We start from the raw sequence: 57671 nt of genomic DNA, 5'->3' as shown, positions 1-57671 counted from the left end.
AATGTTCCAGTAAAATCAATTTCAGAATTAACACAATTTGAAGAAATTATGGATGGAAGAGTTAAAACATTACATCCATCTGTTCATGGTGGTATACTAGCTGATCGTGATAAGCCAGAGCATTTGCAACAATTAAAAGAGCAACATATTGATCTTATAGATATGGTTGTAGTTAATCTATATCCATTTAAAGAAACTGTAGCGAATCCTGACGTTACAGAAGGCGATGCAATTGAAAACATCGATATCGGTGGACCAACTATGTTACGTGCTGCAGCTAAAAACTTTAAGCACGTGACGACAGTCGTACATCCAGCAGATTATAATGAAGTTATCGAAAAATTGAAAAATGACGATTTGGATGAAGCGTACCGTAAGTCACTTATGATTAAAGTGTTTGATCACTCAAATCAATATGATGCAGCAATTGTTGAATTCTTTAAAAATAATAAAGAAAGTTTACGTTATGGCGAAAATCCACAACAATCAGCACAGTTTGTTCGTACATCTACTGCAGCGCACACACTTGGAGGCGCTAAACAGTTACATGGTAAACAATTAAGCTATAACAATATTAAAGATGCAGATGCAGCTTTATCACTTGTTAAGCAATTTGAACAACCAGCGGCAGTAGCGGTAAAACATATGAATCCTTGTGGTGTAGGTGTTGGCGAAACAATTAATGATGCTTATCAACATGCCTTTGAAGCGGATAGTCAATCTATTTTCGGTGGAATCGTTGCTTTAAATAGATCTGTAGATAGTACGTTGGCAGAAACTTTACATGAAATATTCTTAGAAGTTATCATTGCTCCAAAATTCACACAAGAAGCATTAGACATTTTAAGTAAAAAGAAAAATATAAGACTTTTAGAAATTGATATGACGATTGATAATAGTGAACAAGAAGTCGTGTCTGTTTCAGGTGGTTATTTAGTACAAGATAAAGATAATGTGAAATTAACACGTGACGATATGAAAGTGGTTACGGAAGTTGAGCCTACTGAAGCACAATGGGATGCAATGTTATTAGGATGGAAAGTGGTTGCATCTGTGAAAAGTAACGCTGTCATTCTAAGTAATGCAAAACAAACAGTCGGTATTGGCGCAGGGCAAATGAACCGTGTTGGGTCAGCAGAAATCGCCATAGATCGTGCGATAGAAATGAATGATCAAGTTGCAATGGTATCAGATGGTTTCTTCCCAATGGATGATACAGTTGAATTAGCAGCTAAGTCAGGAATCAAAGCTATTATTCAACCAGGTGGATCAATTAAAGATCAAGCATCTATTGATATGGCGAACAAATATGGTATTGCAATGGTAACTACAGGCGTTCGACACTTTAAACATTAAGGGAATTGGAGGCAATATACTTTATGAAAGTACTTGTAATTGGTGCAGGTGGTAGAGAGCACGTAATAGCGCACAAACTAAAGCAATCACCACTTGTTAATGAAATATTTGCAATCCCAGGTAATGACGCAATGTCGAAAGTTGCACAGGTACATAGTGAAATAGCAGAAACAGAACATGAACAAATTGTAGCATTTGCACAACAACACGGTATTACATGGGCAATCATTGGCCCTGAGCAACCTTTAACAGAAGGGTTAACTGACAAATTAGAAGCTGCACAAATAAAAGTATTTGGACCTAATCGAGCAGCAGCACAAATAGAAGGTTCTAAATTATTTGCGAAAGAATTAATGAAAAAATATGATATTCCAACTGCTGAATATACTCAAATTACAAATAAGCAAGATGCATTAACTTATATTCAATCATGTGAATATCCAGTTGTATTGAAAAAAGATGGATTAGCAGCAGGTAAAGGGGTTATCATTGCGGAAAGTTATGAGGAAGCATTATCAGGTGTAGAAGAACTATACCAGGAAGAAGAAGGTATTGTGGTTTTTGAGCAATTTCTTGAGGGTGAAGAATTCTCGTTAATGACTTTCGTAAATAATGACTATGCTGTTCCGTTTGATTGCATAGCTCAAGACCATAAACGTGCGTTTGATGGTGACTTAGGCCCGAACACTGGAGGTATGGGTGCGTATTGTCCTGTGCCTCATATTGAGGATTCTATTATCAAACGAACAAATGATGAAATTGCACAGCCTATTGCAAAAGCATTGGTTAATGAAGGCTACTCATTTTTTGGTGTACTTTACATTGGAGCCATTATTACAGATGAAGGACCAAAAGTGATTGAGTTTAATGCACGTTTTGGCGATCCCGAAGCTCAAGTGCTTTTAACTCGTATGGAAAGTGATTTGATGCAGCATATTTTAGATTTAGAAGCTAAAAAACCAATCCAATTTCAATGGAAAGTAGATTCCGTAGTAGGTGTTATGCTTGCATCTAAAGGTTATCCAGCAAATTATGAAAAGGGTAAAACTGTTTCTGGCTTCGATTTAGATGGTCAATACTTTGTAAGTGGATTAAAAAAAGAACAAGATATATATGTGACATCTGGTGGCCGTGTCATTCTAGCTTTAGGTGAGGGAAAAGATATTGCAAGTGCAAAAGCTAAAGCGTATGAAGCAGTCGATAAAATTAAAAGCAATGCATTGTTTTATCGAAAGGATATTAGTGATAAAGCACTTAAATAGCAATTAAAGTAATTTACAAATGATTATTTTGAATTATATAAATGTAATCAAGAAAATTGAATTAGCTATCAAAAAAACGTTAAGACAAAATGGTTTAAGTTTTATCTTAACGCTTTTTTATTTAAATTATATGGATAGTAAAGTGATTCAGTAAATACTTGAAATACGCACATCATTAATTCCTGTGATTGGAATATATTGTGCTAGGAAATATGCAACGATTAAAATAGAACTTACAACTACGATTAATAAAAGATCTTTATACGAGAAAGGTGCATAATAATAGTATGTTCTAGGTCCGTCTTTAAATCCTTTTTTCTCCATAGCAACTGACAATTGATGTGCTTTTCTAATGTTTTGACTTAGTAGCGGTATTACAAGGTGTTTTAAACGTTGAAACCCTCTATAATTACGTGAATCAATCATTTGATAGCGCATTTTCAATGATTTTCTGAGTTCGAACAATGAAGTGAACATCAAAGGTACCATTCTAATTGCTGCCATAAAGGCATAAGCTACTTTAGGTTTAACTTTGAGATGTTGCATAAGACTATAGAAAATCATGACGATTTGTGATGTGAAGGCAATTAAAATTCCAAAAAGAGAAACTGTTGTCGTACGCATTGCTAAATGTAGACCACGATATAAACTTTCGGTAGTAATTTGAATAAAGCCTAGCTTAAATATCGTGTGTGTCCCATCACCATAAAAAATCATGAATAAAGCAGATATCAAACTAAAAGTGACAGTAAAGAGTATGAAAACAAAAGTGACCTTGAATTTCAATCCATTAAATAAAAGTAGAAATATCAACATTAATAACGTTATATAGAGCATATAATCAAATTGATGTACAAAGATTACAAAGAAAAACAAAATGACTGCAATTGCTAATTTAGTAATAATGTTGACGTCATCAACAAATGAATAGTGTTTTTTCCACATCTCAAACATAAGTATCACCCTTTAATTCAGTTAATTGATGTTGATCGACATGGAGTCTACGGGTCGGATACCGTGCAATAATTTCTGAATCATGCGTCACCATTACAATCGTTTGTCCATTTTGTATACGGTTTTGGAATAATTTAATAAGGTTAAATGTATTATGACTATCGAGACCAAAGGTAGGTTCATCAAGTAAAATAAAGTCAGAAGATGAACTTAGTGCAATAGCAACGCTTAGACGTCTTTTTTGGCCTGTAGACAGTTCAAATGGATGCTGTGTTTTAACGGCTTGTAAATTTAGTATTTCAAGCATGTTTTGAGTCTCTCGCTCAGCTTCAACAGTTGAACGGTTTTTATTCTTATATTGAATGTAAATTTCATCATATACAGAATGTGTAATAAATTGTAATTCTGGGTTTTGGTAAACTAAATACATATGCTTTGCGGCGGTTTTAATTTTTGATAGAGTATGATTGTTAAAATACATTTTTCCGTCATATTTAATTAGTTGCATCATCGATTCTAATAAGGACGTTTTGCCACTACCATTTGAGCCAGTAATGGTAATCCATTCGCCAGCATAAATGTTTAATTCTGATATGTTGATCAGTTGCTGTTTACCTCGTTTAATCAAACCGTTTTTAAATTTAAAGCTATCATCTGATTGTTGTGTAGTTGCATCATTTTGTGTTTTTGATGATGGTGGGGCGTATTGCCAAGCATTAGGATGCCAGACACCATATTCTGTTAATAGATGCTCATAGTCATGCAATATCTTATTAGGAGGTGCATCGGCTATTATGGCACCATCATAATTTAATAGAATGACACGATCAACATGTTGCCAAATATGTTCTACTTTGTGTTCTACAATTAACACAGTTTGGTCATGCCAGAATGATTTTATTTTTTGCCATAAATCCGCAGTTGCATCCACATCTAGCATTGCTGTTGGTTCATCTAAGAATAGGGTGTTTGCTTGTTGTAACAAAGTTTCTGCAATTGCTAATTTTTGCTTCATTCCACCACTCAATTGATTAATATGTTGATTTTCATCGACATTTAAATCTACTGCTGACAAGGCAGATTGAATTCGGCTTTCCATTTCATCACGTGGTACGCGCAAATTTTCTAAAACAAAAGCCAGTTCCTCATATACTTTAGGCATACAAAATTGAGTGTCTGGATCTTGAAAAATAACGCCACAATCTTCTTCAATTTGTAATTCATCATATTTCATAGGTAAATCAATTAGATTAGGAACGATACCACTTAAAACGTTTAATAACGTACTTTTACCTGAACCAGAAGGACCTAAGAGCAACACTTTTTCTTTGTTTTTTATATGAAGTGTTAAATTATCAAATATTTTATTATTACTGTTAGGGTATTTTAAGCGTAAATTTTTTGTGACTATCAACTTTATTGCTCCTTATAAATTGTCATAATCGCTCTGAGTTGCAGGTCTGAATAATTTAGTGACACCGGTTTGATCTAAGGCTTTTACAATATAGTAAGATAAAAGTCCAGCCACAACAATTCCACTTATAAGTCGAAATACGATATATAGCATAAGGTTCCAACCAGCTATTTCACCGAGATAACCGTAAGCAAAATCCAAGGGTAAAGTAGATACTGAGGCTAAGAAACCGGCCAACATTGCAACCATTGCTGAGCGAGATTTATATCTGAAAAGTGCAAAGATAAGTTCACATGCTAAACCTTGTATTAAAGCATAAATCATTGTAGCGATATCAAAACGGCCCATAACGATGGTTTCGCCGGCACCTGCAGCAAATTCAGCTAAAATAGCAATGCCTGCTTTAGGAATAATAAGATAAGCTACTATAGCTGCCATAAACCAAGCGCCGTAAGTTAGTTCTTCAAAATGTAGACCTGTAACTTGTAACGCTTTATAGACAAAATTCCAAATATTATAAATGACAGCGAAAACTACTGCTATTAATACAGTTACCAGTATCTCAGAAAGTTTTAATCCTTTGGACATATATATACTCCTCCTATATAAAAAAACGCACAACCTTCTAGAAAGGTGCGCGTTAAATACAGGCATACGGATACCATTTTTTTATAAAAGTATCGCAGTACACTTTCCTACGCTAGTTTAATCTAGATCAGGTTCAAAGGGTTTGAGGGTATACCTCATCTCAGTCACTAAACACCCCTAGTGCGAATGATTATTTAATTTAACTCTAATGTATGATTTTTAATCACTTCTGTCAAGGTTGTAAATGAAATTAATCAAAAATATTATGTATTCAAAATATATTGAGCCTTTCACTATATAAAACACTGTAAATGATTTAAGTTAGACGAAAGGTGAGGGAAGATGACATAAAACTAAAAAAGAGAGCGAAACAGTAATCAAAAATTGACTCTGTAATCTCGCTCCCACAAAGTAGAATAGCTATCAGATAACTACTACTAGTATAATAATTAAGTCTGATACGTTTATATACGTCTAATTTACGCTTTAATTAATCAAATGTATCTTGAATATTTTTTTGCGTTTCTTCGCTATTTTCTTCAGACGAATCTTTTTCATCTTTTAATTTATCTTCAGTTTCTTTAGCTTTTTCAGCTGCTTTTTTATTTAATTCTTCTTTACTCATAAACAAAACACTCCTTCATGTTTTAATCATCTATACAATATAAATACCACGAAGAAAAAGAGGTAAACAAAAGTACTTAAAAAAATGAAGGATAAAACTGTAAAATTAAAAGTAATATTAAATAAATTGTTTAGAGTAAAGGTATATGTGGAAATTTGACTATACAACTAATTTATATCATACTATAGACTTATTTATTGAAATTATTAAAGACAAGAGCTAAATGTTAATATATAATAACTTTGAGGTGAATGGTATGTCTTTTATGAAGAAACACGCTGAGATATTATATAGTTATATTATAGGCATCGTTTCGCTTTTCACAGGTCTCATCATTTTAATTAATTTACCAATGATCCATAAATTAAATGGCAAAGGTAAAATTGATTTACACATTCATAATGTATGGGATTTTATAAACGCATTTTTTGCTGAAATAATTAGGGTAATGAGCAATTACATAGGGGATTTTCCAGTAGTTAGCGCCATTTTAATAATTATATTTGGCATTGGATTAATTATGCTAGGAATTACTTTATTTAGAACAACACGATATGACTACGATATTTCAATATTCTTTTTAGTTATTGGTATTCTATTCTTTATCATAACGCTAATTTTAATGACCCAAGTTTATAGTTTTTTCGCTATTATTTTCGTAATACCATTTGTAATTCACATTGGTTATATCGTTTATAAAGATGAGTTAAATATAGAGCATAGAAAATATCATTATTTATGGATTATTTTCAGTTATGGGTTTAGTTATTTGATAACACAATTGGTGTTATATGGAAGAATCGAAAGTGATGAAATTATACCAATCGACATCTTAAGTGTTAACACATTTTTCATAATTATGTGGCTACTGGGACAAATGTCAATTTGGAATTTCTTATTCTTAAGAAGATCATTGCCATTAACAAAACAGGAATTAGGCGAAGAAGAACCAGAATTATCAAGAACGAGTAAGGACACTGTAACGAACCAAACGATAGAACGTTGGAAGACTTTACAAGACAAAACGACAGAATTCACACGTAAAACTCGCAGAAGTGTAGATATTCAGAAAGTAAGAGATAAGAAAGATAAATTTATTGAAAAATGGAAGAACATTATTGATATACAAGAAGATGATGTTCCAAATTGGATGAAGAAACCGAAATGGATTAAACCGAGTTATGTAGAATTATTTTGTGGTGCTGTTTTATTATTCTTCACATTAATTGAATTTAATAATAGAAATTCATTATTCGTTTCTGGTAATTGGGAGATTGGCCAAACACAATATGTTATTGAATGGATAACGTTGTTCATCTTAATGATCATCATCATTATTTATATTTTAACGACATTGACGAATTATTTGAAAGGCCGATTTTATTATTTACAATTATTTATGGTAAGTTTATTGTTCTTTAAATTATTCACTGAATTTATGAATATAATGGTTCATGGGCTATTACTTTCAATTTTCATTACACCGATTCTAGTTATGATGTTAATTGCAATTGTGGTAGCGTTTATAATTAAATTGCGAGAACCTTCTAGAGATTAAGAACTTAATACTGTTGTTTGACGAACCTATCTTCCAATTGGTTGGAAGATAGGTTTTTTTATTAAAAAAGATAAATACTTAGTCAAAACGTTTGAGCTAAATGAATATTAATGATGTTACGATGTACTTGAAATGATAAAATAAGTAAGCGACAGATAAATATAAAAAAATAGTAGAAAGGCTGACATAATTTTATGAAAACTGCCACATTAAATAGAGGTAAAGAAACAAAATATTTAAATGAATATCCATTGGTAAGCGAAGATGATATTTACGCACACGATCACTTACACGAAGGAGATTTATTTCAATTATTAAATGATAAAGACCAGTATATTGCAACAGCATATGTTGGACGTCAGCATAAAGGCATCGGTTGGGTATTGAGTTACTCGCGTGATGAAATTGTTAACACACAATTTTTTGAAAGATTATTTGATATTGCGAAAAAAGAACGTGAATATTTTTATAATGTAGAGGGCACAAATGCATTTAGAGTATTTAACGGAGAAGGTGATGGTGTTGGTGGTCTTACAATCGACAATTACAACGGTCATTACTTAGTTCAATGGTATTCTAAAGGTATTTATAAGTTCCGTTATAATATTTTGAGTGCGCTGAAAGCAATATTTGGTTATACGTCAATTTTTGAAAAGTTACGTTTTAAAGATGCTAATGTAGAAGGTGGCTTCGTTGACGGAGATGCACCGGAATTCCCAATTGTCATCGAAGAAAACTTTACATTTTATAATGTGCATTTAAATGATGGGCCAATGACGGGCATCTTTTTAGATCAAAGAGAAGTAAGAAAGAAATTAAAAGACCAATACGCGCAAGATAAAAATTTATTGAATTTATTCAGTTATACAGGGGCATTCTCAGTTGTAGCTGCAGAAAATGCAGAGATGACAACAAGCGTTGATTTAGCTAACCGTTCTCGAGCGCTTACTGAAAGTAATTTCGGTTTAAATTCTATTGACCCAGCGTCACAATACATTTATGTTATGGATACTTTTAATTTCTATAATTATGCTCGTCGTCATGATTTCTTCTACGATACGATTGTTATCGATCCGCCAAGTTTTGCGAGAAATAAGAAAAAAACATTTTCTGTATTAAAAGACTACGATAAATTAATTGTTGGTGCACTCGATATACTTGGACCTGAAGGTACATTGCTATTATGTACAAATAATAGTACGTTTTCACTAAAAGCTTTTAAAAATGTAGTTACAGAAACATTAACTAAAGAAGAAGTGGACTTTGAAATTATTGATGTCATGGGCTTGCCAAAAGATTTTAAGACGCATGCACACTATAAACCTTCAAAATATTTAAAAGCGATTTTTGTAAAAATACAGTAAAGTGTGAAAAAACGGGTATTATTCTTAGTGTATAGAATTTACTAAGGAGTGAACATAATGAGTTTTAAAAATAAAATCACAAATAACGTTACACAAAAAGTAGGAAATAAAGTCTTAAATATAGAAGATATAAATAATAAAGGTAGCATACCAACAACACATAGTGAAATTGAAGAACGTCGCCAACGTGCAGAGGCTTTAGTAAGAAAAAAATCAATGCTATCATCTGGGGTAAGTGTAGTACCTATTCCTGGTTTAGGCTTCAGTGTAGATATTAAACTTATGAAAGATATAATTGAGGACGTAAATAAAATTTATGGTCTTGATCATAAACAAGTTAATACCATGGGAGATGACATGAAAGAGCGTGTGCTAACTACTGCGGCAATTCAAGGCAGCCAATTTATTGGTAAAAAAGTATCAAGTGCTATTCTCAAAGTAGTTATTCGTGATGTAGCGAAACGTACTGCAGCAAAACAAACGAAATGGTTCCCGGTAGTAGGTCAAGCAATCACTGCTTCTATAAGTTATTATTTCATGAAAAAAATAGGTAATGATCATATTCAAAAATGTGAAAAAGTTGCTAAATCACTTGTGTAAAACTACAGCGTTTTCACAAATTGTTAAATAAACGCTGAATATTGTCATGTCATGGGTGCAAGGAATTGAATTTATATATATAATTTGGTAATCTTATTATATAAAACTTTGTTAGGTTTTATAAAAAACTAACGATTCTAACTATACGAAGGAGAAATAAATTATGGAACAAAAATCATATGTAATTATCGATGAAACAGGTATTCACGCTCGTCCAGCGACAATGCTTGTTCAAACTGCCTCAAAATTTGATTCAGATATTCAATTAGAATATAACGGTAAAAAAGTTAACTTGAAATCAATCATGGGTGTTATGAGTTTAGGTGTAGGTAAAGATGCTGAAATCACTATCTACGCTGATGGTAGCGACGAAACAGACGCAATCGAAGCAATCACTGAGATTTTATCTAAAGAAGGATTAACTAAATAATATGACTAACTATATAAATGGCATTGCTGCATCTGATGGTGTAGCTATTGCTAAAGCATATTTATTAGTTGAACCAGATCTTTCATATAATAGTGAAAAGATTACAGATATCGACGCTGAAATTGCTAAGTTCAATGACGCCATCGAAACATCTAAAGTTGAGTTAACAAAAATAAGAAATAATGCTGAAAAAAATCTAGGTGCTGATAAAGCAGCGATTTTTGATGCTCATTTATTAGTTTTAGATGATCCAGAGTTAATTCAACCGATTGAAGACAAGATTAAAAATGACCAAGTTAACGCACCAACTGCATTATCTGAAGTAACTGGACAATTCATTACTATATTTGAAAATATGGATAATGAATACATGAAAGAACGTGCTGCTGATATCCGTGACGTTTCTAAACGTGTGTTAGCACATATTTTAGGTGTAGAGTTACCAAATCCTAGTATCATTGATGAAAGCGTTGTTATAATTGGAAACGATTTAACGCCTTCAGATACTGCTCAGTTAAATAAAGAATTCGTACAAGGCTTTGTAACAAATATTGGTGGAAGAACATCACACTCAGCAATTATGAGCCGTTCTTTAGAAATACCTGCGGTTGTAGGTACAAAATCTATTACTGAAGACGTTAAACAAGGCGATATGATTATCGTTGACGGATTAACAGGCGAAGTAATTATTGATCCTACAGATGATGAAGTAATCGCTTATGAAAATAAGCGTGAACGTTTCTTCGAAGATAAAAAGGAATTACAAAAATTACGCAATGAAGAAACAAAAACAATTGATGGTAAACATGCTGAATTAGCTGCAAACATCGGTACACCTAATGATTTAACAGGTGTTATTGAAAATGGTGCAGAAGGTATTGGTTTATATCGTACGGAATTTTTATATATGGGTAGAGATGAAATGCCTACTGAGGATGAACAATTCGAAGCTTATAAAAAAGTTCTAGAAACGATGGAAGATAAACGTGTTGTTGTACGTACATTAGATATCGGTGGCGATAAAGAGTTACCATATCTAAATTTACCTGAAGAAATGAATCCATTCTTAGGTTATCGTGCGATTCGTTTATGTTTAGACCAACCTGATATTTTTAGACCACAACTTCGTGCATTATTACGTGCATCTGTTTACGGTAAATTAAATATCATGTTCCCAATGGTTGCAACAATCAATGAGTTCCGTGATGCTAAAGCATTATTACTTGAAGAAAAAGAAAACTTAAAACAAGAAGGTACAGATGTTTCTGATGATATTGAATTAGGTATCATGGTTGAAATTCCTTCAACTGCTGCATTAGCAGATGTCTTCGCAAAAGAAGTTGATTTCTTCAGTATAGGAACAAATGATTTAATTCAATATACAATGGCGGCTGACCGCATGTCTGAACGCGTTTCTTACTTGTATCAACCATACAATCCTTCAATTTTACGTTTAGTAAAACAAGTGATCGAAGCATCACATAAAGAAGGTAAATGGACTGGTATGTGTGGCGAAATGGCAGGCGACGAAATCGCTATTCCATTATTATTAGGCTTAGGATTAGATGAATTTTCAATGAGTGCTACATCAGTGCTTAAAGCCCGTCGTCAAATCAAAGGTTTAAGCCAAAATGAAATGGAAGAATTGTCACAAAGAGCAATTAATTGTGCAACTTCTGAAGAAGTACAAGAACTAGTTGAGCAATATGCTAAATAATAATTGAACATTTGAGTTCGAAAAAAGCTGATAGACCATTTATAGTGGGGCTATCAGCTTTTTTATTTTGCTATAAATTCAAAAAAATTAGAATTAACGTAATAAGTCATTTCATGTTGTTAAACAGTAACTTTGTAATAACACTAAAAATCATATAGTTTAGAAAGTGAAAGATTTACTAATTCAAATGTAGAATGGCTACATTGCTTGATAACTATTCTATATTTAAAGTGTGGTTGATTTTATCAATGTCAATTTGGTACATTGGCTCATTATTCAACAAGATAAAAGGTGTAGCGAAAGCATCATAGTCTATCATTTCATTTCTATATTGGGAATTTGAGATGTTTTTTTCGCTATATGAGACGCCTTTATCTGACAAATAGTTTTTTATGAAAGTACAAGGTGGGCATTCATTTTGCGTATAAATTATTATTTTATCCATTAAAACTCGTCCTTCCTATTTTAAATTCGATATACTTTAATATAAGAAACTTTTTAAATTATTACAAATCTTTGACTTACATGCAAGTGGTCATTAATTTGTCACTATATTTTGAACGCAACTTATTTCAATACAACGTAAAGCAGTTTATAATGAATGAACGTTGTGATTTTTGTCACAAATAAATAAAAAAGGTGATATTATGGATTCAGTTGAATTAGCCCGTTTTTTAACTGCGATGACACTCGCGGTTCATATCATATTCGCAACGATTGGTGTGGGCGTGCCATTAATGTTTGCTGTTGCTGAATTTTTAGGTATAAAAAGAAATGATCCAAAATATATAACATTAGCCAAAAGATGGTCTAAAGGATATACCATTACGGTAGCTGTTGGTGTTGTGACAGGAACAATTATTGGACTGCAATTATCACTATTATGGCCAACCTTTATGCAAATGGGCGGTCATGTTATTGCATTACCATTATTTATGGAAACATTTGCTTTCTTCTTTGAAGCAATTTTCTTAAGTATTTATTTATATACATGGGATAGATTTAAGAGTAAATGGACTCATTTCCTTATTAGTATTCCTGTCATTATAGGTGGTACATTCTCAGCATTCTTCATTACAGCGGTCAATTCATTTATGAATACACCAGCTGGCTTTGAAATGAAGGATGGGAAAATGGTTAACGTCCAACCTTGGGCAGCAATGTTTAACGAATCATTCTTAATTAGATCATTCCACGTTGTTGCTACAGCACTTATGACGATGGCATTTGTACTTGCTGCAATTGCTGCATTTAAATTATTGAAAAATAAATTCAAAAAAGACACAGAATATCATAAAAAAGCATTGAAACTAACGATGATTCTTGGCGTAGTATTTACTTTAGGTTCTATGTTAGCTGGAGATTTATCAGCTAAGTTTCTACATCAAGAGCAACCAGAAAAACTTGCTGCTTATGAATGGCACTTTGAAACAGAGTCCAATGCAGATTTAATATTCTTTGGTAGTTTAGATGAAGAAACACAAGAAGTATCCGGTGCCATAAAAATACCTGGCATACTCAGTTTCTTGGCTGATAATAATACAGACACAGAAGTAAAAGGATTAAATGAGTTTCCAGAAGAACTGCATCCACCGATGATTGTACACTATTACTTTGATATTATGGTTTCTATGGGTGTATTCTGCTTGATTATATCAGGTGCGTTTATATTAACACTTATATTTAAGAAGTTACGCAAATTCACTTATTCAAAACCAATGTTGTATGGTGCATTGTTAACTGGACCAGCAGCAATGATTGCAATAGAAGCTGGGTGGTTCTTAACTGAACAAGGTCGTCAACCATGGTTGGTTCGTGGCTACCTTAAAGTAGCTGATGCTGCAACTCAAGCAGGTGGTTTAACACTCGTGACAATATTATTCGGTATCTTATATATAATATTAATCGTGACTACCGCATATGTATTAATTCGGATGTTCAGTAATAAACCAGCATATAAAGATGTAGAAGAAAATACACCAGAAAGAGGTGATGAGTAATGATATTTGCTTATATAGGTATTACAGTACTTGGAATATTCTTATTCTCTTATATTATTATCGCCTCTATTGATTTTGGTGCTGGGTTCTTTACACTTCACGCAAAAGTGACTAAACAAGATAAACAAATTAACCATTTAATAGGTCGTTATTTAAATCCTGTGTGGGAAGTAACAAACGTATTCTTTGTATTCTTTTTCGTTGGCATCGTAGGTTTTTTCCCTGATGCAGCGAAATACTTTGGTACCGTACTACTCGTACCAGCTTCAATTGCATTAATATTACTAACAATTAGAGGTAGTTTTTACGCATTTGAAAATTATGGACCTGATTCAAAACTCATTTGGTTAGCAATGTACGGCTTGTCAGGATTGTTTATTCCAGCTGCGCTTGCTACAACGCTAACAATATCAGAAGGGGGCTTTATTACAGGTTCAGGTGATAATATAGATTTGAACTGGCTTGAATTAGCCTTGAGTCCTTATTCATGGTCTGTCGTATTCTTAGCCGTTATATCAGTGCTATATATTTCTTCAGGCTTCCTTACGTACTATGCTTCAAAAGCTAAAGATAAACCAGCATATGATTTATTAAGATATTGGTTCTTGTTCTGGGGACCGCCGATGATCGCAATTTCATTATTCGTATTTGTATCGTTAAGACTACAAAACGAAGCGCATTTCTTAAGCGCAGTAACTGATTATTGGTGGATGTTCCTACTAAGCTTTATAAGCTTTATAGGTGTCATGGTACTTACATTAATAAAAAAATGGCACGGATTTGCATTCATCCTTGTTATACTACAAATGGCATTTGCATTTTTCGGATATGGCGCCAGCAAAATGCCATACATCTTATACCCATATGTTCGTATAGATGAAGGTGTCGTTAATAGTAACATGGCCATTGCTTTAATTATTGCATTTGTTTTAGGTTTACTTTTACTCATTCCATCGTTAATATTATTATTAAGATTATTTGTTTTCGACAAAGATTATGTTGAAGGAAAAAAATAAATAAATTTTTTAAAATGAGGTAATGATAGTTATTCATTCGCTTGCTTAGGCTGATGAGTAGCTATCTTATCCGTGATTTTTTAAATTGGAGGACGCATATGGACAAAGAGTATGTGGTTATCGGCTTAGGTCGATTCGGTGGCAGTATAGTAAGAGAACTTAATGCATTAGATATGGATGTTATGGCAATTGATATGAATGAAGCACGTGTAAATGAATATAGTGATATTGCCACACATGCTGTCATTGCTGATACAACAGATGAAGCTGTTATGAAAAGTTTAGGCATCAGAAATTTTGATCACGTTATCGTAGCAATAGGTGAGAATATACAATCAAGTACATTAACAACGCTAATTTTAAAAGAGTTAGGTGTTAAGAAAGTAACAGCTAAAGCGCAAAATGATTATCACGCAAAAATTTTGAATAAAATTGGTGCGGATACAGTTGTCCATCCAGAAAGAGATATGGGAAGAAGAATCGCTCACAATGTCGCAAGTGCAAGTGTGTTAGATTATTTAGAACTTGCAGATGAACATTCAATTGTAGAGATTAAAGCGAGCGAAAAAATGGCTGGCCAAACCATTATAGAATTAGATATTCGAGCACAATTCGGGATAAGTATTATTGCTATAAAAAGAGGTAAAGAAATTTTAGTTTCTCCTGATCCTAATATTAGTATTGAAATCGGTGATATATTAATTATGATAGGGCATGATAATGACTTAAATCGTTTTGAGAAAAAAGTAGTTCGCTAACAATGTAATATTGAAGAAGTCTCCAAAATTGGAGGCTTCTTTTTATTATTTCGATTATTATATTGGCAGTGTCAGTGGCTGACTGAACTGAAAATGCGCTTTTATCAATCTTTTAAAGAAATACTACTTCATTTATGAAGGAAAGTGGTTCTTATGCAAGAGTTGAAGTTTTTGTATTCCATTTTCTAGTTAACTTTGCTGGGCTGGGACGACGAAATCTTGTTAGAAAAATTAGATTTCTGTCTCACTCCCACCAGATGAACTGTTTGAATGCTTAAAAATACAATTGAATGAATATGAAAATAACATCGATATAACAGCTAAAGAAATAAACAAGTATTCAACTTTAATAAAGATTATTAGTTCAAAACCACATAAAAATACTATTAATTAAACGAGGTGTGTTAATAAATGGTAAAAGGGTTAAAAAGTGCTATGTTAAGCAGTAGAAATTATGGAATTGCTTTTATGTAGTAAAATGTTCAGTTTTTATGAAATAGATTAGTCATAGCAAAACAGTCCACACATTGTTTTGACAATGTGTGGACTGTTTATAAGACCTATGATTCAGATGATTGATTTGTTTCATCTTTTTTAGGTTTAGGTTTTGGATTGTTATTGTTATTGTTTTTTTTCTTGTTTTGATTGTTAGGTTTTGGATTTTTTGCTGGTGCTTTCGTGTTGTTGTTTTTAGGTTTGTCATTTTTAGGGCTAGGTTTCTTAGCAAATGATTGGTTGTTATCTTCATTTACTTTCATAATGACTGGTAAGATCATTGGTTTACGTGCAGTCTTTTCAAATAGATAAGGCTGTAACGTTTCAATGATTGACGATTTAATTTGATGCCATTGAATCTCTGGGTTTTGATTTAATTTTGAAATAACATCCGTTTTGATTCTACGTTGTGCATCATAAATCAATTGTCCAGATTCACGCATGTATACAAAACCACGTGAGATAATATCAGGTCCAGAAAGTAGTTTGTTTGTTTTGAAGTCTATACTTACAACAACAATCACTAAACCTTCTTCTGATAATAGTTTACGATCACGAATAACTACATTACCGATATCACCAATACCACTACCATCAACTAATACATTACCTGATGGTATTCTACCAGCTTTTCTAGCAGAATCATGTGTCAGTGCTAAGACATCACCTATATCAAAAATAAATACATTATCTGGTTCAACGCCACACTCAACACCTGATTGACCATGCGCTTTTAGCATACGGTATTCACCATGGATTGGTAAAAAGAACTTAGGACGTAACAGACGTAACATTAACTGTTGATCGCCTTTAGAACCGTGACCAGAAGTATGAATATTAGATACTTTATTATGAATAACTTCTGCACCGGCACGATAAAGTGAATTTATTGTGCGATTAATACTTTTCGTATTACCTGGAATAGGTGAAGAACTAAATACAACTGTATCTTCAGGGATGATTTTAATTTGTTTATGCGTACCGTTGGCAATTCTAGATAATGCTGCCATTGGTTCACCTTGAGAACCTGTACATAGAATCAATAATTCATGCTTAGGCACGGTATTAATTTTATTTGGTTCAACAAACGTTTCTGGTGGTGCTTTGATATAGCCTAATTCCATACCAATCTTAATGTTGTTTTCCATTGAACGACCAAATGTAACAATTTTACGGTTGTGTTTAATTGCAGCTTCAACTGCTTGTTGAACACGATAGATGTTTGATGCAAATGTGGCGAATATGATTCGTCCATTACAATCATGGAATATCTTTTCAACATTTTGGCCGACTTCACGTTCACTTAAAGTAAAATCTGGTACAAGTGAATTGGTAGAGTCAGAAAGCAAACAAAGGACGCCTTCTTCACCTAATTTTGCCATTTTAGCTATATTTGCTGGTTCACCAACTGGTGTGAAATCAAATTTGAAGTCACCCGTATGAACAATATTTCCTTCTGGCGTATTAACGATAACACCATATGCTTCTGGAATACTGTGTGTAGTTAAATAGAATGAAACTTCAAAATGTTTAGATTTGATGACACTACTTTCATCAATTTCAATAAGTTTTGCAGTTCTTAATAAATGATGTTCTTCTAATTTATTTCTGATTAAACCTAAAGCTAATGGTCCACCATATATAGGCACATTAATTTGCTTTAATAGGTAGGGCACACCACCTATATGGTCCTCATGTCCGTGAGTGATAAACAGACCAACAATTTTATCTTGGTTCTGCTCTAAATAAGTAATATCAGGAATGACATAGTCAATACCTAATAAATTATCATCAGGGAATTTGATACCTGCATCGATAATAACGATTTCGTCCTGATACTCAACGGCATAAGTATTTTTACCAATTTCGCCTAAGCCACCAAGAGCATAAACCGCAACTTCATTTTTATGAATTTGTTTCATTATTCAGCTTGCTCCACATTGAAGTGATCTGATTGTTTTTCATATTCTAAATGTGCGCCCTCTAATTTAGTAATAAATTCAATGTTAAAATTACGATCTTTTAAATATCTTCTTACTTGTTCTTCTGTTTGTCCTTCAACGTAAATTGTTTGTGTGTGTTCACGTACAATTACTTCTTCTTTGGTTTTTTGAAAAAACACTTTAAATACTGCCATTTTATATATTTCCTCCTAAAATCATGTTTGATTTTTAATTTTTTATATTAAAACCCTAGTAATATAAAAGTTTGAAGTACCCATTGGTTATTTGAAATTAACTGCACTTCTAATTATGCATGGACACTAATACTGTATATAAATAGAACATACTAGTTTTTTGCTTAGTATGTTTCTAGGGAGATCTTCAGTTCGTTCGTTTAGAAAACTACAAACACTATGATTCATATGTTTTCAGTTATTTCTCATTTTACATGATGTAGTAGAATAAATAAAGCAGTTTTATCTTTAGTACCTCTTTTAATAAGTACAAATAATTTCATTTTTATTATAATTAATATTTAATCTGCAAAATCAAATCTTTAGTTATGTAAAAAAGCTGCAAAAAATTATCATAAAACTTGAGTGCACGTTGAAAGTTAATTATGATGAAAGGGAGTTATTATTAATTATAGAAATGATAGATGGGTAAGGGTGATAGAAATGGATCGAGTAAAAAGAATTATAGAAGATGTTAAACGAGAAAAAAAACGACACGATAAAATATTTCAAGATATCACTTTTGAAATCCGTACAGAACAAGTAATCATGTTTTTTAATTATAATGAAATAATTGATACTGTAAATGGCGATCAAAATTACGTCAAACATAATCATGATCCAGAATTTATAGACATTAAAGAATTAAACGACTTAAAGACAGAACTTAAAAAATTAGATATACCATTTACTGAACGTAGAGATGACTTTATGTAAAAAATGCCGTTAGCTAATGAGAAATTCTCAAAGTGCTAACGGCATTTTATTTTTAATAGATTAAACTTCTACTGCATCTTCATGTGGTGTAAGTGGATTATTTGGATCAATATGATCATAAAACATTACACCATTAATATGGTCTATCTCATGTTGAACGACAACAGCTGGATAACCTTTTAAACGTAATTTTACGTCATTACCATCTATATCTGTTGCTTTTACTGTGATTCGATATTTACGGTGAACGAGTCCTGGAATGTTTTCATCTACACTTAGACAACCTTCGCCAGTTGGTAAATATGCTTCTTGAACACTGTGGCTCATGATTTTAGGGTTAACTAATGCTAAATCATAACTTTTGCCATCACCGTCATCTGGTAAATAGACTGCTATCATTTTTTTTGCAATATTAATTTGTGGAGCAGCAAGGCCTACTCCTGAGCGAAGTCCATACTTATTAGCTGTTTCTTCATCTTGACTATTAATTAGAAATTCGCGCATAGATTTTAAAGTTTCACGATCTTCGTCAGAAAGCGGTATTGTTACATCTTTTGCTTTTTCACGAAGTGTTGGGTGACCATCTCGGATAATATCTTTCATTGTTATCATTTTGTTCATACACCTTCCTTAATATAAAATATACCAAAGTTTAACGCTTAAAATACAGTGATACATTTGATTTCTTATAAAATATTATATAATATAACACACAAATAAAGGAGGATTTCTCAAAAAATGAAATTAAAGTATAGCATCGGTGCGATACTCGCTTCTACAATGTTAGTAGCGGGGTGTACAACAGACAAAGGTGAAATAGAAGATTATAACGAAAAAGTACAAAAAGCATTTGATGAAGAGAAACCTGTGTCTTCAGTAGGGAAGAAGTTAAATAGTCTTGAACAAGACAAGCAAAAATTAGTAGAGAAAATTAATGGTAAAGACCAAGCAGAAGTGAAGGATACTTCGAAAAAAGTCGTGGACAATGTTGAAGAAAGAGAAAAAACATTTAAAAAAGAAGAAGAAGCTATAGATAACTCAGAAAAAGAATTTGAAAAAGCTGAAAAGCATGTCGATAATATAAGTGATGATGATAAGAAAAAAGAAGTGACACAATTGAATCAAGCGCTTAAAGATAAATACAAAGCACATGATGAATATGCCAAAGCATATAAAAACATTTTGAATAAGGAAAAAGATATGTTTGGCTATACTTCAGGTGATCAAGTGAATCAAGAACAAATAGACAAAAAAGCAGAAGCAGTTTCGAAAGCATATAAAAACATGAATAAAGCATTTGAAAAATACTCAGATGCAATGAATAAAGTGAACAAAGAAAAAGAAGATGTAGATAACCTTTCTTAAATTATAAAGCGGTAAATTTGAATTTTAAATTGCTACGTTATAGCATAAGTTATGAGGGCGCTTACAATTTTAAGGGAATTACTTTATAGCGACTTAGTTTTTAAATAGTACAGCGCCATGAAAAACAGTGGTACAGATTAAAAACTGTACTTGTCGTAAGTATTACAGAACTTTTTCAAATTATTTAACAGTGTAACAGTTTTGTGGTACAATATTGAAGGATAAAATAAGTTTCTATTATACGGGAAAGGTATGGTGAATTGAATGGCTCCGAAATTGAAAGCCCAATTCGATGCAGAGAAAGTATTGAAAGATACTGAATCTCAATTTGAAATGATCCAAATTTTGGATGAAGATGGTAACATCGTTAATGAAGATCTAGTACCAGATTTATCAGACGAGCAATTAGTTGAATTAATGGAGAGAATGGTTTGGACACGTATTCTTGATCAACGTTCTATTTCATTAAACAGACAAGGGAGATTAGGTTTCTACGCTCCGACAGCAGGACAAGAAGCTTCACAATTAGCTTCACAATATGCTTTAGAACAAGAAGATTTTATATTACCAGGTTACCGTGATGTTCCACAATTAATCTGGCAAGGTTTACCTTTAACTGAAGCCTTCTTATTCTCAAGAGGTCACTTTAAAGGAAACCAAATGCCTGAAGGCGTTAATGCATTAAGCCCACAAATTATTATCGGTGCTCAGTATGTTCAAACTGCTGGTGTAGCGCTTGGTATTAAAAAACGTGGTAAAAGTGCTGTAGCAATTACTTATACTGGTGATGGTGGTTCTTCACAAGGTGATTTCTATGAAGGTATTAACTTTGCTTCTGCATATAAAGCACCTGCAATTTTCGTTATACAAAACAACAACTATGCGATTTCAACACCACGTAGTAAGCAAACTGCTGCTATTACATTAGCTCAAAAAGCTATTGCAGTTGGTATCCCAGGTATTCAAGTTGATGGTATGGATGCTTTAGCAGTATACCAAGCAACTAAAGAAGCGCGTGATCGTGCTGTTAATGGTGAAGGTCCAACTTTAATTGAAACAATCACTTATCGTTATGGTCCACATACTATGGCTGGAGATGACCCAACGAAATACAGAACATCTGATGAAGATTCTGAATGGGAGAAAAAGGATCCATTAGTTCGTTTCAGAAAATATCTTGAAAATAAAGGTCTATGGACTGGCGATAAAGAAAATGAAGTTATCGACCGTGCAAAAGCTGAAATTAAAGTTGCTATTAAAGAAGCAGACAATACTGAAAAACAAAAAGTTACTGACTTGATGGAAAATATGTATGAAGAAATGCCTCAAAATTTAGCAGAGCAATATGAAATCTATAAAGAGAAGGAGTCGAAGTAACCGATGGCACAAATGACAATGGTTCAAGCGATTAACAACGCGCTTAAAACCGAATTACAAAACGATGAGAATGTTTTACTTTTCGGTGAAGACGTCGGTGTTAACGGTGGTGTTTTCCGTGTAACTGAAGGTTTACAAAAAGAATTCGGTGAAGACCGTGTATTTGATACACCTTTAGCAGAATCTGGTATTGGTGGTTTAGCTTTAGGTTTATCTACTCAAGGATACCGTCCAGTAATGGAAGTACAATTCTTTGGATTTGTATTTGAAGTATTCGACTCTATAGCAGGACAAATTGCACGTACGCGTTTCCGTTCTGGTAACTCTAAACAATCACCCGTTACTATTCGTGCACCATTTGGTGGCGGCGTTCATACACCAGAATTACATGCTGACAACTTAGAAGGTCTTTTAGCTCAATCACCAGGTTTACACGTTGTAATCCCGTCTAACCCATATGATGCTAAAGGATTATTAATCTCAGCAATCAGAAGTAATGACCCGGTTGTATATTTAGAACATATGAAATTATACCGCTCTTTCCGTGATGAAGTACCTGAAGAAGAGTACACAATTGAAATTGGTAAAGCAAGCGTGAAACAAGAAGGTAATGACATTACACTTATTGCATATGGTGCAATGGTGCAAGAGTCATTAAAAGCAGCAGAAGAGTTAGAAAAAGATGGTTATTCAGTAGAAGTTATTGACTTACGTACTGTTCAACCAATCGATATCGAAACACTTGTTGCTTCAGTAGAAAAAACAGGACGTGCTGTAGTAGTACAAGAAGCGCAACGTCAAGCGGGTGTTGGAGCAACAGTTGTTTCTGAATTAGCAGAACGCTCTATCCTTTCATTAGAAGCACCAATCGCTCGTGTTGCAGCGGCAGATACAGTTTATCCGTTTACACAGGCTGAAAATGTTTGGTTACCAAACAAAAATGACATCATTGAAAAAGCGAAAGAAACTTTAGAATTTTAATATATATTTAATGAAGTAGGATGATATCAGTTTAATTGATGCACCTACTTCATCCAAATTTATATTTATAGCATGAGATAGTGACTTAATTGTCCATCGCTCAATTTCTAATTTTTGACTTAATATGAATTTTTAGGAGGATAATAACGTGGCATTTGAATTTAAATTACCCGACATTGGTGAAGGTATCCACGAAGGTGAAATTGTAAAATGGTTTATTAAATCTGGAGATACAATTGAAGAGGACGATATTTTAGCTGAGGTACAAAACGATAAATCAGTTGTTGAAATCCCATCACCTGTTTCAGGTACTATTGAAGAAGTACTAGTAGATGAAGGTACTGTTGCAGTTGTTGGTGACACAATCGTAAAAATCGATTCACCAGATGCAGAAGATATGCAATTCAAAGGTAGTGAAAGTGACGATTCAGCAAGTGAAGAAACAGAAGCACCTGCAGAAGAAAGCACTAAAGAAGAAGCACCTGCACAAGCATCTAAAGACGAAGAAGTAGATGAAAGTAAACGCGTTAAAGCGATGCCTTCAGTTCGTAAATATGCTCGCGATAATGGTGTTAACATTAAAGCTGTTTCAGGTTCAGGTAAAAATGGCCGTACAACTAAAGAAGATGTGGACGCCTACTTAAATGGTGGCGGAGAAGCAGCTTCAAATGAAAGCGCAGCTACAGCAACTGAAGAAACTTCAAGTGCAGCACAATCAGCACCAGTTTCTACAGAAGGTGAATTCCCAGAATCAACTGAGAAAATACCTGCAATGCGTAAAGCAATTGCTAAAGCAATGGTTAATTCAAAACAAACTGCACCTCACGTAACATTAATGGATGAAATTGATGTTCAAGAATTATGGGATCACCGTAAAAAATTCAAAGAAGTTGCAGCTGAACAAGGTACTAAATTAACTTTCTTACCTTATGTTGTTAAAGCACTTGTTTCTGCACTTAAAAAATATCCAGCGCTTAACACTTCATTTAACGAAGATGCTGGCGAAATCGTACACAAACATTATTGGAACATTGGTATTGCTGCTGACACAGACAGAGGACTATTAGTGCCTGTTGTTAAACATGCAGACCGTAAATCAATGTTTAGCATCTCAGACGAAATTAACGAACTTGCTGTTAAAGCACGTGACGGAAAATTAGCGGCAGATGAAATGAAACATGCTACATGTACAATTAGTAATATCGGTTCAGCTGGTGGACAATGGTTCACTCCAGTAATCAACCACCCAGAAGTAGCTATCTTAGGTATTGGCCGTATTGCACAAAAACCAATTGTTAAAGATGGTGAAATAGTAGCTGCGCCAGTATTATCATTATCATTAAGCTTTGACCACAGACAAATTGATGGTGCTACTGGACAAAATGCTATGAATCACATCAAACGTTTATTGAATAATCCAGAATTATTATTAATGGAGGGGTAAAATATGGTAGTTGGAGATTTCCCAATTGAAACAGACACTATTGTAATCGGAGCAGGACCAGGAGGCTATGTTGCAGCAATTCGTGCAGCACAGTTAGGTCAAAAAGTAACAATCGTTGAAAAAGGAACATTAGGTGGCGTATGTCTTAACGTTGGTTGTATTCCTTCTAAAGCATTGTTACACGCTTCACACCGTTATGATGAAACTAAGAACTCAGAAAATTTAGGTGTTATTGCTGAAAGTGTTTCACTTAATTTTAATAAAGTTCAAGAATTCAAACAATCAGTAGTTGAAAAATTAACTGGTGGCGTTGAAGGATTGTTAAAAGGTAATAAAGTAGAAATCGTTAAAGGCGAAGCTTACTTTGTTGATAACAATAGCTTACGTGTTATGGATGAGAAAAGTGCTCAAACATATAACTTTAAAAACGCGATCATTGCAACTGGTTCAAGACCAATTGAAATCCCTAACTTTGAGTTTGGAAATCGTGTAATTGATTCATCTGGCGCTCTAAATTTACAAGAAGTTCCTGGTAAATTAGTAGTTGTTGGTGGCGGTTATATTGGTTCTGAACTCGGAACTGCTTTTGCAAACTTTGGTTCTGAAGTTACTATTTTAGAAGGCGCTAAAGATATCTTAGGCGGTTTTGAAAAACAAATGACTCAACCTGTTAAAAAAGGCATGAAAGAAAAAGGCGTTGATATTGTAACTGAAGCTATAGCTAAATCTGCTGAAGAAACTGAAGACGGTGTTAAAGTAACTTACGAAGTAAAAGGCGAAGAACAAACAATTGATGCTGATTACGTATTAGTTACTGTAGGTCGTCGTCCTAACACTGACGAATTAGGCTTAGAAGAATTAGGTCTTAAATTTGCAGAACGTGGATTAATCGAGGTAGACAAACAAAGCCGTACTTCAATTGAAAACATTTTTGCAATCGGTGATATTGTTCCTGGTTTACCACTTGCGCATAAAGCAAGCTATGAAGCTAAAGTTGCAGCTGAAGTAATCTCTGGTGAAGCATCAGAAGTAGATTACATCGGTATGCCTGCTGTATGTTTCACTGAGCCAGAACTTGCTCAAGTAGGTTATACAGAAGCTCAAGCTAAAGAAGAAGGATTAAAAATTACTGCTTCTAAATTCCCTTATGCAGCTAATGGCCGTGCGTTATCATTAGATGACACTACTGGCTTTGTTAAACTTATTACGCTTAAAGAAGATAATACTTTAGTAGGTGCTCAAGTAGTTGGTACTGGCGCATCTGATATTATTTCTGAACTAGGTTTAGCAATCGAAGCTGGTATGAATGCTGAAGATTTAGCATTAACTGTACATGCTCACCCAACATTAGGTGAAATGTCTATGGAAGCAGCTGAAAAAGCTATAGGTTTACCAGTACACACAATGTAATTTCATTGTTGTAACAGATATAACGATAGCCTTGTGGGGGCGGGAATATGAAATCAAATTTTGATTTCTGTCCCGCTCCTTTTTCATTTTAAAATGTAATATCTAAAATAAACTTTAACTATAAATATTCAATGGAAAAGTAGGAGGCATGCTTATATGGAGTATCAATATCCAATAGATCTTGATTGGTCAAATGACGAAATGATGCAAGTTGTGTCATTTTTCAATGCTGTGGAATCTTTTTATGAATCTGAAGTAGAAGGAAAATTATTAATTGATCGCTACAAGCAATTTAAAACAATCGTTCCTGGGAAAGCAGAAGAAAAACAGATTTTTAAAGAATTCGAAAAAAGTAGTGGATATAATAGTTACCAAGCTGTTAAAACAGTTCAAACTGACAACAGTCAAACGTTTTTTAGCGCAACGAAAAAATAACTATTGTCATGTAAGCTATATTCTGATATTTTTATTAAGCATTAAACAAAATGTTTGATAAAAGTAAACAGTATATAGCTTTTTTTGCGAAATTTTATTATAGTGCACGTCATAAAAATACATAATCCTACACCAAATGAAACTCAAGTTATGATTGTTACAACCACGTCATATTTATAGGAGGAAACACAAATGAATCCGTTATTATCTTTCAGCGCAGTAAGTAAAGCTTATGATGATATACCAGTATTAAATAAAATCAATATAGATATTGAGTCAGGTCATTTCTATACATTACTTGGGCCTTCTGGTTGTGGTAAAACAACAATTTTAAAACTTATCGCAGGATTTGAACAAGCCGATGAAGGGGATATTATATATCGAAATCAGACAATTAATCATATACCATCAAACAGACGCAAAGTGAATACAGTATTTCAAGACTATGCTTTATTTCCTCATTTAAATGTCTATGATAATATTGCTTTTGGATTAAAACTAAAGAAAATGAACAAAAGCGACATAAATAAAAAAGTGCAAGAAGCATTAAAACTTGTAAAACTCACTGGTTATGAAGATAGAACAATTGAAAGTATGAGTGGGGGGCAAAAACAGCGTATTGCAATTGCACGTGCGATTGTGAATGAACCAGAAATATTATTATTAGATGAATCTTTATCAGCACTGGATTTAAAATTAAGAACCCAAATGCAATATGAATTAAGAGAAATACAGTCTAGATTAGGTATAACATTTATTTTTGTTACACATGATCAGGAAGAAGCTTTAGCGCTGAGTGATTATATATTTGTAATGAAAAATGGTGAAATTCAACAATTTGGCACACCTACTGATATATACGACGAACCTGTAAATCGCTTTGTTGCAGATTTTATTGGAGAATCAAATATTATTGTGGGTACTATGATTGAGGATTATGTGGTGAACATCTATGGTCAAGATTTAGAATGTGTAGATATGGGTATTTCACCACAAGAGCAAGTAGAAGTAGTGATTAGGCCAGAAGATATATCCTTGGTACAATCAGAGCAAGGTTTATTCGAAGTGACAGTTGTTTCTATGCTTTTCAGAGGAGTACATTATGAAATCAATTGTACTGATAGTAAAGGTTATAAATGGTTAGTTCATTCTACTAAAAAAGCAGAAGTTAATAGTAAAGTGGGTTTATACTTTGAACCAGAAACAATTCATATTATGGTGCCAGGTGAAAGTGAAGCTGAATTTGATAAGCGTATTCAAAGTTACGAGGAAATAAATCATGCGCAAGATTAATACATATCTATTTATACCCTATATACTGTGGATGGTTTTATTTATCGTTGTTCCAGTAATCCTTCTTGTTTATTTCTCATTCATTGATATACAAGGACATTTTGGATTGGAAAATTATAAAAAGTTGATTTCACTCAAATATTTCAAAATGATTTGGGACTCGGTATGTTTTGCGGCAGCGATTACGTGTATGACGCTACTTATAAGCTATCCAGCTGCGTATTTTATAAGTTTATCTAAATATCAAAATGTATGGTTACTTATACTGATTGTACCAACTTGGATTAATTTACTACTGAAGACCTATGCATTTATAGGCATATTCAGTCATGATGGTATTATCAATCAAATATTGAATGTTTTATCTTTGCCTAAAATGGAATTGTTATTTACTGTTCCTGCGTTTTTAATAGTAGCAAGTTATATTTACATTCCATTTATGATTTTACCTATTTTCAATAGTATGAAGGATATTCCTAATAATATTTTGCAAGCTTCAAGTGATTTAGGTGCGAGCAGGCTAACAACATTTAGAAAAATTATTATACCACTCACGAAGCAAGGCGTATTGACAGGAATTCAAGTCACATTTATACCAGCATTATCGCTTTTTATGATTACAAGACTAATTGCAGGAAATAAAGTGATTAATATTGGGACGGCGATAGAAGAACAATTTCTAGTGATACAAAACTATGGAATGGGTTCTACGATTGCGTTGTTTTTAATTGTATTTATGGCGCTAGTCTTAATTATTACAAATACTAAACCTACGAATGGGAAAAGGTGAATCATATGAAATGGTATGGAAAAATATATATTGGCATATTAATCGCTGTTTTATATGCTCCAATTTTATTTTTAATGGTTTATTCATTTAATGCTGCTGGTAATATGGTTCATTTTGATGGGTTTACTTTAGAACATTATCAATCATTATTTAGTAACGACCGGTTAGTGTCTGTTATTTTTAATACGATAGGTGTAGCATTGTTAGCCGCTGCATTTGCTATTGTGATAGGAACACTAGGTGCGATTGGTTTATATCATTTAAAAAATAAAAAAATAAAGGTTTCATTACTTACATTAAATAATGTTTTATTAGTGTCTTCTGATGTTGTTATAGGCGCTTCATTTTTGATTATGTTTACAGCAATCGGACATTTTACTGGTATGGGTCTCGGGTTGATGACGGTACTTATTTCACATGTTGCTTTTTGTATTCCTATTGTGGTAATCATTGTGTTACCTAAACTGTATGAAATGAATAACCATACGTTAAATGCGGCACGTGATTTAGGTGCAACGGAGTTTCAAGTTTTGAATAAGGTCATGTTACCTCAGTTGATGCCAGCAATTATAGGTGGCTTTTTTATGGCATTGACCTATTCATTAGATGATTTCACTGTCAGTTTCTTTGTTACCGGTAATGGATTTAGTGTGCTTTCTGTGGAAGTTTATGCAATGGCAAGAAAAGGTATTAGCATGGAAATAAATGCAATATCTACACTTTTATTTGTCGTGATTATGTTCGGTATACTTGGTTATTATTTAATTAAAAATGTGCTTAAGCATAAAAAACAAGTGAAACGGGGTATATTATAATGAAACGTTTTTTACAGTTAATTATAATTTCTATCATCGTTGGTTTGATATGTTTATTTATCAGTCAAAAATTCACTTCAAAACATCATTCTAGCACTGGTGAAAAAATTCATATTTATAATTGGGGAGAATATATTGATCCTAGTTTGTTAAAACAATTCCAAAAAGAAACAGGAATTGAAGTCGTCTACGAAACTTTTGATTCAAACGAAGCGATGGAGGCCAAAATAAAAAATGGCGGCACTCATTATGATGTTGCTTTTCCGAGTGACTATACAGTGCAAAAATTAAAAAGACAACAATTGTTATTACCTCTAAATCATGAGAAACTGCCTAATATGAAAAATCTTGATTCAGATTATCTCGATATGCCATTTGATGAAGATAATACATATTCAATACCTTATTTTTTTGGTACTGTGGGTATTCTTTACAATAAAAATGTATATCCAAATGATAACTTTGAATCGTGGAATCAGCTTTATAAAGTGAAATATAAAAATGATATATTATTAGTAGATGGTGCGAGAGAAATTATAGGTGTAGCTTTAAATAAATTAGGTTATAGTTTAAATGAGACACATTCATCATATTTAGCAGAAGCTGAGAGAAATTTAACACATTTAGGTCCTAATGTAAAAGGCGTAGTAGGTGATGAAATTTCAATGATGTTAGAACAGCATGAAGCAAATGTTGCAGTAGTATGGAGCGGTGTAGCAGCTCCAATTGTACAACAAAATGAAGAATTTGATTATGTAGTTCCTAAAGAAGGTTCAAATCTGTGGTTTGATAATATGGTTATACCTAAGACAACACAAAATAAAGCAGGTGCCTATAAGTTTATGAACTTTTTATTAGATGCAGAGCATAGTAAACAAAATACAGAATGGGTGGGCTACGCGACGCCTAATAAATCAGCAAGAGCACAATTGCCTGCAAGCATAAAAAATGATGAGCGGTTTTATCCTACAAAGGAAGAACAAGCTAATTTAGAAGTTTATAAAGATTTAGGGAAAGAGACATTAAGTGAATATAATGAAAGATTTTTAAATTTTAAAATGTCACTAAAATAAGTCATAGTTAGTAGTTATTTTATCGTTAATTCGATATAATAGTTTGACAAGCAATATAAGGAGTTGTAAAGACATGTCAGGAGAGCAATATACTCAAGTTAGACGCCCGGTGAGTCGACTAGCAGAAAAAGTATTAGGTTGGTTGAGTTGGATATTCTTATTATTACTAACCATTATTACGATGTTTATTGCACTAGTATCATTTAGTAGTGAAGCATCAATACAAAATTTGGAGACTTCATTGAATGGCAATGATTTTATTCAACAAATATTAGCGAATAATGGATTAAATACAATCCAATTTGTAATATGGCTACAAAATGGCGTGTGGGCGATTATAGTATATTTCATCGTTTGTTTGCTTTTATCATTTTTAGCCTTAATTTCAATGAATATAAGAATTTTATCAGGATTCTTATTTTTAGTCGCAACGATAGTGACGTTACCATTAGTGTTGCTATTTGTACCGCTAATTATCCCAATTCTATTTTTAATCGTGGCAATCATGATGTTTGCACGAAAAGAAAAGGTAGAAACGGTGCCTGCATATTATGCAGAAGGATACCAAGAACGTTTTTCAGATTATGAGCAACAATCAGAACCGAACTCACCTCAATACATTGAAAAGCAACAAACTTCTGACGTAGAACAACAACAAAGTAATGATAATCAATTAAGAAGAGGCGGTTATAGCTCTGAAGTTGCAGAAAAAGTAAACTCTGAAAATAATGCATCTGATGAAGAACCACAAGTACTTTCTAGACAAGCAAAATATAATTATAAGCAAAGAAAACACAATAATGTTAAAGATGACAGTCAAAGTACTGAAGATGAATTCGGTCAAGGTAGCAATGTATATAATGAAGATGGTGAAGCAGTTGCCAACGAAGACCAAAATAGCAAAGATGCAGTAACGAATGAGCAAGAAAAACAACAAGATAATGAAACAGAATTAGAAAATCAACGTATGGCGGAAGAAGAAGCACGCCGTAAACAAGAAGCATACGAAGCGCAACAAAGAAAACAAGCTGAGCAAGAAGAACAACAACGCCGTAAACAAGAAGAAGCAGAAGAAGCTGCAAGATTGAAACAAGAAAAAGCAGAAGAAAAAGCACGTATTAAACAAGAGAAAAAAGAACGCAGAAAACGTGAAAAAGAAAAACGTAAACAACAACCAAGTGCAGCCAATCAGCGTAGAAAGAATTTCGAAGAACGTAAGAAAATCACTTCGCAAGATGCCGAAGAATCACAAGATGCAAAGTCTAAAGAACAAAATGATTCTGAAACAAAAGACAAATCATAATAAAAGTTGTGTTATTTTTAAAACAATTCCATTTGTTATTCGATTAATAAACTCGATTGCTCACATGATGTGCGGCAATCGGGTTTTTATTTATATTGCTCTAACATAATATTATTTAGCGATAGGTCGTGGTTATTTTTAATTATTCATAAATTTGCTATGATATAATTAATGAATTTATAGGAGGAAGAGTATGAGTAGGAAAACAGAACGTATTCTAGCTTGGATAGCAAATAGTCTTAGTTTAATTTTCTTAATATTTTCGATAATTGTATATGCGTTCATCAACGTGCCAGAATTTAAAGAAGTGTTTAATGAAATGAACCAACAACAAGGTGTAGAAATGTCGCCAGAAGCATTTAAAGCTTCTATCATATTCCAAGGTGTCTTTACACTTATTTCAACGATTTTAGCTTTTATTGCAGTATTTACGATTAAAGGCAATCGCATACTCGCAGGATGTTTATTTATCGTTTCTGCTATTATTGGTATGTTTGGTGGCAACTTTATTGCGATGATTTTATGGTTTATTGTTGGTATTATGCTATTTGTTAAAAAAGACGACAATAATCAAGCTAATCACATCAATCAGATGCCAAATTATAATATTTATAATAACGAAAAAGAAAAACAAAAGCCCCAGCAGCAAGATATGGATCCTGAGGCAGAAATGAAACGAAAAAAAGATGATGACCCGTATATTTACTAAATGTATCTGACAATCATTTATAAAGATAAATTGGTAAAAATAGAAAAGCACGTTACTTAAATTTATTTTAAGTAACGTGCTTTTTAGATATATCAGATGAATTATTTATAGAATTTGAGTAATTGTTCGAAGGTTTCTTCGAGGAAGTTTAAAAAGACTTTATCGCTTTGTAATTGTTCAGCATTTGGTGACAATGTACGAGCTACAAAGAACTCACCTTTTTTAACTTCTTTAACACGATTGAGCGCTTTTGTTAGGTCTTCATCTGACATTTCATGGATGTAAAATTTTTCTTGGCTCATATGATCAGGACTAATGCTATAGTCATTTGGTAAATTTTTAAGTGTTTCAAATTGGTCCTCGAAAGCTTTTATTTGTTGTGCTTTGTCTTTTGTTTCATGCATGATACCATACATGACAAATAATTGATTTTCAAACAGACCTATTTGAAAATGAGGTTGCATTTTATAACCGCGTTTATTTGTAGCGAATGCGACCCATGTATCTTTTGGTGGGTTAACTTTTCGACGTGCATGTTTAGCTACGTGTGGATAAAATTTTTCACCGGTTACTGTTTCTAAATATTGTGCGAAATAATCACCTAATTCATTAAGTTGTGGTCGGATACGTTCATTTAACGCTTCCATTCTTGCATCAAGACCATCAACTGTGAATGCTTTGAAATCTTTAGGTTTAAATATGTATTTAGTCATTGGGGCCTCCTGTAAACATTATTTACGTTTGTATTGTAGCATAATATAATTGGTTTAACATTGTCTTTGCCCATTTTGCGCACCTTAAAACATAACTTTATGGTGCACGTGTAGAAAAGACTAAATAGGGTATACATGTAAGAAATCATAAAATATACAAAATATATTTTTATACATATTATTATTAGAAATTAGAAAAGTTAAGTATTAACTTTTTAAGTATTAATTACTGTATAATGAGAAGTCCATAAGGAGCTGATACAATGACTGTTTACGAGTTTGCTAAAGGTCTCATATTAGAGGCAGGGAATAATGTAAAAAAAATAATGAAAGAAGATATAGAGATAGAAACAAAATCAAATCCTAATGATTTAGTGACTAATGTAGATAAAGCTACAGAAAACTATATTTTTGAAAATATTTTAAAAACATATCCTAACCACCATGTCATTGGTGAAGAGGGGCATGGTCATGACCTTAACAACGTGACGGGGGTTGTGTGGGTAGTTGATCCAATTGATGGCACATTGAATTTTGTTCATCAAAAAGAAAATTTTGCAATTTCTATCGGTATTTATAATGATGGGCAGCCATATGCAGGATTTGTATATGATGTGATGAACGATGCACTATATCACGCTAAGGTTGGAGAAGGAGCATTCGAGAATGAAAATCGACTTCCTGAAATAAAATCGACAACTTTAAGTACAAGTATTATTGGCATTAATCCTAATTGGCTAACCAAGCCTCGTTTAGGAGAATTATTTAAACCTATAGTAGAAGAATCCAGGAGTGCCAGAGCTTATGGATCAGCTGCTTTAGAAATTATTCATGTCGCAACCGGAAAATTAGCTGGATATATTACACCTCGATTACAACCCTGGGATTTTGCTGGTGGTCACATCATCTTAAATGAAGTAGGTGGAAAAGGTACAGATTTAATGGGAGACGCATTATCAATTTATGAACCTAGTTCTATTGTAATGGCGAATAAACAATTACACGCTGAACTCATTGAACAACATTTTCAAAAAAATAATGAAATCATTGGATTATTGCAACAACGTTTAAAAAATAAATAATAAAAGATTATTTTAGAAGAAAAAACAGCCTATGAAAAGCGCCTCAATCCTATTTTTTAGAATTGAGACGCTTTTATAGATTGTATATAAAATTTGACTCGATTATAGCCAATCGTTTTCGCGATATTTCTTTTTTAAAGTGAAACCGTAACCAAATGTTGCAATGAATAATATAAGTGTTAAAATCATCAATGGAACATTTGTTGCAGCTAAACTAAAGCTAAATAAAAGCAAGAATACTACAGCTACTACAGCAAGTACCCAGAATATTGCTTTCGATTTTTTTTGTTGCATACTACCACACCTTTATAGTTTTCTTTAACCAATTATATGATATAATAAAAAAGTTGCAAAGAAAAGTGGGAATTTACTCGAGAAAGGAATTTGTATAAATGACTAATAGAAGAGAAGACGTTCGTAATATAGCTATCATCGCTCACGTTGACCATGGTAAAACAACACTAGTAGATGAGTTATTAAAACAATCAGGAATATTCCGTGAAAATGAACAAGTAGACGAAAGAGCAATGGATTCTAATGATATTGAGAGAGAACGTGGTATCACAATCCTTGCTAAAAATACAGCAGTTAACTATAAAGACAATCGAATTAATATTTTAGATACACCAGGACATGCTGACTTCGGTGGCGAAGTTGAGCGTATCATGAAAATGGTTGATGGTGTTGTACTTGTAGTAGATGCTTATGAGGGAACGATGCCACAAACACGTTTCGTATTGAAAAAAGCATTAGAGCAAAACTTAAAACCAGTTGTAGTTGTAAATAAAATTGATAAACCAGAAGCACGTGCTGAAGGTGTAGTAGATGAAGTATTAGACCTATTTATCGAGTTAGAAGCTTCTGACGAACAATTAGATTTCCCAGTCGTTTACGCATCAGCTGTAAATGGTACTGCAAGTTTAGATGCAGAAAAACAAGATGAAAATATGCAATCTTTATACGAAACAATTATCGATTATGTACCAGCACCAGTTGATAATAGAGAAGAGCCGCTACAATTCCAAATTGCACTATTAGACTATAGTGACTATTTAGGACGTATTGGTGTAGGACGTGTGTTCCGAGGAACAATGCGTGTAGGAGACAGTGTATCTTTAATTAAATTAGATGGTACTGTTAAAAACTTCCGTGTAACAAAAATCTTTGGTTTCTTCGGATTAAAACGTGAAGAAGTTAACGAAGCATATGCTGGTGATTTAATTGCCGTATCGGGTATGGAAGATATTAACGTTGGTGAAACAGTAACGCCAAGTGATCACCAAGATGCGTTACCTGTATTAAGAATTGATGAACCAACACTTGAAATGACATTTAGAGTTAACAATTCACCATTTGCAGGTCGTGAAGGCGATTATGTAACATCTCGTCAAATTCAAGAACGTCTTGATCAACAATTAGAAACAGACGTTTCATTAAAAGTTACACCAACTGAGTCACCAGATAAATGGGTTGTTGCAGGTCGTGGAGAATTACATTTATCAATCTTAATAGAAAACATGAGACGTGAAGGCTTTGAATTACAAGTATCTAAACCTCAAGTTATTTTAAAAGAGATTGATGGTGTGAAATGTGAACCGTTTGAACGTGTACAATGTGAAGTACCACAAGAATATACAGGTCCTGTAATCGAGTCATTAGGCCAACGTAAAGGTGAAATGCTTGATATGGTTACAACAGATAATGGCTTAACTCGTATTATCTTTATGGTTCCTGCTCGTGGTTTAATTGGTTATACTACAGAATTTATGTCTCAAACTCGTGGTTACGGTATCATTAACCATACATTTGACGAATTTAGACCACGTGTTAAAGGTCGTATCGGTGGCAGAAGAAATGGTGCACTTGTATCTCTTGATCAAGGTAAAGCTAGTGCTTATGCAATTATGGGCTTAGAAGACCGTGGTACAAACTTCATGGAACCTGGTACTGAAGTATATGAAGGTATGGTTGTTGGTGAACATAACCGTGATAATGACTTAACAGTTAATGTTACGAAAGAAAAGAACCAAACAAACGTACGTTCTGCTAATAAAGACCAAACTGTAAGTATGAAACGCCCAAGAATTTTAACATTAGAAGAAGCATTACAATTTATCAATGACGATGAACTTGTAGAAGTTACACCAGAAAATATTCGTATTAGAAAAACAGTGCTAGAAAAATCAGCACGTGAAAAAGAATCTAAACGTATCAAACAATTGATGCAAGAAGATGATTAATTAAAAAAGATTTGATATGAGAACCAAACTAGTTAATATTATCTAGTTTGGTTCTTTTATTTTAAAATTGTCATTTAAAATAATGTGGTTAATAAAATTAAAAGTATATTGCTATTAACATTATATGTACTTGATGATTTATAACATATAAAAATAGCTAAGCATTTAACAATTTGAGCTGCATTTTAGTTACGGCTCGTAATTATTGAACAATTAGCTATTATAATTATAAAGTTTGTTTATTAAATTATTGTGTAATAAAATTTTGTGTTAGAGATGATTGTAAGTTGTTACTTGATTGCGCTGTTTAGGTGTATCAAGTCTACTTTTACACTCATCACACATAAATGTGTGCATCGGATCATTTCTAAGTCTTTTCGCTTCTAATGTATTTTGATCGATAAATACTTCTGTATCACAAATAATACATTGAACTTTTTTCATACTTAGATCACCTCAATATGAGTAACGTATGCAAATTGGTAAGAATAACCTTCATTTGGAATGTAAACAAAGCTATCTACACTATAGTCATCATATAATCTTTTACCATCTTTAGCGAATTGGAAAAAGAGGTAAGGTAATAAATCAATCGGAACCTCAATGGCATCATTCTCATTATATAAACGGATGATCTTTGCAGAATCATGTGGTTCAGCATTCTTGAAAAAAGGTGTCATATTGATAACAAATGATTGTTCCAATACTGCACGTCTTTTATATTTAATTTCAGAATTTAATGTTGGCGGATTAGTTTGGCCTTCCAAAATTGCACGATTCCATTCACGGTTATCGTCAAAATTGATTGGTTTTGTACCGTCGAATACACCTTTTTCTAAATCTTCAATTTGTACTTTTCTATCATCAAAAATCCAAGTTGTACTATCTAATGATATTGGAAATTTAACTGCGCCCTTAATTTGAATCATAGTCCCACTCCTATTTGTATATCTTATCTATCTTTATAACAAAAATATGTAAAAATGAACTTTTTGTGAATGTTTCTCACTTGTTAGTGAACACTTCTATACTCATTGTACATTAAAAACTGTGTTGAAATAAAACGTTTTCACAACGGATGTCAGTAGTCTGACGATTCTGTAAAAAATATATTTGAGATAAAGATTTCTTTAATATCAATATTATCACAAATAACACGGTTTAGTATATTAAGGAATTCACTTGCTTTTTATGAATCAGTAAGATACACTTCTACATATAAAGTTACAATTGATAGGGGGAGTATGTCTTGGTAAAAAATCAAAAAATGAACAATGCGGCATATGACCAGTTGAATAAAGATGCTGATAGGATTCTCCAACTTATAAAAGTACAAATGGATAATCTGACGTTACCTCAATGCCCGTTATATGAAGAAGTACTCGATACACAAATGTTTGGATTGCAAAAAGAAGTAGATTTTGCTGTTCAACTTGGTTTAGTCGATATAGAAGTGGGCAAAGATTTAATGCTACGATTAGAAAAAGAACTTTCTAAATTGCATGACGCATTTACTAATGTTTAATATGGTTAAATAAATAGATTTTTTGGCTGGAAAGATTTTAACCAGCTTTGAAAATACACACAACTTGAATAAGTAGTATCTTCAAAACTACATAACATATTTCAGAGTGGCTGGGACATCAATATATTGTTGATTGCATCGCAGCCATTTTCTTTTGCTCAAAATAGACAAATGACGAAATTAATGGTTAAAATAATGGTATTTAGTGTTATATTTGTTCGAAATATCATAGTGATGTTTGATATAATGTTAAAAGTGTAATTTATTTTTTATGAAACAGACCCAATATCTTAAGACGATTTACAACAATAAATATCGTTTTAATGTTACGAATTTGAGCTAGTAATGATAAATGATATTAATAATTAGAATTGGATGATATGTCAAATGAATAACATAAAACAATTTTTTCGATATATTGGTAGAAATGCCAAATATATTGATTATCCGTTAGTAATTACATATATTTTATTATGTCTTATAGGCTTAGTAATGGTATATAGTGCAAGTATGGTTGCAGCTACAAAAGGTTCATTGACAGGTGGCGTTCCAGTGACTGGGACTTACTTTTATACAAGACAATTAATGTATGTAATCATGAGTTTAATTCTTGTCTTTTTCATGGCCTTCTTTATGAATGTCAAATTCCTTGAATCCATCAAATTTCAGAAATGGATGATGATGATAATGGTTGCTTTACTTGTAGCAACTTTACTTGTAGGAAGTAATATTAATGGTTCGAAAAGTTGGCTCAATTTAGGGTTTATGAATCTACAAGCTTCGGAACTATTGAAAATTGCAATAATTGTATATATACCTTATATGATAGAAAAGAAACGACCAAAAGTTTTTAAAAATCCTAAACTATTAACATCACCAATTATTTTGGCTTCATTTTGTATAGCACTTGTGCTTTTACAAAGAGATGTAGGCCAAACACTATTAATTTTAATAATCTTCTTTTCAATCATATTTTATGCAGGCATTGGTGTTCAAAAATCACTTAAATATGGTTTGATGATTTTATTCGGTGTAGTTATTATAGGTGGGTTGTTCCTGCTGTTAGGATTAGTTCCAGATTACTTGACTGCGCGTTTTAGTACATTAACTAATCCATTTAGTAATGAAGAAGGTACTGGGTATCATATTTCTAACTCCTTGATTGCAATCGGAAATGGCGGATTGTTTGGACGAGGGTTAGGTAATAGTATTATGAAATTAGGATACTTACCAGAGCCACATACTGATTTTATATTTTCAATTATTGCTGAAGAGTTAGGTTTGATAGGCTGCGTCGTGGTTATAGGCTTATTATTCTTTATAGTTTACAGAGCATTTGAACTTGCAAATAAAACCAATTCTTACTTTTACAAGTTGGTCTGTGTAGGTATTGCAAGCTATATCGGCAGTCAAACGTTTGTTAACTTAGGTGGCATTTCAGGTACAATACCATTAACAGGTGTACCATTACCATTCATAAGCTTTGGTGGTTCTTCAATGATAAGTTTAAGTATCGCCATGGGTCTATTGCTAATTACAGCGAAACAAATTAAAATCGAAGAATTAAGAAAGAAAAAAGCAAATAAAATTAACGATAATGTAGGAATTTCTAGAAGATCATAAGTTACTTAATTATGGTAGTTATGATATAAATATGTAATTTGTAAAAGCAAACGTTACAACAGTAAAATGTTGAAAACGTTTGCTTATTTTTATAATCAGACATCTTAATTTTGAAAAACTTAGTGTTTTTAAAGTTAATGATAATAAAAAGTTATCGATTTTAATAATTTTTTATTATACTTAAGCTATGATATAATTCCATAGAAATGCGAGTATACTACAGTGTTTAGAGACTATCACATACAGATAAAATTTTATCATTCAGTGATCATAATTCAACAGTTTAAGAAGTGTTTCTAGAATAAACGAACAAACTTTTATTTGTATACATTGTTCGCATTTTGCTATAATGGTTTCTATATCAAACTTTTTAGAAAATTCAAATTTTAAGGGGGACCATGTTGTGAAAAAAATAAATAAACTTATGGTAGCCAATCGTGGAGAAATAGCAATAAGGATTTTTAGAGCAGCAACTGAGTTAAATGTACAAACAGTTGCGATTTATTCAAATGAAGATAAAGGGTCTTTACATAGATATAAAGCAGATGAATCATACTTAGTAGGCGAAGATTTAGGTCCTGCAGAATCATATTTAGATATTGAACGCATTTTAGAAGTGGCGAAACGTGCCGATGTAGATGCAATTCATCCTGGTTATGGTTTTTTAAGTGAAAATGAAACATTTGCACGCAGATGTCAGGAAGAAGGCATCAAATTTATTGGACCACGTGTAGAGCATTTAGATATGTTTGGGGATAAAGTTAAAGCAAGATCAACAGCAATTAAAGCAGATTTAAGAGTTATCCCAGGTACTGATGGACCAATTGATAATCAAGAAGATGCTATAGCTTTTGCAAATGAAGCGGGCTATCCACTTATGATTAAAGCTACAAGCGGTGGCGGTGGTAAAGGCATGCGTATCGTCTATGCAGAAGATGAATTAGAGGACGCATTCCACCGTGCTAAGTCTGAAGCTGAAAAATCATTTGGTAATAGTGAAGTATATATTGAAAAATATATCGATAATCCAAAACATATAGAAGTTCAAATTATCGGTGATGAACATGGGAATATCGTTCACTTATATGAACGTGATTGCTCAGTGCAACGACGTCATCAAAAGGTAGTAGAAGTAGCACCTTCTGTTGCTTTGTCTGATGATTTAAGAGAACGTATTTCTGATGCTGCAATCCAACTCATGGAAAATATAAAATACGTTAACGCTGGTACTGTAGAATTTTTAGTATCAGGAGATGATTTCTATTTCATAGAAGTGAACCCACGTGTACAAGTTGAACATACAATTACTGAAATGATAACAGGCGTGGATATTGTAAAAACACAAATACTTGTAGCAGACGGTGAAGTATTATTTGATGATGAAATAAACATGCCCAAACAAGAAGATATTCGAACGTTAGGGTACGCTATACAATGTCGTATTACTACTGAAGATCCTACAAATGATTTCATGCCTGATTCGGGTAGAATCATAGCTTATCGTTCAAGTGGTGGCTTTGGTGTTAGATTAGACGCTGGTGATGGTTTCCAAGGTGCAGAAATTTCACCTTATTATGATTCATTACTTGTGAAACTATCTACTCATGCGATGTCATTTAAACAAGCAAATGAAAAAATGGATCGTTCGTTACAAGAAATGAGAATACGTGGTGTTAAAACCAATGTGCCATTCTTGATTAATGTGATGAGACATGAACAATTTAAAACCGGCGATTATACAACAAAATTCATCGAGAAAACGCCAGAGCTTTTTGATATAGCACCAACACTTGATCGTGGTACGAAAACACTAGAATATATAGGTAATGTTTCAATTAACGGTTTCCCGAATGTTGAAAAACGACCAAAACCGATTTATGAAGCATCTCCAATTCCAAAGATTGCTAAAAAAGAGGTTGAACAATTAGAAGGTACTAAGCAACTTTTAGACGCACAAGGCCCTAAAGCAGTTGCAGATTGGTTAAAACAACAAGAAGATGTATTAATAACAGACACGACATTTAGAGACGCACATCAATCATTACTTGCTACTCGTGTACGTACGAAAGATATGATGAACATCGCTTCTAAAACTGCAGATGTAATGAAAGATAGTTTTTCATTAGAAATGTGGGGTGGTGCAACATTTGATGTCGCATTTAACTTCTTAAAAGAAAACCCGTGGGAAAGATTAGAAAGATTAAGAAAAGCTGTTCCAAATGTACTATTCCAAATGTTACTACGTGCTTCTAATGCAGTCGGTTATAAAAATTACCCTGACAACGTAATTAAAAAGTTTGTCAAAGAGAGTGCAGATGCTGGAATTGATGTATTCCGTATATTTGATTCATTAAACTGGGTAGATCAAATGAAAGTAGCAAACGAAGCAGTACAAGAAGCAGGTAAAATTTCAGAAGGCGCAATTTGTTATACAGGCGATATTTTGAATCCGAATCGTTCTGACCTGTACACAATAGAATATTATGTGAATATGGCGAAAGAACTTGAAAGAGAAGGCTTCCATATTTTAGCGATTAAAGATATGGCGGGCTTATTGAAACCTAAAGCTGCGAACGAGTTAATTGGAGAATTAAAAGCTGCAGTAGATTTACCTATCCATCTGCATACGCATGATACAAGTGGTAATGGCATACTTGTATACAAACAAGCGATAGATGCTGGTGTAGATGTCATTGATACTGCTGTAGCGTCAATGAGTGGCCTAACAAGTCAACCAAGTTCTAATTCGTTATACTATGCATTAAATGGTTTTGGTAGAAATGTACGAGCGGATATTGATGGTATGGAAGAATTATCTCATTATTGGGGTACAGTGCGTCAGTATTACAGTGATTTTGAAAGTGATATTAAATCACCTAATACTGAAATTTACCAACACGAAATGCCAGGGGGACAATATTCAAACCTAAGTCAACAAGCTAAAAGTTTAGGTCTAGGCAATAGATTTAATGAAGTAAAAGAAATGTACAAACGTGTTAATTTCTTATTTGGCGATATTGTAAAAGTAACACCTTCTTCTAAAGTGGTAGGTGATATGGCTTTATACATGGTGCAAAATGATTTAGATGAGCAAACTATCATTGATGATGGCTATAAATTAGACTTCCCGGAATCTGTTGTATCATTCTTTAAAGGGGAAATTGGCCAACCAGTAAGTGGATTTAATAAACAATTGCAAAAAGTCATCCTAAAAGGTCAAACAGCTTTAACAGATAGACCAGGTGAATATTTAGAACCTGTAGATTTTGAAGCTGTAAGAAAAGAATTAGAAGAGAAACAAGAAAGAGAAGTTACAGAACAAGATATAATCAGTTATGTGTTATATCCTAAAGTTTATGAACAGTTTATCTCAACGCGAGAACAATTCGGTAATGTGTCATTATTAGATACGCCAACATTCTTCTTCGGTATGAGATCTAACGAGACTGTAGAAATCGAAATTGATACAGGTAAGAGACTCATTATTACACTTAAGACAATTACAGAACCTGATGAAAAAGGTATTCGCACAATTTTCTATGATATGAATGGTCAAGCACGTCGTATCTTCATTCAAGATGAAAACGTCAAGGCAAGTGAAAGTGTGAAACCTAAAGCAGATAAATTAAATCCAAATCATATCGGCGCTCAAATGCCAGGTTCAGTTACTGAAGTCAAAATTTCAGAAGGTGAATCTGTTACGAGTGGTCAAGCTTTATTAATTACAGAAGCAATGAAAATGGAAACTACAATCCAATCACCATTTGATGGTGTGGTTAAGAAGGTTACAGTTCAAAGTGGAGAAGCAATCCAAACAGGTGACTTATTAATTGAAATTGAGAAAGAGCCAGTAGATTAAATTTTTTATTCTACAATCAAACAGCCGTCAGATTTCTTAAATGGGAATTTGACGGCTGTTTTATATGTCAAAAACTTTAATAGAAAAGGGTAGTTCTAAGAGTCAATAAAGTCTCTGAATTTTTTTATGTGTTGTACACTTTCCGCGGGACACTCTCAATCTGTAGTCTTCAACTAGTGCTTCCACAACAACTCAGGAGTCCGCTCAAAGCATTGTCATTTTTAATAATTAATTAGTTGAATTATTAAAAATACAACGCAAATAACTATGAATATATAACCCACTTAATGAAAATAGCTTTAATGAATATTATCAATAAAAAAACCAAATGCTTTTTTAGCATTTGGTTTATCTACATACTTATATTGTTTATGAACCAATAAAATCTAATTTATCCGCCACTTCGAATTGTTCGAAGCATTAGTACTATAAAGTAAGCTATTAAGCCAAACAATATAGTAATAAATAGCGCATGTAACAAAGCAATGAATAGATTAACATTTGTCATCATAGATAAAGCACCTGTAATAACTTGTAAAACTACTAAGACAAAGGCAGATGTATAACCAAAACGTATTGTACGATTATGGCTATAATTTTTTACTGCATGAATAAATGTTAATAATATCCAAATGAAAGCAATTAAAGCCATACCTCTATGGGTAAAGTTTACCCAGTCCTGTACATTATGCGGTATGATATCGTCAAATGGCAGTGGCCATTTACCATATGCTAAGCTGGCTTCTTTGTGTCTTACTAGTGCTCCCGTGTATATAGTTAAATATACAACAATTGCCATAATCCATGTATAAATTCTTAATGGTTTTCTGATAAATAGTTCATCAGCTTCATATTTTCGATCAATTTCAAAAATAATTAAAGTTAAGACAAACACTGATGAGAATGAAATCAATGAAATACCAAAGTGTAAAGCTAACGTATAAGAATTTTGTTGCCACATTACTGCTGCTGCACCAACAAGCGCTTGGATGACTAAGAATCCAACACTTATAATACTTAAAGGTTTTACTTCTTTAATATAACCAATATGTTTCCAAGCAACTATCGCTAACCATAAGACAACAAGCATGGATATGCCTGAAACTGCACGGTGACTTAATTCAATCAACGTTTGAATTGGTAAATTTTGAGGTAAAAATGCACCATGACATAATGGCCAGTCAGAGCCACATCCATCTGCTGAACCAGTCTTGGTAACTAAGGCACCACCCAATTGAACAAAAGCCATAATGAGTGTTGCTAAAACAGATAACCATTTTAGGTTTTTTTTGCTAAACAAGAATTAACCCCCCACTTATATGTAAAATTCTTGAGACATTAAATTACATTCAGTTGTACCATTATTTGTTGTAATTATTGTAATTATTAATCTCGAAAAAACATACTTATAAAATTTAAATAAATCTTAACTAACATTATAACAAGAAATATAGATTAAATTGTGTCACAAAAATGACTATTTGTGAAAGTCGCTAAAGTGTCACAAATAACTTTACATAAATGTAGTCAATAACACAAATTTAATATATCATTGTATTATATGAAAAAAATAGGAGGGAAATTATGAACAAAGAACAAACTTTGTCACATAATTCTAGTCGTGTAACTTTTAAAGAGTTACAGCAAATCATCAAAACAGGACTTGTACAAGGAAACTTACTGCCTGCATTTGCTGGTTCATGGCTTGCAATTGTGTTGGCGAATCATTCCTTCCTCTCGTCAATACCACAAATCTTAATGATGTTGGTGGGCTCTACGTTAATTATGGGGGGCGCATGTGCTTTAAATAATTACTATGATCAAGATATTGACAGTATCATGCCAAGTAAACAACAGAGACCAACAGTTAATGAGAGAATCTCAGACAGAAATCTATTGATTCTCAGTTTTGGAATGATGCTTATAGGGGAGGCATTTCTATTTGCGTTAAACATACCTTCGGGAGTAATTGGCTTGATAGGAATCGTTGGGTATGTTTCGTTTTATTCTATTTGGTCTAAACGTCATACAGTTTGGAATACAGTAATTGGTAGTTTTCCAGGTGCAGTGCCACCATTAATTGGTTGGACTGCAATAGAAGGAAACATCAGTTTGGTAGCAGTAGCACTATTCTTAGTAGTATTCTGTTGGCAACCGGTTCATTTTTATGCGTTAGCAATTAAGCGTAAAGATGAATATTCATTAGCAAATATTCCAATGCTACCATCCGTTAAAGGGTTTAGTCGTACGAGAGTAAGCATGTTAATATGGCTTGTTTTCTTATTACCACTACCATTTTTACTTAGCACTTTAGGCACAACGTTTATTGTAATCGCAACATTGTTGAATTTAGGTTGGGTGTACATGTGGTTAACAAGCTTTAAGAAAGATTTAGATGAAACGAAATGGGCAACAAAAATGTTTATTTATTCATTGAATTATTTAGTAGTATTCTTTGTGCTCGTTGTCGTCGTGTCATTAATTCAAATGTTCTAATAATTAATAATGAGGATGTATTATATGAATTTACCAATTTTACCTACTTTAAGTACAAGTTTTATTATTATTAGTGCGATCTTAGTTGCAATAGGTTGGCGCAAAATTTGGAAGAGAGAAATTGAAAGTCATAAAAAAGTAATGCTAAGCGCAGCGTTTTTTGCACTCGCATTCTTTATCATTTATGCTTCAAGAACGATTTTCGTTGGTAATACTGCTTTCGGTGGTCCAGATTCAGTGAAAATTTATTACACAATATTCTTAGTATTCCATATCAATTTAGCAACAATTGGTGCAATTTTAGGTGTATCACAAATCATCACGGCCTTTAAAGAGAAATTTAAAGTGCATAGATTTGTCGGCCCGATTGCATCGATTATATGGTTCTTTACTGCAATTACTGGTGTAGCAGTTTATGCTTTACTCTATGTAATTTATCCTGGCGGAGAGACTACATCGCTAATTAAAGCAACGTTTGGATTGTAACTAATATTTTTGACTTACTGTTAGTCATTTTACGGAAAGATTATCGGCATATAATAAAAATGGTAAGCAATCAAATTTTGATTGCTTACCATTTTTTAATTACAGCGATATCGTTAATAAACAACAATACCAAAGGTTCAATCTAGTTACCTAAATATCTTAGTAAATGTTTGGCAGTTACAGAAGCTTTAATGTCTAATAACCCTTTTGGTTTTCCTTCATATAGCAATTGACCACCTTGTCCACCAGCATAAGGGCCTATATCAATGATCCAGTCTGCATGAGTCATCATGGTTAAGTTATGTTCTATTACTACTACTGTGTTGTTGTCATCAATGAGTTGATTAAAACAGTCTAATAAGATAGGTATGTCATCTTCATGCAATCCTGTTGTAGGTTCATCGAAGACAAAAGTTTGGTGATTTACAGTACGTGTTAAATATTTACTTAGTTTCACACGTTGAATTTCGCCGCCTGATAATGTATTTAATGTTTGACCTAATGTCATATAATTAAGTCCCGTGGATTTTAAAGCATTTAAAGGTGTTGAAATATTGTGTTTTGAATGGAAGAATTCGATTGCTTCATCTACAGTTAGCGCAAGAATATCTGCGATTGAATAACCAGCTATTTTTGCATCAAGAACTTCTGGTTTATATCTTAAGCCGTCACAAACATCACATGTTTGAGTAAAATCTGGCATAAATGCAAGCTCAGTTTTTAAAATTCCTTTACCATGACACTCTGGACAGGCGCCTTCTGAATTATAACTAAACATAGATTTTTTTAATCCAGTTTCTTCACTGAAATAGCTTCGTACTTCATCAAATATATTTAAATAAGTGAGTAAGTTAGAACGACTTGATGCATGTACAGGTTTTTGATCAATAAAAATAGTGTCTTGTAACTGACCTAATCCTTCATGAATTAATGAACTTTTGCCGGAACCTGCGACACCAGTCACTACAGTCATAGCTTGTTTAGGTATTTTAGTTGAAACATTTTTTAAATTATTACGAGAAATATTAGAAAGTTTAATATAATCTTGGATTTCTCTAGGTTGTGATTTAAGATTATGCATTCTTCGTAAAGCAACGCCTGTACTCGTAGTTGATTTTAATAAAGTATTGTAAGACCCGGTAAATGTAATTTCTCCACCGTTTTTTCCAGCAAGTGGACCTAAATCTACAACGTGATCAGCAATACGTATAACATCAGGGTCATGTTCAACGACCAACACAGTATTTCCTTTGTCTTTTAAAGATTGTATGATTTCATTTATACGTTGTATATCATCAGGATGCAAACCAACACTAGGCTCATCTATAATGTAAACTAGATCGCTTAGAGGGCTATTAAGGTGTCTTATTAATTTAATACGTTGTGATTCACCACCAGAAAGCGTGGTAGTTTCTCTAGATAAAGTTAGGTAATTAAGCCCGATATAACTTAAAGATTGTAATTGTTGCTGTAGCGGTTCAATGATGACGCGGGCTTTATCTGAGTGAATGTTTTTAATGAAATCTAATGCATCATCTATGGATAATTGAGTGAAATCTGAGATGTCAAAACCATTAATTTTACATTTTAAAATATCTGGATGTAATCTTTTTCCATGACATTTCGGACATTCTTTTGAAGTTACGACACGATCTATGGCATCTCTAAATTTATTTTTTTCAAAATTATCATTGAGTAAAAAAGAACGTCTAAACCGATGAATTAAACCTTCGAATTTGGCTGTTTTAGGCCAATTATCAGGTGGGTTTTTCAGTTTAGTAGGCTTTGTATATAGCAATGTATTAAGTTCTTCTTGTGTATAATCTTTTAATTTTTTATCGTTATCAAATAACCCTGTATATAAATAACGCTTTCCTCTCCAACTATCCGGTCTAAAAGAGGGGAATCGTATCGCATCTTCATTTAATGATTTATTGAAATCTAACAGCTCATTTAAGTCTATATCTTCCACATAGCCTAGACCTGAGCATGTATCGCACATCCCTTTAGGATTGTTAAATGAGAATATGTCAGAGTAACCCACAAAAGGTTCTCCGATTCGAGACCATAATAATCTCACTGAAGCATATATATCAGATATTGTACCTACTGTAGAACGCGAATTACCACCCAATCGTTTTTGGTTGATAATCATAGCAACTGGTAGGTGTTCAATCAAATCTACTTTTGGTTTTGAATATTGAGTTAATTGATGTTGTATATATGTAGAATATGTTTCATTTAAAAGACGTTCTGACTCGGCAGCAATGGTATTAAATACTAATGAAGATTTTCCTGAACCTGAGCGACCAGTAAAAACCGTTATTTGATGCTTGGGTATATCGACAGAAACATCTTTCAAATTATTTTGTTTTGCACCGTGAATACGAATTGTTGTCATGACTTTCACCTCTCAATTATCACTATACCCAAAAAAAGGTGATGTATCACTTGTATCGCTGAATCGTAAAAATGTGTATTTTAAATGACCTGTGCTAATCTTAACAAAGAATTTACAACGTCATACCTTGCTTGTGACATAATGAAACATGTACAATAAATGAAAGTAATATATAGGTGGGTGAGCGATGAAAAAACTAATAATTAAAATTATTGGTGTATTATTATTAATTTGTTTTTTAATTTATCTATTTTACTCACCGCGTTTAAAGTTTGACGTACTCGAAAATCCTAATAAAGATTCAACTAAAACGACTCAAAATAAGGATGCTCAAAAAACTGAGACAAACGCTGAAAACCCTAAACCTGAAAAGGGCGTAAGTACGTGGGTTGGTCAAAGCTTAGATGAATTAACTGATAAATATGGTCAAGCTGATCGAGTTTATCCATATAAAAATAATTTTAAAAATTATGTATTTAAGCAAAAAGATAAATATTATTTGATTACTACTAAAAAAGGGATTGTTAAGTCTGTTTATGCGACAGGTAAAGATGCTAATGTAAATCCTATAAAGATACAGGATGATGCGTCACAGGTTTTTGAAAAATATAGTATCAATCCAGAACCAATGATTTCTGTAAATGGTAAGCAATATCAATTAGAATTATCTGATTCAGATATGAAAACACAAGCATTAATTAAATTCAAAGATATCTATGCTCAAGTTTACATAGATCAGCAATCTAATGAGGTAGTCGCGGTTAGATATTTAGATAGTGAAGCTTTGGCAGCATTTAAACCGTATCAAATGTTATCTACCAAAGAAGATAAAGAAGTTAAAAGTAAATATAGTAATATTACTTATGAGCAAAACTCAAATCAGCTGACTACACTTTATGAAATTACAAATGAAATGAGAAAGTTAAAGGATGCTGAGCCATTGAAGGTTAATAATCAATTGACGCATATTGCCTCATTTAACTTGTATGAAGCAATTGGTACTGATAGTGTTGAATTTACTGAAGATGCTTTAAAACAACAGTTAAATGAGCAAGAAGTGCCATTTGTATCTGCTAGTCAAAATGTAGGCTATGATTTTAACGAAGTTCCAACTTTAATACATAGTTGGCTCAACTCAGATATTCATAGATCTAGGATGTTAAACTCTAAATATAATGAAATGGGTGGCGAAGTAACGAATGGTTACTACACAATTATTTTTGTTGAAGATAAATAGAAAGGAGATTTGTAACGATGATTACTGAAGAAACATTAACAGTGCTTGATGAAATTGAAGCACTTAGTGATAAAATACTTGAATCAAGATTATATAAAGAATATAAAGAGGCTGAACAACAATTAGCGGATAATGATGAGGCACACTTACTATACCAAGCATTTTTGAAATCAAAAGATAAATATGATGAAATTATGCGTTTTGGTAAATACCACCCTGATTACCAAACAGTGATGTTGGACACGCGTAAACGTAAACGTGCGTATGAAATGTTGCCAGTTGTAATGGATTTTAAACAAAAAGAAGTTTTACTACAGGATTTAATAGATGAAGTGATTGTTAAAATTGCATACGCTGTTTCTGAAAATGTAAAAATTGAAACAGGCAATCCATTTTTCCAAAAAGATGCAAGTGGTTGTGCTACAGGTGGATCATGTAGCTGTTCACTTTAAGCTGAATTTTAAGAGTTATCAATAAGAAATATTGAAAAAAGCTGGGACGCCTCATTGAGGTTTCCCAGCTTTATTCTGAAGCATGCGTTGCTAGTGATAAGTATGTTTAAAGCGTTCTGCTAAATCGGGTCTATCAGTAACAAGGGTATGCGCACCATTAAAAATCAAATCATTCATTAAGTCGAGATTATTCACACCATAATAACCTGGAATGATATCACGTGTGTTTAGCCATTGAATGAATCTTGGTGAAGTTAGTTTAATACCTTTGAATGAAACAGGCATTTGGAAAGTGTGCGCACGTGGTTGAAAGCTATTGCCTAGTCCTAAATAGAACTTTAAGAAACCTTCTGCAACTTCACTTTGACCTGCGCCAATGGCTACTGTACCATTACTTATTATATTAAAACGTTCAATTTGTTTACTATGGAAACTTGTTACTAATACGCGATCTTGAGCATTATTAGCAACAATATCCTCAAATATAATTTCTGGTACAAGATGGCCATGTTCACTTTCAGGGTCATCTTTTAAATCAACATTAATCAATTGATTTGGATATAATTTAAGTAATTCATCAAAAGATAAAATATAAGCATCTTTGTGGCCTCTATAAGGTTTATGACCGTTTATATCTACAAAATGATATCCTGAATCTAACTGTTTTATCTCTGCTAAAGTATGTTCGGATACTTTACCTGATCCGTTAGTCGTACGATCCACGTCTACATCATGGAAAACGATGAGTTTTCGATCTTTTGTAAGTCTCACATCTGTTTCAAATCCATCAATACCATGTGCTACTGCATTATCAAAAGCAAGTTTAGTTTGCTCTGGTCTTACAGCCATGCCACCACGATGGGCAAATATATATGGTGCAGGTTTAGAAAAGAAAGATGGTATACTTTGATTATTCGGTTTAGCTTTATATTTAGTAAGTAAAAATACACTACCGACTAAACCAAGTGTACTTAAAAATCCGCCCTTAATTAATTTATTGATTTTTGTCACGAGCAATCCTCCTCAGTTTTGAGTATATAAAGTAATATAGCAAATGTTTGTGATACATCAAAATAATTGTTATTTCTAAAAATAAAAAGACATGATATTATATAAAGGCTAATAATTGGAGTGAAAAATATGAACACTATAGCTAGAACAAGTTTGATAATTTATTTAAAACATATGAAACACGAAAGACAAGTAAGAAAGTTTGGCCATATTGTAAGTGTAAATAGACAACAACGCTATGTTGTAATGTATATAAATGAAGAAGAAGCGGATCAAATTGTTGAAAAATTAATGAAGCTCAAATATGTAAAGGATATTGAAGGCTCACCTTATAAATATTTAAAAAAGGTTTATGAAAAAGAACAGCATGAAATATCTTGATTTTTTGTATCTGATTAAAAGAAATGTAGCTAAAGAGTTAATAGGAATGAGTTAAAAAGCCACAATAGTACAGTGATTGTCTACAGTGGCTTATTTTATTCAATTATTGCAATGGTGGAATCCATCTCTGTAGTCTTAAAACACTGATTAAGTAGTTAAAATATAAATCGATGTCGTGGAAGGTTTCACTAGGTTGTACATCTACCTCTTTGATATCTATATTATATAGTTTTGCTTGCTCATTGATCATTTCAAACTTTTTATTGGAATTAGGATAGGGGTAATTTAAAGCATTAACCATGATATACATAGCTTGGAAGTGATTTTCACTTGTAGGATGCATAACGATTGCTACTGAAGAAGGTTTTTTCTCGAAAGTAGCAGCGTGGAAATAAACAATATGGTCGATACGTTTGAAATTATATTCTATTAAAGTGTTAAATTCGAATAAGTCTGTGAGGCCTTCGCCTAATTTTATAAATGATTGTTTCATTATTGTATCCTCCTTATCATGCAGTATGCATTATATAAAATTTGATTTAAGAATGGAAGTGTTAATAATATGAGAGTGATTTCAGGAATACATAAAAGTAAAGCGCTAGAGAGCATAGAAGGGCGCAATACCAGACCTACAATGGATAAAGTGAAAGAGGGCATTTTTAATAGTCTTCATGAAGTTTCAGGAATAGGCTTAGATTTATATGCAGGTAGCGGGTCTTTAGGTATCGAAGCTTTGTCTCGTGGTATTGATAAAATGATTTTTGTAGATCAAAATTTTAAAGCCGTTAAAGTGATTAAAGCAAATTTAAAGAGTTTGAATATAGAATCGCAAACTGAAGTATATAAAAACAATGCAGACCGTGCGTTGAAAGCACTTTCGAAACGAGATATTCAATTTGATGTAATCTTTTTGGACCCCCCATATGAAAAAGGACTAATAGATGAAGCGTTGAAAGAAATCGCAAAGTTTAATTTATTAAAAGAAAGTGGTATTATCGTTTGTGAGTTCAATCATCACGAAAAAATTAATACTGATCCTTTCCATGTGATAAAGCGTTATCATTATGGACTGACAGACACTTTGTTATTAGAAAAAGGAGATTAAAATGTCTACAACTAAAGCAGTTATTCCCGGAAGTTTTGATCCAATTACCTATGGGCATATAGATATTATAGATAGAAGTGCTGATCGCTTTGATGAGCTTCACATTTGTGTCTTGAAAAACAGTAGTAAAGCAGGAACATTTTCAATTGAAGAACGCTTAGAATTGATTAAAGAATCAGTGAAACATTTGGATAACGTTACAGTACATCATTTTAATGGTTTACTTGTTGATTTTTGTGACGATATTGGTGCGCAGACAATAATCAGAGGTTTGAGAGCTGTAAGTGACTTTGAATATGAATTGAGACTGACTTCAATGAATAAAAAGCTAAATAGTGATGTAGAAACAATGTATATGATGACTAGTACAAATTACTCGTTTATTAGTTCAAGTGTTGTTAAAGAAGTTGCTGCATATAAGGCGAATGTTTCAGATTTTGTTCCAGTACATGTGGAAAAAGCATTGAATAAAAAATTTAGAAAATAACTATAAAGAACCAAATGCTAAATAACAAATTGGAAAATGGCTCTAGACTTTGTATGAAATCGCTGAACTGTAGCTATTCAAGTAGGCAACTGGATAATTAAAAATGGCTGACTTCATACTTTTAGGTATGCGGTCAGCCATTTTTAATTTATGATTATTACACTTTTTAAACACGTATCACAGGTGTATTGAAGTCGGTAGCGGTATTATTAGAAAGAAAATTATAAATTTGAGTAGCGTGTATTTCGTTCGTAAAATAATGCGCGTTTTGTTTGTTGACTTGTGTTATATAATTACGCTCTGGAAAAGTGTTCTTTAAATATTTTAAATACTGTTGTCCTTTTTGTGTCATGCCCAATACTCTAACTGCTTCAATTGTTGAAGGTTTATCTTGTTGTTTGAAATTCAGTAAAATGTTCATAAGTAAACGTTGGATATGCGTATATGTATAACGCTTTGACTTAATTAATTTCATTAAATGTTCAAAAGAAGTAGCTTCATTGATTAAATGCACTAAACGATGTTCTAATCCTTCACTCATTAAGTGGATTTGTTCTAAAGTTTGCACATCTTGGCTTAAAATTGCGTATTTGATATAAGTGAAGGTATCTTCAATTGAAACTTGGGGCGCTTCATAAAGTGTTTGAGCCGATTCAGGAACAACTTTTTTCCATTGGTCATCACCTGTTTGAATTGATTTACGAATCGAAGTACCACTTGCAAAAGCAAAGTTTGAAATCAAATCATCATGATGAGCGCTTTGTTCTCGAGTTATCGTCCAGGGTTGGATGGTTGGTGCCCATTTTTGAATCGCACGCACATATGATATCCCTAAAGTGTTATTAGGTGATGAAAGTAATGAATGGTCAGAGATAAGTTCACTAATGATTCGTGGATAGCTTTTACCTTCTTTAGATTTTTCTGAAAATTGTGGTGAATCTTCTACTTTATTCATTTCTTGTGCAAGTGATAAAAATGCATTTATATTACCAGATTCGCTTCCGAATGATAAATGATTAACATTTAAATAATCTGCGACTTGAACTGCAGTCTCTGCAAAATATTGTCCTGCAGAAATTGCAGAGTAGGCAGGTAATTCAATAACTAGGTCGACAGCGGTTAACGCCATTTGTGTTCGCGTAAATTTATTATAAATTGCTGGTTGGCCTCTCATTACAAAGTTTCCACTCATAATTGCGACAGAAACTTCAGCTTCAGTAATTGACTTTGATTTCTGTGCATGGTATAAGTGACCATTGTGGAAAGGATTATATTCTGTGACTAGTGCAACGCTTTTCATTTGCAATTCTTCCTTTCAGAATTCATTATATATATTGTAACAGATGTAAATGTGTTAAGAAAAAATCTTGACAACTTATGTCTATAAAGTTAAAATAAATTTTGTGCTTGTTAGAGGTGAAGCCCTATGAAATGGTCAATAACACAATTAAGAAAATTCCAAGATAAACCATTTGAATTCCATCAAACGGTTAATTTTGATCATTTAGTAAAATCATTAGATTTAATAGATCTATCTGATATTGATGTTGAAGGTGAATTAACCGTCAGATCAAATGAAGTCATTGCAGATATGCATATAACTGGAACGTATACGATGCCGTGTGCACGTACATTAGTTCCTGTAGAAACTCCTATAGATATTAAATCTCAAGAGATTTTTGATTTAGAAGGATATGATGAGTATAGTAATGGCGAAGATAAAGATGAACATTACCATGATGCAACAAACGGTATGATAAATCTAAAAGATATTACTGAAGAACTAGTTATCATTGGAAAACCAATGCGTGTTTTTTCAAACGAAAGCGATCAGATGTTAAGTGAAGGCAATGGTTGGGAAGTTATTGACGAAGAAGAAGCGGTTGAGCTTGCAAAAGATAAGGAAGAATCTGAATCTAAGCAAATTGATCCTAGGCTTCAAAAACTACAACAATTATATGACGAAGAGTAATAGCGGATTTTAATAATCTATAGTATAATGGATTATTGAATCTGAAAATTTCTATTTAGTGTTTGAATATAAGGAGGATATATCATGGCAGTACCAAAAAGAAGAACGTCAAAAACAAGAAAAAATAAACGTCGTACGCATTTCAAAATTTCAGTACCTGGTATGACAGAGTGCCCAAGTTGTGGAGAATATAAATTATCTCACCGCGTGTGTAAGAACTGTGGTTCATACAATGGCGAAGACGTTGTATCAAAATAATTTCATTTAATTAAATGGCTTAATAATAGCCTATACTAATCGTTCACTAATTATTCACTTGATAATTTTTGAGCGATTTTTTATGTTAGTGATAGGTAGTATTTATATTCAGCTGATAGGTTGTGTAAAATTATGGAAACAATTAATGCACAAATAATTATAAATAAAATAGAAAATAGTGATGCCATCTGGCTTTATGAGCATTTTAGTGATTATTTTCAAGAAATTTCTTCTTATAAAGAATTTAAGAAGTTATTAAGTGCGTATAACAGTATTAGAGGAACAAACAGGTTGTATAAGCATTTACATATAAATCGTCAAGATGAGTATATTTGGTTTGATACTAATATGGAATCAGGTGTAAGTGTTATCTTAAATAAATATCAAGAAATTATTGGAATGGCACTAATACCGATTAAGCAATCACATTCAATTAAATTCTCGAAATGTAGTTATACAATCCCTTTACAAGAAGATTGGCTTGTTCATACTGGTGGCGCAAATGAGTTGTTAAATCATCACTATAGATATAAAAATCAACGTAATGCTTTTGATTTTGTAAAAGTAATAGAAGGTTTTACATATAATGGTGACCCCACAGAGTGCGAGAATTATTTTAGTTATAATGCACCTATTTTAGCTCCGGCAAACGGGGTAGTAGAAGAAGTTGTAGATGGGATTCCTGATTGCACACCTGGAGAATATAATACAATGCATCCCGAAGGTAATTACATAGTTATTAAGCACGGTCGTAATGAATATAGTATGATAGCACATATCAAACCGTATTCGTTCAAAATTGAGAAAGGTGATACATTATTACGTGGACAACATATCGCAAATGTAGGTAATTCAGGAAATGCTTCTGAGCCACATGTACACTTTCAAGTGATGAATCATAAAGATATACAAACCACTCAAACTTTGAAAATTAAATTTCTCAATAACGCTTCACCAGTTAAAGGTGATATAGTAACATATACAGGAGATAATATTTTAGTGGAAAGTGAAAGCCAGTTTTCTACATTTTTTAAAAATATTAGTACCAATATTAAGCATAAATTTAAGAGTTAAAAATACTAAAATAAAGAGGCTATGCTATGGAAATGATTACTTCGGCTCAAAATAGTAAAGTTAAAAATGCAATTAAATTAAAAAAGAAACGTGAAAGAGATAAGACAGGACGCGCACTTATCGAGGGTTATCATTTAATTGAAGAAGCTTATAAAAGCAATTTAAAAATTGAACAATTGTATGTCGTAGATATTGAAAGACTTGATGATGGTATGATTAATTATGCTGAAGAAGTATTTGAAATTAATTTAAAAGTTGCTGAAGCATTATCAGGTACAGTTACACCACAAGGCTTCTTTGCGGTGATTGAAAAACCTGTTCATGAAACAGCGAAAGCACAACAAGTGCTACTTATAGACTGTATCCAAGATCCAGGTAATTTAGGAACATTAATTCGTACCGCAGATGCTGCCGGATTAGATTTAATTGTGCTTGAAAAAGGTACAGCAGACCCTTATCAAGATAAAGTTATGCGTGCGAGTCAAGGCAGCGTCTTTCATATTCCAATTGTGTCACAAGATTTAAGTGAATTTATTGATGGATTTGAAGGGGGAGTGTATGGTACTGCATTGGATGATGCAGTAGCCTATAATCAAATACAAAGTCAAGAAAAGTTCGCGTTACTTTTAGGTAATGAAGGTGAAGGTGTAAACCCTGAATTATTGAGTAAAACGTCTCAAAATTTAACAATACCTATCTATGGCAAGGCAGAAAGTTTAAATGTAGCAATAGCTGGTAGTATCGTGATGTATCACTTGAAAGGTTGACCCTTTAATCAATTATCGTATATAATATAGTTAATGATATTTCAAAATAAATATTAACCTTTAAAAAGACGTAGACTATTTTCATACAGTTGCTTAAGGGAGATTATCCGAAGACTGCAAGATAATCCACTGTATTTAGTTTTTTTCACCTTTTTGGTTACTTAAAGAAATTTAAGTCGGATCTCATTTCCGTTATCAATGACAACAAGTGTATGCTTAGGCATAAATTTGGGTGGTACCACGGAAGGCTTTCGTCCCAGTTTCAAGGGATGGAAGTCTTTTTTGCGTTTTTACAAAAAATCATTACACATTAAGATTTTAAAATAGGAGGACTATGTATGGCACAGACAGAAGCGATGACTGAGATTAAGCAGCAAGCATTAGTTGATATTAATGAAGCTCAAAATGAAAAAGAATTACAAGATGTAAAAGTTAAATATTTAGGTAAAAAAGGTTCAGTTACTGGTTTAATGAAAC

The 57671-nt window shown here is 32.8% G+C and carries 57 protein-coding genes and 1 riboswitch (2 of these 58 only partly in view); of the genes, 40 read left to right on the top strand and 17 right to left on the bottom strand.

Translation table 11 applies throughout. The features are described from left to right. Positions 1-1356, top strand: partial view of a bifunctional phosphoribosylaminoimidazolecarboxamide formyltransferase/IMP cyclohydrolase gene (gene purH, locus NSR03_RS07475; protein WP_021338642.1) — the 3' portion only. 123 nt of this gene lie to the left of the window's left edge; 1356 of the gene's 1479 nt are visible here — the last part of the coding sequence; its start codon lies beyond the left edge, outside the window; the stop codon is at positions 1354-1356. A 23-nt stretch (positions 1357-1379) separates the two neighbouring features. Further along, positions 1380-2618 (top strand): phosphoribosylamine--glycine ligase, encoded by a 1239-nt coding sequence (gene purD, locus NSR03_RS07470; protein ID WP_021338643.1) that lies wholly within the window; start codon positions 1380-1382, stop codon positions 2616-2618. A gap of 147 nt (positions 2619-2765) precedes the next feature. Here purD and NSR03_RS07465 read toward each other — a convergent pair whose 3' ends face one another. From NSR03_RS07465 to graF, 4 genes are all read right to left on the bottom strand, one after another. Beyond that, complete coding sequence (locus NSR03_RS07465) at positions 2766-3572, bottom strand: energy-coupling factor transporter transmembrane component T family protein (RefSeq protein WP_021338644.1); 807 nt, start codon at positions 3570-3572, stop codon at positions 2766-2768. Further along, positions 3565-4986, bottom strand: coding sequence for an ABC transporter ATP-binding protein (locus NSR03_RS07460; protein WP_021338645.1), 1422 nt, complete (start codon positions 4984-4986; stop codon positions 3565-3567). The genes NSR03_RS07465 and NSR03_RS07460 overlap by 8 nt, the downstream gene beginning before the upstream one ends. 12 nt (positions 4987-4998) lie before the next feature. Beyond that, entirely contained in the window at positions 4999-5574 is a 576-nt protein-coding gene (locus NSR03_RS07455; RefSeq protein ID WP_002508020.1) for an ECF transporter S component, read from the bottom strand. Positions 5575-5661: 87 nt separating this feature from the next. Beyond that, a riboswitch (TPP riboswitch) is annotated at positions 5662-5763 on the bottom strand. A gap of 301 nt (positions 5764-6064) precedes the next feature. Continuing rightward, positions 6065-6199 (bottom strand): glycopeptide resistance-associated protein GraF, encoded by a 135-nt coding sequence (gene graF / locus NSR03_RS07450; protein ID WP_002508019.1) that lies wholly within the window; start codon positions 6197-6199, stop codon positions 6065-6067. A gap of 256 nt (positions 6200-6455) precedes the next feature. On the opposite strand from graF, the gene auxA reads away from it, so the two are divergent. From auxA to ptsP, 5 genes are all read left to right on the top strand, one after another. Further along, on the top strand, positions 6456-7757 hold the full coding sequence (gene auxA / locus NSR03_RS07445; RefSeq protein WP_002508018.1) for a lipoteichoic acid stability factor AuxA: 1302 nt from the start codon (positions 6456-6458) through the stop codon (positions 7755-7757). A gap of 194 nt (positions 7758-7951) precedes the next feature. Beyond that, complete coding sequence (locus NSR03_RS07440) at positions 7952-9121, top strand: class I SAM-dependent rRNA methyltransferase (protein ID WP_002508017.1); 1170 nt, start codon at positions 7952-7954, stop codon at positions 9119-9121. A 57-nt stretch (positions 9122-9178) separates the two neighbouring features. After that, a complete protein-coding gene (locus NSR03_RS07435; RefSeq protein ID WP_021338646.1) occupies positions 9179-9721 on the top strand; it encodes a hypothetical protein in 543 nt (180 codons plus the stop codon). A gap of 163 nt (positions 9722-9884) precedes the next feature. Beyond that, positions 9885-10151 (top strand): phosphocarrier protein HPr, encoded by a 267-nt coding sequence (locus NSR03_RS07430; protein ID WP_002508015.1) that lies wholly within the window; start codon positions 9885-9887, stop codon positions 10149-10151. Between the two features lies 1 nt (position 10152). Then, positions 10153-11868: a phosphoenolpyruvate--protein phosphotransferase gene (gene ptsP, locus NSR03_RS07425; RefSeq protein ID WP_002508014.1), complete on the top strand. Its 1716-nt coding sequence runs from the start codon at positions 10153-10155 to the stop codon at positions 11866-11868. A gap of 214 nt (positions 11869-12082) precedes the next feature. Here the strand turns inward: ptsP and NSR03_RS07420 are convergent, their stop codons facing one another. Continuing rightward, positions 12083-12313: a glutaredoxin family protein gene (locus NSR03_RS07420; RefSeq protein WP_002508013.1), complete on the bottom strand. Its 231-nt coding sequence runs from the start codon at positions 12311-12313 to the stop codon at positions 12083-12085. 202 nt (positions 12314-12515) lie between these two features. Here NSR03_RS07420 and NSR03_RS07415 point away from each other — a divergent pair, with 202 nt between their 5' ends. The 3 genes from NSR03_RS07415 (at position 12516) to NSR03_RS07405 (ending at position 15642) form a co-directional block, all read left to right on the top strand. After that, positions 12516-13868: a cytochrome ubiquinol oxidase subunit I gene (locus NSR03_RS07415; RefSeq protein ID WP_002508012.1), complete on the top strand. Its 1353-nt coding sequence runs from the start codon at positions 12516-12518 to the stop codon at positions 13866-13868. Beyond that, a complete protein-coding gene (locus tag NSR03_RS07410; protein WP_021338647.1) occupies positions 13868-14884 on the top strand; it encodes a cytochrome d ubiquinol oxidase subunit II in 1017 nt (338 codons plus the stop codon). The genes NSR03_RS07415 and NSR03_RS07410 overlap by 1 nt, the downstream gene beginning before the upstream one ends. A gap of 98 nt (positions 14885-14982) precedes the next feature. Then, positions 14983-15642, top strand: a complete 660-nt coding sequence (locus NSR03_RS07405; RefSeq protein ID WP_002508010.1) for a potassium channel family protein — start codon at positions 14983-14985, stop codon at positions 15640-15642. A 560-nt stretch (positions 15643-16202) separates the two neighbouring features. Here NSR03_RS07405 and rnjA read toward each other — a convergent pair. Further along, positions 16203-18059 carry a ribonuclease J1 gene (gene rnjA, locus NSR03_RS07400; RefSeq protein ID WP_021338648.1) on the bottom strand — a complete coding sequence of 619 codons (1857 nt, stop codon included), beginning with the start codon at positions 18057-18059 and terminating at the stop codon, positions 16203-16205. After that, the gene (locus NSR03_RS07395; protein WP_002508008.1) at positions 18059-18274 is read right to left on the bottom strand and encodes a DNA-dependent RNA polymerase subunit epsilon; all 216 of its coding nucleotides are present in this window, start codon (positions 18272-18274) and stop codon (positions 18059-18061) included. Before NSR03_RS07395 ends, rnjA begins: the two co-directional genes overlap by 1 nt. Before the next feature lie 483 nt (positions 18275-18757). Between NSR03_RS07395 and NSR03_RS07390 the strand changes: the two genes are divergently transcribed. After that, positions 18758-19030 carry a hypothetical protein gene (locus tag NSR03_RS07390; protein WP_021338649.1) on the top strand — a complete coding sequence of 91 codons (273 nt, stop codon included), beginning with the start codon at positions 18758-18760 and terminating at the stop codon, positions 19028-19030. Between the two features lie 60 nt (positions 19031-19090). Here the strand turns inward: NSR03_RS07390 and def are convergent, their stop codons facing one another. Continuing rightward, positions 19091-19642 carry a peptide deformylase gene (gene def / locus NSR03_RS07385; RefSeq protein WP_021338650.1) on the bottom strand — a complete coding sequence of 184 codons (552 nt, stop codon included), beginning with the start codon at positions 19640-19642 and terminating at the stop codon, positions 19091-19093. Positions 19643-19768: 126 nt separating this feature from the next. On the opposite strand from def, the gene NSR03_RS07380 reads away from it, so the two are divergent. The 12 genes from NSR03_RS07380 to NSR03_RS07325 all read left to right on the top strand — a co-directional run bounded on the left by NSR03_RS07380 (position 19769) and on the right by NSR03_RS07325 (position 32025). After that, a complete protein-coding gene (locus tag NSR03_RS07380) occupies positions 19769-20395 on the top strand; it encodes a YkyA family protein (RefSeq protein WP_021338651.1) in 627 nt (208 codons plus the stop codon). Between the two features lie 264 nt (positions 20396-20659). Next, complete coding sequence (gene pdhA, locus NSR03_RS07375) at positions 20660-21772, top strand: pyruvate dehydrogenase (acetyl-transferring) E1 component subunit alpha (protein ID WP_021338652.1); 1113 nt, start codon at positions 20660-20662, stop codon at positions 21770-21772. A 3-nt stretch (positions 21773-21775) separates the two neighbouring features. Next, positions 21776-22753: an alpha-ketoacid dehydrogenase subunit beta gene (locus tag NSR03_RS07370; protein WP_002508003.1), complete on the top strand. Its 978-nt coding sequence runs from the start codon at positions 21776-21778 to the stop codon at positions 22751-22753. Positions 22754-22901: 148 nt separating this feature from the next. Continuing rightward, positions 22902-24197, top strand: coding sequence for a dihydrolipoamide acetyltransferase family protein (locus NSR03_RS07365; RefSeq protein WP_002508002.1), 1296 nt, complete (start codon positions 22902-22904; stop codon positions 24195-24197). Positions 24198-24200: 3 nt separating this feature from the next. Further along, complete coding sequence (gene lpdA / locus NSR03_RS07360) at positions 24201-25607, top strand: dihydrolipoyl dehydrogenase (protein ID WP_069820778.1); 1407 nt, start codon at positions 24201-24203, stop codon at positions 25605-25607. A 156-nt stretch (positions 25608-25763) separates the two neighbouring features. Beyond that, a complete protein-coding gene (locus NSR03_RS07355; protein ID WP_021338654.1) occupies positions 25764-26042 on the top strand; it encodes a UPF0223 family protein in 279 nt (92 codons plus the stop codon). A gap of 192 nt (positions 26043-26234) precedes the next feature. Then, on the top strand, positions 26235-27335 hold the full coding sequence (locus NSR03_RS07350; RefSeq protein ID WP_021338655.1) for an ABC transporter ATP-binding protein: 1101 nt from the start codon (positions 26235-26237) through the stop codon (positions 27333-27335). Further along, positions 27322-28125, top strand: a complete 804-nt coding sequence (locus NSR03_RS07345; protein ID WP_065367391.1) for an ABC transporter permease — start codon at positions 27322-27324, stop codon at positions 28123-28125. Before NSR03_RS07350 ends, NSR03_RS07345 begins: the two co-directional genes overlap by 14 nt. 5 nt (positions 28126-28130) lie before the next feature. Beyond that, positions 28131-28940, top strand: coding sequence for an ABC transporter permease (locus tag NSR03_RS07340; protein ID WP_069820780.1), 810 nt, complete (start codon positions 28131-28133; stop codon positions 28938-28940). Continuing rightward, the gene (locus tag NSR03_RS07335; RefSeq protein ID WP_065367392.1) at positions 28940-30013 is read left to right on the top strand and encodes an ABC transporter substrate-binding protein; all 1074 of its coding nucleotides are present in this window, start codon (positions 28940-28942) and stop codon (positions 30011-30013) included. Before NSR03_RS07340 ends, NSR03_RS07335 begins: the two co-directional genes overlap by 1 nt. 73 nt (positions 30014-30086) lie before the next feature. Further along, a complete protein-coding gene (gene auxB, locus NSR03_RS07330) occupies positions 30087-31316 on the top strand; it encodes a lipoteichoic acid stability factor AuxB (protein ID WP_069820781.1) in 1230 nt (409 codons plus the stop codon). 193 nt (positions 31317-31509) lie between these two features. Next, entirely contained in the window at positions 31510-32025 is a 516-nt protein-coding gene (locus NSR03_RS07325) for a DUF4064 domain-containing protein (RefSeq protein ID WP_021338660.1), read from the top strand. 101 nt (positions 32026-32126) lie between these two features. Here the strand turns inward: NSR03_RS07325 and NSR03_RS07320 are convergent, their stop codons facing one another. Next, positions 32127-32738 carry a YktB family protein gene (locus tag NSR03_RS07320; RefSeq protein ID WP_021338661.1) on the bottom strand — a complete coding sequence of 204 codons (612 nt, stop codon included), beginning with the start codon at positions 32736-32738 and terminating at the stop codon, positions 32127-32129. A gap of 263 nt (positions 32739-33001) precedes the next feature. On the opposite strand from NSR03_RS07320, the gene NSR03_RS07315 reads away from it, so the two are divergent. Beyond that, positions 33002-33820, top strand: coding sequence for an inositol monophosphatase family protein (locus tag NSR03_RS07315; RefSeq protein ID WP_021338662.1), 819 nt, complete (start codon positions 33002-33004; stop codon positions 33818-33820). Positions 33821-33922: 102 nt separating this feature from the next. On the opposite strand, the gene NSR03_RS07310 is transcribed toward NSR03_RS07315, so the two are convergent. Then, the gene (locus NSR03_RS07310) at positions 33923-34114 is read right to left on the bottom strand and encodes a DUF5325 family protein (protein ID WP_002507991.1); all 192 of its coding nucleotides are present in this window, start codon (positions 34112-34114) and stop codon (positions 33923-33925) included. A gap of 98 nt (positions 34115-34212) precedes the next feature. Between NSR03_RS07310 and typA the strand changes: the two genes are divergently transcribed. After that, a complete protein-coding gene (typA, locus tag NSR03_RS07305; protein WP_021338663.1) occupies positions 34213-36060 on the top strand; it encodes a translational GTPase TypA in 1848 nt (615 codons plus the stop codon). A 270-nt stretch (positions 36061-36330) separates the two neighbouring features. On the opposite strand, the gene NSR03_RS07300 is transcribed toward typA, so the two are convergent. Together NSR03_RS07300 and NSR03_RS07295 are read right to left on the bottom strand one after the other, a co-directional pair. After that, positions 36331-36504, bottom strand: coding sequence for a DUF2197 domain-containing protein (locus tag NSR03_RS07300; protein ID WP_002507989.1), 174 nt, complete (start codon positions 36502-36504; stop codon positions 36331-36333). Between the two features lie 2 nt (positions 36505-36506). Then, positions 36507-36989: a hypothetical protein gene (locus NSR03_RS07295; RefSeq protein WP_002512269.1), complete on the bottom strand. Its 483-nt coding sequence runs from the start codon at positions 36987-36989 to the stop codon at positions 36507-36509. 338 nt (positions 36990-37327) lie between these two features. On the opposite strand from NSR03_RS07295, the gene NSR03_RS07290 reads away from it, so the two are divergent. The 3 genes from NSR03_RS07290 (at position 37328) to NSR03_RS07280 (ending at position 43067) form a co-directional block, all read left to right on the top strand. Then, complete coding sequence (locus NSR03_RS07290; protein WP_031265880.1) at positions 37328-37585, top strand: YlaN family protein; 258 nt, start codon at positions 37328-37330, stop codon at positions 37583-37585. A gap of 387 nt (positions 37586-37972) precedes the next feature. Next, positions 37973-39208, top strand: a complete 1236-nt coding sequence (gene ftsW / locus NSR03_RS07285) for a cell division peptidoglycan polymerase FtsW (RefSeq protein WP_021338664.1) — start codon at positions 37973-37975, stop codon at positions 39206-39208. Positions 39209-39611: 403 nt separating this feature from the next. Continuing rightward, positions 39612-43067: a pyruvate carboxylase gene (locus tag NSR03_RS07280; RefSeq protein WP_021338665.1), complete on the top strand. Its 3456-nt coding sequence runs from the start codon at positions 39612-39614 to the stop codon at positions 43065-43067. Between the two features lie 391 nt (positions 43068-43458). On the opposite strand, the gene NSR03_RS07275 is transcribed toward NSR03_RS07280, so the two are convergent. Further along, entirely contained in the window at positions 43459-44367 is a 909-nt protein-coding gene (locus NSR03_RS07275) for a COX15/CtaA family protein (RefSeq protein WP_002507984.1), read from the bottom strand. Between the two features lie 284 nt (positions 44368-44651). Between NSR03_RS07275 and cyoE the strand changes: the two genes are divergently transcribed. Both cyoE and NSR03_RS07265 read left to right on the top strand, forming a co-directional pair. Beyond that, positions 44652-45563, top strand: a complete 912-nt coding sequence (cyoE, locus tag NSR03_RS07270; protein ID WP_002507983.1) for a heme o synthase — start codon at positions 44652-44654, stop codon at positions 45561-45563. A gap of 24 nt (positions 45564-45587) precedes the next feature. Beyond that, complete coding sequence (locus NSR03_RS07265) at positions 45588-46049, top strand: DUF420 domain-containing protein (RefSeq protein WP_002507982.1); 462 nt, start codon at positions 45588-45590, stop codon at positions 46047-46049. Positions 46050-46191: 142 nt separating this feature from the next. On the opposite strand, the gene NSR03_RS07260 is transcribed toward NSR03_RS07265, so the two are convergent. Further along, positions 46192-48450, bottom strand: coding sequence for an ATP-binding cassette domain-containing protein (locus NSR03_RS07260; RefSeq protein ID WP_021338667.1), 2259 nt, complete (start codon positions 48448-48450; stop codon positions 46192-46194). A 187-nt stretch (positions 48451-48637) separates the two neighbouring features. Between NSR03_RS07260 and NSR03_RS07255 the strand changes: the two genes are divergently transcribed. Both NSR03_RS07255 and NSR03_RS07250 read left to right on the top strand, forming a co-directional pair. Further along, positions 48638-49687 (top strand): CAP-associated domain-containing protein, encoded by a 1050-nt coding sequence (locus NSR03_RS07255; protein WP_046465182.1) that lies wholly within the window; start codon positions 48638-48640, stop codon positions 49685-49687. A 17-nt stretch (positions 49688-49704) separates the two neighbouring features. Further along, positions 49705-50139 (top strand): YlbF family regulator, encoded by a 435-nt coding sequence (locus NSR03_RS07250; protein WP_002507979.1) that lies wholly within the window; start codon positions 49705-49707, stop codon positions 50137-50139. A 90-nt stretch (positions 50140-50229) separates the two neighbouring features. Here NSR03_RS07250 and NSR03_RS07245 read toward each other — a convergent pair whose 3' ends face one another. Next, positions 50230-51150, bottom strand: a complete 921-nt coding sequence (locus NSR03_RS07245) for a glycerophosphodiester phosphodiesterase (RefSeq protein ID WP_046465183.1) — start codon at positions 51148-51150, stop codon at positions 50230-50232. Positions 51151-51279: 129 nt separating this feature from the next. Between NSR03_RS07245 and NSR03_RS07240 the strand changes: the two genes are divergently transcribed. Then, positions 51280-51531, top strand: coding sequence for a YlbG family protein (locus NSR03_RS07240; protein WP_002507977.1), 252 nt, complete (start codon positions 51280-51282; stop codon positions 51529-51531). A gap of 103 nt (positions 51532-51634) precedes the next feature. On the opposite strand, the gene NSR03_RS07235 is transcribed toward NSR03_RS07240, so the two are convergent. Continuing rightward, positions 51635-52024 carry a DUF7147 family protein gene (locus NSR03_RS07235; protein WP_002507976.1) on the bottom strand — a complete coding sequence of 130 codons (390 nt, stop codon included), beginning with the start codon at positions 52022-52024 and terminating at the stop codon, positions 51635-51637. A gap of 69 nt (positions 52025-52093) precedes the next feature. On the opposite strand from NSR03_RS07235, the gene rsmD reads away from it, so the two are divergent. Then, entirely contained in the window at positions 52094-52636 is a 543-nt protein-coding gene (gene rsmD, locus NSR03_RS07230; RefSeq protein ID WP_002512273.1) for a 16S rRNA (guanine(966)-N(2))-methyltransferase RsmD, read from the top strand. A gap of 1 nt (position 52637) precedes the next feature. Next, positions 52638-53123: a pantetheine-phosphate adenylyltransferase gene (gene coaD, locus NSR03_RS07225; protein ID WP_069820782.1), complete on the top strand. Its 486-nt coding sequence runs from the start codon at positions 52638-52640 to the stop codon at positions 53121-53123. Positions 53124-53289: 166 nt separating this feature from the next. On the opposite strand, the gene NSR03_RS07220 is transcribed toward coaD, so the two are convergent. Then, positions 53290-54423, bottom strand: coding sequence for a nucleotidyltransferase (locus NSR03_RS07220; RefSeq protein ID WP_065367397.1), 1134 nt, complete (start codon positions 54421-54423; stop codon positions 53290-53292). Between the two features lie 126 nt (positions 54424-54549). On the opposite strand from NSR03_RS07220, the gene NSR03_RS07215 reads away from it, so the two are divergent. From NSR03_RS07215 to pheS, 5 genes are all read left to right on the top strand, one after another. Further along, positions 54550-55095 (top strand): YceD family protein, encoded by a 546-nt coding sequence (locus NSR03_RS07215; protein ID WP_002507972.1) that lies wholly within the window; start codon positions 54550-54552, stop codon positions 55093-55095. A gap of 84 nt (positions 55096-55179) precedes the next feature. After that, positions 55180-55353, top strand: coding sequence for a 50S ribosomal protein L32 (gene rpmF, locus NSR03_RS07210; RefSeq protein ID WP_002507971.1), 174 nt, complete (start codon positions 55180-55182; stop codon positions 55351-55353). A 132-nt stretch (positions 55354-55485) separates the two neighbouring features. Beyond that, the gene (locus NSR03_RS07205; protein ID WP_021338670.1) at positions 55486-56427 is read left to right on the top strand and encodes a M23 family metallopeptidase; all 942 of its coding nucleotides are present in this window, start codon (positions 55486-55488) and stop codon (positions 56425-56427) included. Between the two features lie 26 nt (positions 56428-56453). Next, positions 56454-57194, top strand: a complete 741-nt coding sequence (locus tag NSR03_RS07200; protein ID WP_021338671.1) for a TrmH family RNA methyltransferase — start codon at positions 56454-56456, stop codon at positions 57192-57194. A gap of 338 nt (positions 57195-57532) precedes the next feature. Continuing rightward, a protein-coding gene (pheS, locus tag NSR03_RS07195; protein ID WP_002512277.1) for a phenylalanine--tRNA ligase subunit alpha crosses the window boundary here: on the top strand, positions 57533-57671 show its beginning. The gene runs 920 nt beyond the window's last position; the window shows 139 of its 1059 coding nt (coding positions 1-139); it begins with the start codon at positions 57533-57535; its stop codon lies off the right edge, out of view.

This window comes from Staphylococcus sp. FSL W8-1207, from assembly GCF_038003745.1.
Classification (GTDB): Bacteria; Bacillota; Bacilli; order Staphylococcales; family Staphylococcaceae; genus Staphylococcus; species Staphylococcus equorum.
This window is presented reverse-complemented; position numbering and strand designations above follow the sequence as displayed.

Excerpts from the sequence above, each read along its gene's own strand:
- purD (WP_021338643.1), top strand. The coding sequence starts at position 1,380 with ATGAAAGTACTTGTAATTGGTGCAGGTGGTAGAGAGCACGTAATAGCG.
- NSR03_RS07465 (WP_021338644.1), bottom strand. The coding sequence starts at position 3,572 with ATGTTTGAGATGTGGAAAAAACACTATTCATTTGTTGATGACGTCAAC.
- NSR03_RS07455 (WP_002508020.1), bottom strand. The coding sequence starts at position 5,574 with ATGTCCAAAGGATTAAAACTTTCTGAGATACTGGTAACTGTATTAATA.
- graF (WP_002508019.1), bottom strand. The coding sequence starts at position 6,199 with ATGAGTAAAGAAGAATTAAATAAAAAAGCAGCTGAAAAAGCTAAAGAA.
- auxA (WP_002508018.1), top strand. The coding sequence starts at position 6,456 with ATGTCTTTTATGAAGAAACACGCTGAGATATTATATAGTTATATTATA.
- NSR03_RS07440 (WP_002508017.1), top strand. The coding sequence starts at position 7,952 with ATGAAAACTGCCACATTAAATAGAGGTAAAGAAACAAAATATTTAAAT.
- NSR03_RS07435 (WP_021338646.1), top strand. The coding sequence starts at position 9,179 with ATGAGTTTTAAAAATAAAATCACAAATAACGTTACACAAAAAGTAGGA.
- NSR03_RS07430 (WP_002508015.1), top strand. The coding sequence starts at position 9,885 with ATGGAACAAAAATCATATGTAATTATCGATGAAACAGGTATTCACGCT.
- ptsP (WP_002508014.1), top strand. The coding sequence starts at position 10,153 with ATGACTAACTATATAAATGGCATTGCTGCATCTGATGGTGTAGCTATT.
- NSR03_RS07420 (WP_002508013.1), bottom strand. The coding sequence starts at position 12,313 with ATGGATAAAATAATAATTTATACGCAAAATGAATGCCCACCTTGTACT.
- NSR03_RS07415 (WP_002508012.1), top strand. The coding sequence starts at position 12,516 with ATGGATTCAGTTGAATTAGCCCGTTTTTTAACTGCGATGACACTCGCG.
- NSR03_RS07410 (WP_021338647.1), top strand. The coding sequence starts at position 13,868 with ATGATATTTGCTTATATAGGTATTACAGTACTTGGAATATTCTTATTC.
- NSR03_RS07405 (WP_002508010.1), top strand. The coding sequence starts at position 14,983 with ATGGACAAAGAGTATGTGGTTATCGGCTTAGGTCGATTCGGTGGCAGT.
- rnjA (WP_021338648.1), bottom strand. The coding sequence starts at position 18,059 with ATGAAACAAATTCATAAAAATGAAGTTGCGGTTTATGCTCTTGGTGGC.
- NSR03_RS07395 (WP_002508008.1), bottom strand. The coding sequence starts at position 18,274 with ATGGCAGTATTTAAAGTGTTTTTTCAAAAAACCAAAGAAGAAGTAATT.
- NSR03_RS07390 (WP_021338649.1), top strand. The coding sequence starts at position 18,758 with ATGGATCGAGTAAAAAGAATTATAGAAGATGTTAAACGAGAAAAAAAA.
- def (WP_021338650.1), bottom strand. The coding sequence starts at position 19,642 with ATGATAACAATGAAAGATATTATCCGAGATGGTCACCCAACACTTCGT.
- NSR03_RS07380 (WP_021338651.1), top strand. The coding sequence starts at position 19,769 with ATGAAATTAAAGTATAGCATCGGTGCGATACTCGCTTCTACAATGTTA.
- pdhA (WP_021338652.1), top strand. The coding sequence starts at position 20,660 with ATGGCTCCGAAATTGAAAGCCCAATTCGATGCAGAGAAAGTATTGAAA.
- NSR03_RS07370 (WP_002508003.1), top strand. The coding sequence starts at position 21,776 with ATGGCACAAATGACAATGGTTCAAGCGATTAACAACGCGCTTAAAACC.
- lpdA (WP_069820778.1), top strand. The coding sequence starts at position 24,201 with ATGGTAGTTGGAGATTTCCCAATTGAAACAGACACTATTGTAATCGGA.
- NSR03_RS07355 (WP_021338654.1), top strand. The coding sequence starts at position 25,764 with ATGGAGTATCAATATCCAATAGATCTTGATTGGTCAAATGACGAAATG.
- NSR03_RS07350 (WP_021338655.1), top strand. The coding sequence starts at position 26,235 with ATGAATCCGTTATTATCTTTCAGCGCAGTAAGTAAAGCTTATGATGAT.
- NSR03_RS07345 (WP_065367391.1), top strand. The coding sequence starts at position 27,322 with ATGCGCAAGATTAATACATATCTATTTATACCCTATATACTGTGGATG.
- NSR03_RS07340 (WP_069820780.1), top strand. The coding sequence starts at position 28,131 with ATGAAATGGTATGGAAAAATATATATTGGCATATTAATCGCTGTTTTA.
- NSR03_RS07335 (WP_065367392.1), top strand. The coding sequence starts at position 28,940 with ATGAAACGTTTTTTACAGTTAATTATAATTTCTATCATCGTTGGTTTG.
- auxB (WP_069820781.1), top strand. The coding sequence starts at position 30,087 with ATGTCAGGAGAGCAATATACTCAAGTTAGACGCCCGGTGAGTCGACTA.
- NSR03_RS07325 (WP_021338660.1), top strand. The coding sequence starts at position 31,510 with ATGAGTAGGAAAACAGAACGTATTCTAGCTTGGATAGCAAATAGTCTT.
- NSR03_RS07320 (WP_021338661.1), bottom strand. The coding sequence starts at position 32,738 with ATGACTAAATACATATTTAAACCTAAAGATTTCAAAGCATTCACAGTT.
- NSR03_RS07315 (WP_021338662.1), top strand. The coding sequence starts at position 33,002 with ATGACTGTTTACGAGTTTGCTAAAGGTCTCATATTAGAGGCAGGGAAT.
- NSR03_RS07310 (WP_002507991.1), bottom strand. The coding sequence starts at position 34,114 with ATGCAACAAAAAAAATCGAAAGCAATATTCTGGGTACTTGCTGTAGTA.
- typA (WP_021338663.1), top strand. The coding sequence starts at position 34,213 with ATGACTAATAGAAGAGAAGACGTTCGTAATATAGCTATCATCGCTCAC.
- NSR03_RS07300 (WP_002507989.1), bottom strand. The coding sequence starts at position 36,504 with ATGAAAAAAGTTCAATGTATTATTTGTGATACAGAAGTATTTATCGAT.
- NSR03_RS07295 (WP_002512269.1), bottom strand. The coding sequence starts at position 36,989 with ATGATTCAAATTAAGGGCGCAGTTAAATTTCCAATATCATTAGATAGT.
- NSR03_RS07290 (WP_031265880.1), top strand. The coding sequence starts at position 37,328 with ATGAACAATGCGGCATATGACCAGTTGAATAAAGATGCTGATAGGATT.
- ftsW (WP_021338664.1), top strand. The coding sequence starts at position 37,973 with ATGAATAACATAAAACAATTTTTTCGATATATTGGTAGAAATGCCAAA.
- cyoE (WP_002507983.1), top strand. The coding sequence starts at position 44,652 with ATGAACAAAGAACAAACTTTGTCACATAATTCTAGTCGTGTAACTTTT.
- NSR03_RS07265 (WP_002507982.1), top strand. The coding sequence starts at position 45,588 with ATGAATTTACCAATTTTACCTACTTTAAGTACAAGTTTTATTATTATT.
- NSR03_RS07260 (WP_021338667.1), bottom strand. The coding sequence starts at position 48,450 with ATGACAACAATTCGTATTCACGGTGCAAAACAAAATAATTTGAAAGAT.
- NSR03_RS07255 (WP_046465182.1), top strand. The coding sequence starts at position 48,638 with ATGAAAAAACTAATAATTAAAATTATTGGTGTATTATTATTAATTTGT.
- NSR03_RS07250 (WP_002507979.1), top strand. The coding sequence starts at position 49,705 with ATGATTACTGAAGAAACATTAACAGTGCTTGATGAAATTGAAGCACTT.
- NSR03_RS07240 (WP_002507977.1), top strand. The coding sequence starts at position 51,280 with ATGAACACTATAGCTAGAACAAGTTTGATAATTTATTTAAAACATATG.
- NSR03_RS07235 (WP_002507976.1), bottom strand. The coding sequence starts at position 52,024 with ATGAAACAATCATTTATAAAATTAGGCGAAGGCCTCACAGACTTATTC.
- rsmD (WP_002512273.1), top strand. The coding sequence starts at position 52,094 with ATGAGAGTGATTTCAGGAATACATAAAAGTAAAGCGCTAGAGAGCATA.
- coaD (WP_069820782.1), top strand. The coding sequence starts at position 52,638 with ATGTCTACAACTAAAGCAGTTATTCCCGGAAGTTTTGATCCAATTACC.
- NSR03_RS07220 (WP_065367397.1), bottom strand. The coding sequence starts at position 54,423 with ATGAAAAGCGTTGCACTAGTCACAGAATATAATCCTTTCCACAATGGT.
- NSR03_RS07215 (WP_002507972.1), top strand. The coding sequence starts at position 54,550 with ATGAAATGGTCAATAACACAATTAAGAAAATTCCAAGATAAACCATTT.
- rpmF (WP_002507971.1), top strand. The coding sequence starts at position 55,180 with ATGGCAGTACCAAAAAGAAGAACGTCAAAAACAAGAAAAAATAAACGT.
- NSR03_RS07205 (WP_021338670.1), top strand. The coding sequence starts at position 55,486 with ATGGAAACAATTAATGCACAAATAATTATAAATAAAATAGAAAATAGT.
- NSR03_RS07200 (WP_021338671.1), top strand. The coding sequence starts at position 56,454 with ATGGAAATGATTACTTCGGCTCAAAATAGTAAAGTTAAAAATGCAATT.